Annotated in this window: 49 protein-coding genes and 2 tRNA genes (1 of these 51 cut by a window edge); 28 read left to right on the forward strand and 23 right to left on the reverse strand. The window is 67.3% G+C overall.

The annotated features are described in order from the left end of the window. Positions 1-252: 252 nt before the first annotated feature. Together xseA and queG are read right to left on the reverse strand one after the other, a co-directional pair. Positions 253-1584: an exodeoxyribonuclease VII large subunit gene (xseA, locus tag N5D45_RS07665; RefSeq protein WP_057503873.1), complete on the reverse strand. Its 1332-nt coding sequence runs from the start codon at positions 1582-1584 to the stop codon at positions 253-255. A 44-nt stretch (positions 1585-1628) separates the two neighbouring features. Further along, positions 1629-2699, reverse strand: coding sequence for a tRNA epoxyqueuosine(34) reductase QueG (gene queG / locus N5D45_RS07670; protein WP_049454822.1), 1071 nt, complete (start codon positions 2697-2699; stop codon positions 1629-1631). Positions 2700-2722: 23 nt separating this feature from the next. On the opposite strand from queG, the gene N5D45_RS07675 reads away from it, so the two are divergent. The 6 genes from N5D45_RS07675 (at position 2723) to N5D45_RS07700 (ending at position 10350) form a co-directional block, all read left to right on the forward strand. Continuing rightward, positions 2723-4207, forward strand: coding sequence for a bifunctional ADP-dependent NAD(P)H-hydrate dehydratase/NAD(P)H-hydrate epimerase (locus N5D45_RS07675; protein ID WP_057503871.1), 1485 nt, complete (start codon positions 2723-2725; stop codon positions 4205-4207). Further along, positions 4204-4686, forward strand: coding sequence for a tRNA (adenosine(37)-N6)-threonylcarbamoyltransferase complex ATPase subunit type 1 TsaE (gene tsaE / locus N5D45_RS07680; RefSeq protein ID WP_164194416.1), 483 nt, complete (start codon positions 4204-4206; stop codon positions 4684-4686). Before N5D45_RS07675 ends, tsaE begins: the two co-directional genes overlap by 4 nt. Before the next feature lie 82 nt (positions 4687-4768). Continuing rightward, positions 4769-6343, forward strand: coding sequence for an N-acetylmuramoyl-L-alanine amidase (locus N5D45_RS07685; RefSeq protein ID WP_164194419.1), 1575 nt, complete (start codon positions 4769-4771; stop codon positions 6341-6343). A gap of 203 nt (positions 6344-6546) precedes the next feature. Beyond that, positions 6547-8454 (forward strand): DNA mismatch repair endonuclease MutL, encoded by a 1908-nt coding sequence (gene mutL / locus N5D45_RS07690; RefSeq protein ID WP_019336846.1) that lies wholly within the window; start codon positions 6547-6549, stop codon positions 8452-8454. Between the two features lie 11 nt (positions 8455-8465). After that, positions 8466-9395: a DUF1684 domain-containing protein gene (locus N5D45_RS07695; protein WP_049482277.1), complete on the forward strand. Its 930-nt coding sequence runs from the start codon at positions 8466-8468 to the stop codon at positions 9393-9395. 1 nt (position 9396) lies between these two features. After that, positions 9397-10350 (forward strand): TraB/GumN family protein, encoded by a 954-nt coding sequence (locus N5D45_RS07700; protein ID WP_164194422.1) that lies wholly within the window; start codon positions 9397-9399, stop codon positions 10348-10350. Positions 10351-10423: 73 nt separating this feature from the next. Here the strand turns inward: N5D45_RS07700 and phaR are convergent, their stop codons facing one another. From phaR to gluQRS, 3 genes are all read right to left on the reverse strand, one after another. Then, positions 10424-11062, reverse strand: coding sequence for a polyhydroxyalkanoate synthesis repressor PhaR (phaR, locus tag N5D45_RS07705; protein ID WP_257471829.1), 639 nt, complete (start codon positions 11060-11062; stop codon positions 10424-10426). A gap of 85 nt (positions 11063-11147) precedes the next feature. Beyond that, complete coding sequence (phbB, locus tag N5D45_RS07710) at positions 11148-11888, reverse strand: acetoacetyl-CoA reductase (RefSeq protein WP_010486596.1); 741 nt, start codon at positions 11886-11888, stop codon at positions 11148-11150. A 17-nt stretch (positions 11889-11905) separates the two neighbouring features. Next, positions 11906-12826, reverse strand: a complete 921-nt coding sequence (gene gluQRS, locus N5D45_RS07715) for a tRNA glutamyl-Q(34) synthetase GluQRS (protein ID WP_164194424.1) — start codon at positions 12824-12826, stop codon at positions 11906-11908. 93 nt (positions 12827-12919) lie between these two features. Between gluQRS and htpX the strand changes: the two genes are divergently transcribed. Then, positions 12920-13786, forward strand: coding sequence for a protease HtpX (gene htpX, locus N5D45_RS07720; RefSeq protein WP_010486600.1), 867 nt, complete (start codon positions 12920-12922; stop codon positions 13784-13786). A 700-nt stretch (positions 13787-14486) separates the two neighbouring features. Here htpX and N5D45_RS07725 read toward each other — a convergent pair. After that, the gene (locus N5D45_RS07725) at positions 14487-15314 is read right to left on the reverse strand and encodes an inositol monophosphatase family protein (RefSeq protein WP_005417749.1); all 828 of its coding nucleotides are present in this window, start codon (positions 15312-15314) and stop codon (positions 14487-14489) included. 120 nt (positions 15315-15434) lie between these two features. On the opposite strand from N5D45_RS07725, the gene N5D45_RS07730 reads away from it, so the two are divergent. From N5D45_RS07730 to N5D45_RS07740, 3 genes are all read left to right on the forward strand, one after another. After that, positions 15435-16205 (forward strand): RNA methyltransferase, encoded by a 771-nt coding sequence (locus N5D45_RS07730; RefSeq protein WP_010486603.1) that lies wholly within the window; start codon positions 15435-15437, stop codon positions 16203-16205. A 103-nt stretch (positions 16206-16308) separates the two neighbouring features. Then, positions 16309-17184: a phosphate/phosphite/phosphonate ABC transporter substrate-binding protein gene (locus N5D45_RS07735; protein ID WP_239519207.1), complete on the forward strand. Its 876-nt coding sequence runs from the start codon at positions 16309-16311 to the stop codon at positions 17182-17184. Then, a complete protein-coding gene (locus N5D45_RS07740) occupies positions 17181-19307 on the forward strand; it encodes an EAL domain-containing protein (protein ID WP_164193898.1) in 2127 nt (708 codons plus the stop codon). Before N5D45_RS07735 ends, N5D45_RS07740 begins: the two co-directional genes overlap by 4 nt. Before the next feature lie 81 nt (positions 19308-19388). Here the strand turns inward: N5D45_RS07740 and epmB are convergent, their stop codons facing one another. Beyond that, positions 19389-20405: an EF-P beta-lysylation protein EpmB gene (epmB, locus tag N5D45_RS07745; RefSeq protein ID WP_057503863.1), complete on the reverse strand. Its 1017-nt coding sequence runs from the start codon at positions 20403-20405 to the stop codon at positions 19389-19391. A 120-nt stretch (positions 20406-20525) separates the two neighbouring features. On the opposite strand from epmB, the gene efp reads away from it, so the two are divergent. The 5 genes from efp (at position 20526) to N5D45_RS07770 (ending at position 24754) form a co-directional block, all read left to right on the forward strand. After that, a complete protein-coding gene (gene efp, locus N5D45_RS07750; RefSeq protein ID WP_005410381.1) occupies positions 20526-21092 on the forward strand; it encodes an elongation factor P in 567 nt (188 codons plus the stop codon). Between the two features lie 168 nt (positions 21093-21260). Beyond that, the gene (locus N5D45_RS07755) at positions 21261-22604 is read left to right on the forward strand and encodes a TRZ/ATZ family hydrolase (RefSeq protein ID WP_010486614.1); all 1344 of its coding nucleotides are present in this window, start codon (positions 21261-21263) and stop codon (positions 22602-22604) included. Positions 22605-22629: 25 nt separating this feature from the next. Then, on the forward strand, positions 22630-23346 hold the full coding sequence (gene ubiG, locus N5D45_RS07760; RefSeq protein WP_043400917.1) for a bifunctional 2-polyprenyl-6-hydroxyphenol methylase/3-demethylubiquinol 3-O-methyltransferase UbiG: 717 nt from the start codon (positions 22630-22632) through the stop codon (positions 23344-23346). Next, positions 23343-24038 (forward strand): phosphoglycolate phosphatase, encoded by a 696-nt coding sequence (locus tag N5D45_RS07765; RefSeq protein ID WP_010486618.1) that lies wholly within the window; start codon positions 23343-23345, stop codon positions 24036-24038. Before ubiG ends, N5D45_RS07765 begins: the two co-directional genes overlap by 4 nt. A gap of 11 nt (positions 24039-24049) precedes the next feature. Next, positions 24050-24754 carry a squalene/phytoene synthase family protein gene (locus N5D45_RS07770; protein WP_126559468.1) on the forward strand — a complete coding sequence of 235 codons (705 nt, stop codon included), beginning with the start codon at positions 24050-24052 and terminating at the stop codon, positions 24752-24754. A gap of 88 nt (positions 24755-24842) precedes the next feature. Here N5D45_RS07770 and N5D45_RS07775 read toward each other — a convergent pair whose 3' ends face one another. From N5D45_RS07775 to yidD, 3 genes are read right to left on the reverse strand one after another with little or no spacing between them, the layout of a single operon-like run. Beyond that, positions 24843-25691, reverse strand: a complete 849-nt coding sequence (locus N5D45_RS07775; protein WP_057503861.1) for a M23 family metallopeptidase — start codon at positions 25689-25691, stop codon at positions 24843-24845. After that, complete coding sequence (locus tag N5D45_RS07780) at positions 25691-27037, reverse strand: dihydroorotase (RefSeq protein WP_005417725.1); 1347 nt, start codon at positions 27035-27037, stop codon at positions 25691-25693. The genes N5D45_RS07775 and N5D45_RS07780 overlap by 1 nt, the downstream gene beginning before the upstream one ends. 1 nt (position 27038) lies before the next feature. Continuing rightward, positions 27039-27293, reverse strand: a complete 255-nt coding sequence (yidD, locus tag N5D45_RS07785; protein WP_010486626.1) for a membrane protein insertion efficiency factor YidD — start codon at positions 27291-27293, stop codon at positions 27039-27041. 272 nt (positions 27294-27565) lie between these two features. On the opposite strand from yidD, the gene dksA reads away from it, so the two are divergent. After that, a complete protein-coding gene (dksA, locus tag N5D45_RS07790) occupies positions 27566-28795 on the forward strand; it encodes an RNA polymerase-binding protein DksA (protein ID WP_029380091.1) in 1230 nt (409 codons plus the stop codon). Between the two features lie 555 nt (positions 28796-29350). On the opposite strand, the gene N5D45_RS07795 is transcribed toward dksA, so the two are convergent. From N5D45_RS07795 to cysS, 3 genes are read right to left on the reverse strand one after another with little or no spacing between them, the layout of a single operon-like run. Further along, positions 29351-30598 (reverse strand): MFS transporter, encoded by a 1248-nt coding sequence (locus N5D45_RS07795; RefSeq protein ID WP_049482302.1) that lies wholly within the window; start codon positions 30596-30598, stop codon positions 29351-29353. Beyond that, on the reverse strand, positions 30595-31047 hold the full coding sequence (locus tag N5D45_RS07800) for a SufE family protein (RefSeq protein WP_010486631.1): 453 nt from the start codon (positions 31045-31047) through the stop codon (positions 30595-30597). Before N5D45_RS07800 ends, N5D45_RS07795 begins: the two co-directional genes overlap by 4 nt. A 53-nt stretch (positions 31048-31100) precedes the next feature. Then, positions 31101-32477, reverse strand: coding sequence for a cysteine--tRNA ligase (cysS, locus tag N5D45_RS07805; RefSeq protein WP_057503883.1), 1377 nt, complete (start codon positions 32475-32477; stop codon positions 31101-31103). A 188-nt stretch (positions 32478-32665) separates the two neighbouring features. On the opposite strand from cysS, the gene N5D45_RS07810 reads away from it, so the two are divergent. The 11 genes from N5D45_RS07810 to N5D45_RS07860 all read left to right on the forward strand — a co-directional run bounded on the left by N5D45_RS07810 (position 32666) and on the right by N5D45_RS07860 (position 43967). Beyond that, positions 32666-33235 (forward strand): hypothetical protein, encoded by a 570-nt coding sequence (locus N5D45_RS07810; protein ID WP_019336652.1) that lies wholly within the window; start codon positions 32666-32668, stop codon positions 33233-33235. Between the two features lie 318 nt (positions 33236-33553). Further along, a complete protein-coding gene (locus N5D45_RS07815; protein WP_054172186.1) occupies positions 33554-34564 on the forward strand; it encodes an N-acetylornithine carbamoyltransferase in 1011 nt (336 codons plus the stop codon). A 62-nt stretch (positions 34565-34626) separates the two neighbouring features. Then, on the forward strand, positions 34627-35820 hold the full coding sequence (locus N5D45_RS07820; protein ID WP_019336650.1) for an argininosuccinate synthase: 1194 nt from the start codon (positions 34627-34629) through the stop codon (positions 35818-35820). Positions 35821-35952: 132 nt separating this feature from the next. Then, a complete protein-coding gene (locus N5D45_RS07825; RefSeq protein WP_010486641.1) occupies positions 35953-37041 on the forward strand; it encodes an acetylornithine deacetylase in 1089 nt (362 codons plus the stop codon). A gap of 25 nt (positions 37042-37066) precedes the next feature. Further along, positions 37067-38395 (forward strand): acetylglutamate kinase, encoded by a 1329-nt coding sequence (locus tag N5D45_RS07830; RefSeq protein ID WP_010486643.1) that lies wholly within the window; start codon positions 37067-37069, stop codon positions 38393-38395. A 3-nt stretch (positions 38396-38398) separates the two neighbouring features. Continuing rightward, positions 38399-39001, forward strand: coding sequence for a GNAT family protein (locus N5D45_RS07835; RefSeq protein WP_057503881.1), 603 nt, complete (start codon positions 38399-38401; stop codon positions 38999-39001). Then, entirely contained in the window at positions 38998-39951 is a 954-nt protein-coding gene (argC, locus tag N5D45_RS07840; protein ID WP_057503880.1) for an N-acetyl-gamma-glutamyl-phosphate reductase, read from the forward strand. Before N5D45_RS07835 ends, argC begins: the two co-directional genes overlap by 4 nt. Before the next feature lie 20 nt (positions 39952-39971). Then, complete coding sequence (gene argH / locus N5D45_RS07845) at positions 39972-41267, forward strand: argininosuccinate lyase (protein WP_279938715.1); 1296 nt, start codon at positions 39972-39974, stop codon at positions 41265-41267. Further along, entirely contained in the window at positions 41267-41530 is a 264-nt protein-coding gene (locus N5D45_RS07850; protein ID WP_164193886.1) for a YciI family protein, read from the forward strand. The genes argH and N5D45_RS07850 overlap by 1 nt, the downstream gene beginning before the upstream one ends. A gap of 11 nt (positions 41531-41541) precedes the next feature. Beyond that, complete coding sequence (gene proB / locus N5D45_RS07855) at positions 41542-42699, forward strand: glutamate 5-kinase (protein ID WP_279938716.1); 1158 nt, start codon at positions 41542-41544, stop codon at positions 42697-42699. After that, entirely contained in the window at positions 42696-43967 is a 1272-nt protein-coding gene (locus N5D45_RS07860) for a glutamate-5-semialdehyde dehydrogenase (protein WP_057503878.1), read from the forward strand. Before proB ends, N5D45_RS07860 begins: the two co-directional genes overlap by 4 nt. Positions 43968-44074: 107 nt before the next feature. Here N5D45_RS07860 and pgaD read toward each other — a convergent pair whose 3' ends face one another. The 10 genes from pgaD to N5D45_RS07910 form a co-directional block, all read right to left on the reverse strand. Further along, on the reverse strand, positions 44075-44545 hold the full coding sequence (gene pgaD, locus N5D45_RS07865; RefSeq protein ID WP_010486657.1) for a poly-beta-1,6-N-acetyl-D-glucosamine biosynthesis protein PgaD: 471 nt from the start codon (positions 44543-44545) through the stop codon (positions 44075-44077). Continuing rightward, the gene (pgaC, locus tag N5D45_RS07870) at positions 44542-45798 is read right to left on the reverse strand and encodes a poly-beta-1,6-N-acetyl-D-glucosamine synthase (RefSeq protein WP_010486660.1); all 1257 of its coding nucleotides are present in this window, start codon (positions 45796-45798) and stop codon (positions 44542-44544) included. Before pgaC ends, pgaD begins: the two co-directional genes overlap by 4 nt. Before the next feature lies 1 nt (position 45799). After that, positions 45800-47686, reverse strand: a complete 1887-nt coding sequence (gene pgaB, locus N5D45_RS07875; RefSeq protein WP_019336644.1) for a poly-beta-1,6-N-acetyl-D-glucosamine N-deacetylase PgaB — start codon at positions 47684-47686, stop codon at positions 45800-45802. Between the two features lies 1 nt (position 47687). Further along, complete coding sequence (gene pgaA, locus N5D45_RS07880) at positions 47688-49715, reverse strand: poly-beta-1,6 N-acetyl-D-glucosamine export porin PgaA (RefSeq protein WP_279938718.1); 2028 nt, start codon at positions 49713-49715, stop codon at positions 47688-47690. A 342-nt stretch (positions 49716-50057) separates the two neighbouring features. Next, positions 50058-51263, reverse strand: coding sequence for an MFS transporter (locus N5D45_RS07885; RefSeq protein WP_043400972.1), 1206 nt, complete (start codon positions 51261-51263; stop codon positions 50058-50060). Between the two features lie 222 nt (positions 51264-51485). Further along, positions 51486-51562 (reverse strand) — tRNA-Pro (locus tag N5D45_RS07890). Between the two features lie 140 nt (positions 51563-51702). Continuing rightward, positions 51703-51779: transfer RNA gene (locus N5D45_RS07895), tRNA-Pro, on the reverse strand. Positions 51780-51834: 55 nt separating this feature from the next. Next, complete coding sequence (gene cydX / locus N5D45_RS07900; protein WP_005410354.1) at positions 51835-51951, reverse strand: cytochrome bd-I oxidase subunit CydX; 117 nt, start codon at positions 51949-51951, stop codon at positions 51835-51837. Positions 51952-52004: 53 nt separating this feature from the next. Beyond that, on the reverse strand, positions 52005-53156 hold the full coding sequence (cydB, locus tag N5D45_RS07905) for a cytochrome d ubiquinol oxidase subunit II (RefSeq protein ID WP_279938719.1): 1152 nt from the start codon (positions 53154-53156) through the stop codon (positions 52005-52007). Positions 53157-53171: 15 nt separating this feature from the next. Then, positions 53172-54761, reverse strand: a complete 1590-nt coding sequence (locus N5D45_RS07910) for a cytochrome ubiquinol oxidase subunit I (protein ID WP_005410352.1) — start codon at positions 54759-54761, stop codon at positions 53172-53174. Positions 54762-54989: 228 nt separating this feature from the next. Between N5D45_RS07910 and cydD the strand changes: the two genes are divergently transcribed. Continuing rightward, positions 54990-56515, forward strand: the 5' portion of a protein-coding gene (cydD, locus tag N5D45_RS07915; RefSeq protein WP_057503875.1) for a thiol reductant ABC exporter subunit CydD. Its footprint extends 220 nt past the window's final position; the window shows 1526 of its 1746 coding nt (coding positions 1-1526); its start codon is at positions 54990-54992; the stop codon falls past the right edge of the window.

The raw sequence follows: 56515 nt of genomic DNA on the forward strand, positions 1-56515 counted from the left end.
AGAGATTCATCCACGCATGGCGTGGATCTACCGACCGTCATCGGGACACTGTCGAGGGTGGGGCGGTGTGGCTGTGCAGGACCGTTGGCGCCATGGATGGCGCCATCGAGTCCCCAGGGATGGGTTTACGGCGTGTCCTGCACAGCCACACCACCCCGCCAAGCTATCAGCAATCCAGAGCCGCTTTCGTTGTTGCTTCGGCTGTTGCATTTGCCTCTGCAGGTGCAGGGCGCAGCCCTGCCGAACAACCCTCTACTTGACCTGCACGTCGATCACGCCGTCGCCGACGCGCGCCTGCAGCGCATCGCCAGGCTGCACCTGATCGACCTTCCGCACCAGAGTGCCGTCGTCGCTGCGGGTGAGGATGCTGTAGCCGCGGGCCACGGTCGCCAGCGGGCTGACCGCTTCCAGCGAACGCGCCAGCCCGCGCAGGTGCAGTGCATCGCGTTCCAGCAGGCGCTGCATTGCAGCCTGCGGACGCCCACGCAGGGCGGCGAGGCGGCGCTGCATCGCGTCGAGCTGGCGCTGCGGATGGTGCCCGCGCAACACCGCCGCTGCATGGCGCAGGCGTGCGGCACGGCGTTCCTGCTGCTGATTGAACGCGGCATGCAGGCGCCGGCCCAGGTCCAGCTGGCGGCGACGCAGCAGATCCAGCCTGGCCTGCGGGCTCTGCGCGTTGAGGCGCAGCAGCGCACGGTCGGCACGCTGCATCGCCTGCTGCATCGTGTGCCGCTGCAGCTGCACCATGCGTGCCGCCGTGCGGCGCAGGCGCAGCGCCAGTTCGCGCTGGTCCGGCACCAGCAGTTCGGCGGCCACCGACGGTGTCGGCGCGCGCAGGTCGGCGGCGAAGTCGCTCAAGCTGAAGTCGGTTTCGTGGCCCACCGCCGACACCACCGGGGTGCGGCTGGCGGCGATCGCACGGGCCAGTGCTTCATCGTTGAAGGCCCACAGGTCTTCCAGTGAACCGCCGCCGCGGGTCAGCAGGATCACGTCGTAGCGACCACTGGCATCGGCGGCCTGCAGCAGGCGGGTGATCTGTGCAGCGGCGCTGCTGCCCTGCACCAGGGTCGGCAGCAAGTCCACTTCAAGCAGCGGGAAGCGGCGGGCCAGCACGCTCAGCACGTCGCGCACGGCGGCGCCGGTGGGCGAGGTGATCACTGCCAGGCGCTGCACGTGCGCGGGCAGCGGCCGCTTGCGCGCCGGGTCGAACAGGCCCTCGGCCTCCAGGCGTGCCTTCAGCTCTTCGAAGGCGCGGCGCAATGCGCCTTCGCCGGCTTCCTCCATGTGGTCCAGCACCATCTGGTACTCGCCACGAGCGTCATACAGGGTCACCTTGCCACGCACCAGCACGCGCATGCCTTCGCGCGGCACGAACTTCAGGTACTGCGCCTTCATCCGGAACATCGCCGCGCGCAGCTGCGCGCGTGCGTCCTTCAGGGTGAAATACAGGTGCCCGGAGGAAGGACGGGCCACGCTGCCCAGCTCGGCCTCGACCCAGATCGCCGGGAAGCTGCCTTCCAGCAGATCGCGGGCCAGGGTGTTGAGCTGGCTGGGGGTGAGGATGTCGTTGTTGCGTGGCTGCATGGGAACGGCGTGCTGCGGGTGGAGCGGGTGCTCAGGATCGCACGTCAGCGCGCCGTGTGCTGGCCCAGTCCCCACTGCACGTGTTCACGCACCAGCGGCGAGGGATCGTCGATGCGGGTCTGCAGTGCAGCGAGCGCTTCGACCGAAGAGGGGGCATTGCCCAGCGCCACGGCGATGTTGCGCAGCCAGCGCTCGTGGCCGCTGCGCCGGATCGGGCTGCCTTCGGTGCGGCGCAGGAACTCGGCTTCATCCCAGGCGAACAGCTGGTCAAGCCGCGCGGTATCGAGGTTGTTGCGTGCGCGGAAGTCGGCTTCGTCGGTGCGCTTGGCGAACTTGTTCCAGGGGCACACCAGCTGGCAGTCGTCACAGCCGTAGATGCGGTTGCCGATCAACGGCCGCATGTCTTCGGGGATGGCACCGTCGTGCTCGATGGTCAGGTAGGAGATACAGCGCCGCGCATCCAGGCGCTGCGGGCCGGTGATGGCCTGGGTCGGGCAGACATCGATGCAGCGCGTGCAGGTACCGCAATGTGCAGTGGCCGGAGCATCGATCGGTAGCGGGATATCGATGTAGATCTCGCCGATGAAGAACCATGAGCCGCCATGGCGGTCGATCAGGCAGGTGTGCTTGCCGATCCAGCCGAGACCGGCATTGCGCGCCAGTGCGCGTTCCAGTACGGGGGCCGAATCGACGAACACGCGGTAGCCCAGCGGTGCCACTTCATCGTTGATCTGCGTGGCCAGCTTCTGCAGGCGGTTGCGCATCAGCTTGTGGTAGTCGCGGCCCAGCGCGTAGCGGGCCACGTAGGCACGTCCCGGGTCGGCCAGGGTCGCCCAGGCTTCGGTGTCGTCCTTGTGGCTGTAGTCCATGCCTACCGAGATCACCCGTACGGTGCCGGGCAGCAGCTCCGCCGGGCGCGCGCGCAGGGTGCCGTGGCGCGCCATCCAGTCCATCGTGCCGTACAGGCCCTGGCCCAGCCAGTCGGCCAGGTGCGCTTCATCCTCGCCCAGCTCGATGCCGGCGATGCCGCAGCGCTGGAAGCCATGCGCACGGGCCAGTTCGCGGATGCGCTGCACGGCCTGGGCCGGATCGACAGGGGTGGGGGCAGGGGACATGTGCACCAGTATAAAATCCCTGCATGGCCAACCTCGCCGATCTGTTCGATTCTGCTGCCGCGCGTGCGCTTGATGCGCAGGCCTCGGCACTGGCTGCCGAGGGCGGCTGGGGCCTGATGGCGCAGGCCGGCCAGGCTGCCTGGCAGTGCCTGCTGCAGCACTGGCCGCAGGCGCGGCGGATCGGCGTGGTGGTCGGAGCGGGCAACAACGGTGGCGATGGCCATGTGCTGGCCCGCCACGCGCTGCAGGCCGGGCGTGAGGTGATGGTGATCGCCTTGCCGGGGAAGTCACCGTCAACCGTGCTGGCACAGCGTGCGGCTTCGGAATTCAAGTCCGGCGGCGGCACCATCACCGATTTCGACGGCGCGCTGCCCGAGGCTGATATCTGGGTCGATTCCCTGTTCGGTCTGGGCTTCGATCGCGCGCCGGAAGGCGTGGCGCAGGCGCTGATTGTCGCGCTCAACGCGCAGGCGGTACCGGTATTGGCGCTGGACGTCCCCAGTGGCGTCGATGCCGATCGCGGTGCCGTACCGGGCGTGGCCGTGAAGGCCGCTTTGACCCTGCAGTTCATCGTGCCGCATCGCGGGCTGTATACCGGCGACGCGCTGGATCATTGCGGCCAGAAGGCGCTGGCGCCGCTGCAGCTGCCCGCGGCCGCACGGCAGGGCGTGTCACCCGCCGCGGAGCACTGGACCCAGGCCCGCTTGCCGGCACTGCTGCCGCCGCGCCGCGCCAACACCCACAAGGGCGAATCCGGGCACGTGCTGTGCGTCGGCGGCAACCATGGCAGCGGCGGCGCCATCGCCATGGCGGCCGAGGCCGCTTTGCGTGCGGGCGCGGGATTGCTGAGCCTGGGTACCCGCCGCGATCACGTCGGTCCGTTGCTGGCGCGCCTGCCGGAGGCGATGACCCACGCGCTGGAAGACGGCGATGTGCTGCCGGCGCTGCTGGACAAGGCCAGGGTGGTCGCGATTGGCCCCGGTCTGGGCCAGGACGAATGGGCGCGTGCACTGTTTGCGCGGGTGCTGGCCAGCGCCAAGCCGCTGGTGGTCGACGCCGATGCGCTGAACCTGCTGGCGCAGGATCCGCGCGCGCTACCGGACGCCATCCTTACGCCACATCCGGGCGAGGCCGCGCGCCTGCTCGGCTGCAGTACCGCTGACATCCAGGCTGATCGCTACCGCTGTGCGCAGGCGTTGGCCGAACGCTTCCACGCCGTGGTGGTGCTGAAGGGCGCAGGCAGCATCGTGACGGCCCCCGGGCAGGCGCCACGGCTGATCGGTGCAGGCAATCCCGGCATGGCCGTGGGAGGCATGGGCGATCTGCTCACCGGCATCATTGCCAGCCTGCGCGCGCAGGGGCTGGCCGCCTTCGACGCTGCCGCCGCTGGTGCACTGCTGCATGCGCTCGCGGGCGACGCCGCGGCCGCCGATGGCGTGCGCGGCCTGCTTCCTACTGATCTGCTGTCGCCGTTGCGGCGACTGGCCAACCCGGAACTCTCTCGATGATCGATTTCTTCCTTGCCGACAGCGATGCCACTGAACTGCTCGGGCAATGGCTGGCGGCCACCCGGCCGCCGCAGGCGCTGGTCGAACTGCGCGGCGACCTGGGCGCCGGCAAATCCACCACCGCCCGCGCACTGCTGCGCGCGCTGGGCGTGCAGGGCGCGATCCGCAGCCCCACCTACACCCTGGTCGAGCGCTATCCGCTGGCCAGTGGCGGTGAGGCGTGGCACTTGGACCTGTACCGCATCGGCCAGGCCGGTGAGCTGGATTTCCTCGGCCTGGACGAGGGCAGCGCGGTGCTGTGGCTGGTGGAATGGCCGGAACGCGGCGCCGGCGCGCTACCGCCGACCGACCTGGTGGTGGCGCTGGAGATCGAGGGGCAGGGGCGTCGCGCGCGTCTCACTGAAGTAAGCGACGTCGGACATGAATGGTTGAAGCGGCTTCCCAAGGGGGGCGACTTGCAGGCCATTTCTGTCGGCTGACGAGAACAAAGACCGGCAGGTTACGGATTATTAAGGAAAAAGGTGTTGCATTCCGTTCAGCGCGGTGATTGAATCCTGAGCCATGCGCCCGGGGAACCGTCTCATCGCTATCTGTGCCGCCGTCGGACTGGGTCTGGCGAGCGTCAGTGCGTGGGCCGGTGAAGTCCGCCAGGTCCTGCTGAATACCGGCGCTACCGGCACCCGTGCCGAAATCTCGCTGGTCGGCAGTGGCGGCTACAAGACGCTTTCTCTGGCCGGTCCGAACCGCCTGGTGGTCGATTTCCCCGACTCCAGCGCCATACGCAACCTGAAAATGCCGGCTGCGCAGGGCGTGGTTACGGCGGTGCGTACCGGACAGCCGGTGCCGGGCACCTTCCGTGTCGTTTTCGACCTTGCTGAATCGGTGGCGCCGTTCCGCCCACAGATGCAGCGCGAGGGCAATGAATCCAAGCTGGTGATCGAATGGCCGGGCGATGGCCCGGCCGTGGCCGCCAGCCGTCCTGCAGTGACGCCGGCGGTGCAGCCACAGGCACCGGTCAACACGCCTGCACCGACGCCGACGCCGACGCCGGCGGAGAGCGCGCAGTCGCGTTCCGATGCTGCGCGTGCCACCGCGCTGCTGACTGCCCAGGTTCGCCAGCAGGCCAGTGCCACTGCCGCCGCGCCGGCCACGCCCACCCCGGCGCCGTCCACTTCACCGGCCCAGGTCGCGGCGGCCGGTACCGTGGCCAGCAGCTCGCCTTCTTCGTCGCCGGCCGCGATCCTGGCTGGACAGCGCACCGCAGCGGTGGTGACCACGCCGCCGGCTACGGTGCCCGCACCGGCACCGACGACGGTGGAACCGCCGCGTCCGGCCATGCCCAGCGATGCGTCGCGCATCCGCATGCAGGCTGGCATGCGTCATCTGGTGGTGGCCATCGATCCGGGTCACGGCGGCCAGGATCCGGGCGCGATCGGCCCGACCGGCAAGCGCGAAAAGGATGTGACCCTGGCGGTGGCGCGTGAACTGGCCCGCCAAGTCAATGCGACGCCGGGCCTGAAGGCTTACCTCACCCGCGACAGCGACGTGTTCATCCCGCTGCCGATGCGCGCACAGAAGGCGCGTGCGAACAAGGCCGACATCTTCATTTCGATCCATGCCGACGCGGCCGAAAACCGTTCGGCCACCGGTTCGTCGGTGTACGTGCTGTCGACCAAGGGCGCCTCTTCGCAGCGCGCCCGCTGGCTGGCGGACAAGGAAAACGCGGCCGACCTGGTCGGTGGCGTGCGCCTGCAGCAGACCGAAGGCACGCTTGCCAACGTGCTGCTGGATCTGGCCCAGAGCGGCTACATGAAGGCGTCCGAGGACGCGGCCGGCCACGTGCTGGGCGGCCTGAAGCGGATCGGCAACAACCACAAGCCGAACATCGAGCGCGCCAACTTCGCGGTGCTGCGCACCTCGGACATGCCGGCGATGCTGGTGGAAACCGCCTTCATCTCCAACCCGGATGAAGAGCGCCGCCTGATCGACCCGGCCTACCAGCGCAAGATCGCCGGTGCCGTGCTGGACGGTGTGCACACCTTCTTCAGCCGCCAGCCGCCACCGGGCACGTTGTATGCCGCCCGCGCCCAGGCCGAGATCGACGCAGCCGGCACCATGGCCGGCGGCAGCAAGTAACCCGCCGAAGGCGGTTTACTGCTTTCTGTAGAGTCGAGCCGCGCCCCATGACCGATGGGCGCCCTTCTGATGAACGCAACGCCATGCGCGCGGACCCTGCCGCTGGGCACGCGGGATGATTCATGCTCGACTGGGCCTTGCCGGTAGCCCGTCAGTCGAGCATGGCTCGACTCTACCCTCGGCCGCTCCGTTATCATCCCCGCATGACGTCTGCTACCCATCCGCGCCCGATCCGGCCGTTGCCGGAGATCCTCATCAACCAGATCGCCGCCGGCGAAGTGGTCGAACGTCCCGCGTCGGTGGTCAAGGAGCTGGTCGAGAACGCGATCGACGCCGGTGCCAGCCGCGTTGATATCGATCTTGAAGAGGGCGGTGTACGCCTGATCCGCATCCGCGACAACGGCAGTGGCATCGCACCGGAACAGCTGCCGCTGGCGGTATCGCGCCATGCCACCAGCAAGATCGCCGATCTGGACGACCTCGAATCGGTGGCCACGCTCGGCTTCCGGGGTGAAGCGCTGCCGTCGATCGCCTCGGTCAGCCGTTTCACTCTGTCCTCGCGTCGCGCACATGACGAACACGGTTCGGCGCTGCAGATCGAAGGCGGCAAGATCGGCGAAGTGACCCCGCGCGCGCATGCGCCGGGCACCACGGTAGAAGTGCGCGAGCTGTTCTACAACGTACCGGCGCGGCGCAAGTTCCTGCGCGCCGAGCGTACCGAGCTGGGCCATATCGAAGAATGGCTGCGTTCGCTGGCGCTGGCGCGGCCGGATGTCGAGCTGCGCGTGTCGCACAACGGCAAGGCCTCGCGCCGCTACAAGCCGGGCGATCTGTATTCCGATGCGCGATTGGCTGAAACGCTGGGCGAGGATTTCGCCAACCAGGCCGTGCGCGTCGACCACAGTGGTGCCGGCCTGCGCCTGCACGGCTGGATCGCGCAACCGCATTATTCGCGCGCCAGCGCCGACCAGCAGTACCTGTACGTCAACGGCCGTTCGGTGCGCGACCGCAGCGTCGCCCATGCGGTGAAGATGGCTTACGGCGACGTGTTGTACCACGGTCGCCAGCCGGCCTATGTGCTGTTCCTTGAGCTCGACCCGACCCGCGTTGATGTCAACGTGCACCCGGCCAAGCACGAGGTGCGTTTCCGTGATTCGCGGCTGGTGCATGATTTTGTCTACCGCACGCTGAAGGATGCGCTGGCCGATACCCGTGCCGGCATGTCGGCGCAGGACATCGGTGCCGGCTCCGCGCATCCGGCGGATGCAGGTGCGGCATCGATGGTCTCCAGTGCAGGCGCCTCCGGTTTCGGTCTGGTCCGCGGTGCCGCACCGGGTGCCGGTTCGAGTGGCGGCGGTGGTGGATTCTCGGGCTGGCGCCCGCAGCAACCGCTGGGGCTGCAGGTGGCCGATGCTCCGGCTGCCTATGCCGCGCTGTATGCCGCACCAGCCGGCGCCGAGCGCGGTGCTGCGCTGCCGCCAATGCCGACCGAGAACGGACTGCCGGTCACCAGTGCCGACGCAGGCGTGCCGCCGCTGGGCTACGCGATCGCGCAGCTGCATGGCATCTACATCCTGGCCGAGAATGCAGAAGGCTTGATCGTGGTCGATATGCATGCCGCGCACGAGCGCATCGGTTACGAGCGCCTGAAGAACGCGCACGACGGTATCGGCCTGCAGTCGCAGCCGCTGCTGGTGCCGATCACGCTGGCAGTGGGCGAGCGTGAGGCCGACACTGCCGAAAGCGAAGCCGACACACTGGCGGCGCTCGGCTTCGAGGTGACCCGCGCCGGCCCCGGATCCCTGCATGTGCGCAGCATTCCAGCGCTGTTGGCGCATGCCGAACCGGAAGGGCTGCTGCGCGACGTGCTGACCGACCTGCGCGAACACGGCCAGAGCCGGCGCGTGGCCAGTGCGCGCGATGAACTGCTGTCGACCATGGCCTGCCATGGTGCGGTGCGCGCCAACCGGCGCCTGACCGTGCCGGAGATGAACGCGCTGCTGCGCGACATGGAAATTACCGAGCGGTCTGGCCAGTGCAACCACGGCCGACCGACCTGGGCCCGTTTTTCGCTGGCGGAGATCGACCGCTGGTTCCTGCGCGGACGTTGAGGGGAGCATCGATGCGTTATCGGGGAGTGGGCGGCCTGCTGGCCGCTCTGGTGTTGGTTGCCTGCAGCCCGGCGACACCGCCGGCGCCGAAGGTCACTGAAGATCCGGCCTACGCGGCCACGCAGCAGCAGTGGCGGGTAGCGCGCTACCAGGATCTGACCCGGCCGGACGGTTGGACAGCGCTGGTCGGCCTGCACTGGCTGCAGAACAAATCGCACTTCGTCGGCAGCGGCGCGACCAATGGCATCCGCCTGGCGGTTGGGCCGGACAAGCTGGGCCTGCTGCGCCGCGAAGGCAGCCAATGGTGGTTCACACCTGAGGCCGGCGTTGACGTCAGCCATGACGGGCAGCCGGTGCGCGGCCGCATCCGTGTCGACACCGACAAGGATCCGCAGCCGACGCTGCTGGCCTTCGATGGCAGCAAGGGGCAGCTCAGCATCATCCGCCGCGGCCCGCGCGATGCGCTGCGGGTCAAGCATGCCGATGCGCCGGCACGCCGAGATTTTGCAGGACTGGAGTACTGGCCGGGTGGTCCTGACTGGCAGGTGCAGGCGCGCTTCATCGCGCACTCGCCGGGCAAAACCCTGCCGATCGTCGATATCACTGGCCTGACCACCGAGATGCCCAACGCAGGCGCGGTCGAGTTCCAGCGTGATGGCCGCAGTTGGCGGCTGGAGGCGATTGGTGCGCCCGGTCAACCGCTGTTCCTCATCTTTGCCGACCGCACCAGTGGCCGCGGCAGCTATCCGGCGGGGCGTTACCTGGATACCGATGCGCCGGCAGCCGATGGCACGGTACGCATCGATTTCAACCATGCCTACAACCCGCCGTGTGCGTTCACCGCCTACGCGACCTGCCCGTTGGCGCCGCCGGAAAACCGGCTGGACCTGCGCGTGGAAGCGGGCGAGAAGGCTTACCACCTGCCTGAAGGAGAAGGCTGATATGCCGATCAGATCCCTGTTGCGTACCGCCGTTGTACTGGCGGCCTGTGCGCTGGCACCGCTGGTTGCAGCGCGTACCGCGCAAGCCGACATCGCTGGCGCAGCGGTGGCCAAGCCGCCGGTGCCGTTGCTGTGGAAAGTGACTGGGCCGGGCGACTCGCGCCTCTACCTGCTCGGTTCCTTCCACCTGCTGAAGCCGCAGGACTACCCGTTGTCGCCCGATGTCGAACAGGCGTTCGAGGCCTCGCAGCGGGTCGTGTTCGAACTGTCGCCGGAAGACATGCAGTCGCCACAGCTGGCCAGCCGCATGGTGCAGGCAGCGGTCCGCACCGATGGCAGCGAGCTCAAGCGTGACCTGGATGCTGCGACCTGGCAGAAGCTGCAGGTGTTCGCCACCGAGAACAAGCTGCCGCTGGCGCAGATGCAGGGCATGAAGCCGTGGTTTGTCGGCCTGAGCATTTCGGTCGGGCAGATGCAGAAGCTGGGCCTGGACCCCGCACTGGGCCTGGATCGTCACTTCATGGAGCGTGCGCAGAAGACCGGGCGCAAGACCGCGGGACTGGAAGACATCGATACCCAGATCGGCATGCTCGACGGAATGACGCTGCAGGAACAGCGGCAGATGCTGGCCGAAGCGCTGGACCAGGCTGGCAAGGCCGACGAGCAGGCACGCCAGCTGCATGATGCCTGGCGCCGGGGTGACGAGCGCCTGTTGTGGACCAGGATGGCGGCGGAAATGCGCCAGCAGTATCCACAGCTTTACCAGCGCATCAATACCGGCCGCAATGACGCCTGGGTGCCGAAGCTGCTGCCGTACCTGCAGGTCGGGCAGGGCGGCACGCTGGTGGTGGTGGGCACGCTGCACCTGCTGGGCAACGACGGCGTGGTCGAGAAGCTGAAGGCGAAGGGTTACAAGGTCGAGCGCGTATGCACGGGGTGCAAGGCGAAACGCTGATGTATCGCCGACGCGATTCAAACAAAACGGCGCGCCAGGGGCGCGCCGTTTTCGTATCAACCGTTGCTGCAGCTCAGCGGCGGGTCTTGCCGCCGGTGCCGGCGCCCGGTTCGTTCGGCTTGTTGCCGGTACCTGCCCCGGTTCCCGTTCCGGTGCCGCCCGGGCGCGGGCCACCGAAGCCCGTGCCCATGTTGCGCTGGAATTCCTGCCACAGCTCCAGGTTGCGCTCGGTCAGCTGGTTCATCATCGCCCATGGGGTCTGCCCCAGCAGGTTGCCCATCTGCTGGCGGAACTGCTGCTGCTGGTCGAGGAAGACCTGCATGCTGCGCTCCAGGTAATTGCCCATGAAGCCCTGCAGGGAGTCGCCGTAGAAGCGGATCAACTGGCTCAGCAGCTGGGTGGACAGCATCGGTTCGCCGTCCTGTTCCTGGTCGGCGATGATCTGCAGCAGGACTGATCGCGTGAGGTCGTCGCCGCTCTTGGCGTCGCGGACTTCGAAGTCTTCACCGTCCAGGATCAGCTGGCGCACGTCCTCGATGGTGATGTAGCTGGAGATCTCGGTGTCGTAGAGACGGCGGTTCGGATACTTCTTGATGATGCGGGTCGCAGCCATGAAGCGGTACTCGTCACAGTAGACGCGCAGCATGGCGCAGTGCAGCAGCCGTTGCAACCGCCTCAGCCCCCGCCAGGCTTGGCTTTCGGCGGCGATCATGTTGCGCAACAAGGGTTTGCGTGCTGCGCAGCATGACTCTTGGCAGGGGCCCGGCGGCGATCGCCGCGAGGGTCCCCTGCGCGGCTTACCAACCCATATGGTGGCCGCCGTTGATGTCCAGGTTGCTACCGGTGATCCACGAGGCTTCGTCGGCAACCAGGAACGAGACGCCGTAGGCGATTTCCTCCGGCTTGCCGAGGCGTCCGGTGGGGATATCGGCGATGATCTTGGCACGCACTTCCTCCGGAACCGCCATCACCATGTCGGTGGCGACGTAGCCGGGCGAAATGGTGTTGACGGTAATGCCGAAGCCGGCGTTCTCGCGCGCCAGCGAGATGGTGAAACCGTGCATGCCGGCCTTGGCCGCCGCGTAGTTGGCCTGGCCGTACTGGCCCTTCAGGCCGTTGATCGAGCTGATCTGGATGACCCGGCCCCAGCCGCGGCGGCGCATGCCCTCGATGACCGGACGGGTGACGTTGAACACCGAATTGAGGTTGGTATTGATCACATCGTGCCACTGGTCCGCGCGCATGCGATGGAACGTGGTATCGCGGGTGATGCCGGCGTTGTTGACCAGGATCTCGACCGGGCCCAGCGCGGCTTCGACCGCACGCACCAGCGCTTCGGCGCTGCCCGGATCGGAGACATCGCCCGGGAAGATCGACACGCTGTAGCCGCGTTCGGTCATCGCCTGCTGCCAGGCGCGGGCCTTGGCCTCGTCGCGGTAGTTGGTGGCGACCCGGTGGCCCTGGTCGGCCAGGCGTTGGCAGATGGCGGTACCGATGCCGCCGGTTCCGCCGGTGACCAGTGCGACGCGAGATGTCATGGAGTGCTGTCCGGGTATCAGGTGGGGGAAGGGTGATTCTGCAACATCGGCGCGGAAAGTGCGCCGGCTGGCAGCAGGATGTCGGTACGTGGCAGCCGCGCTGGGTCGAAGGCATTCCGAGCGGCCGCCAGCAGCGTGTCCAGATCGTGCGCAGGTTCCAGCGCTTCAGGTGCCTGGCCCAGCAGTTGCCAGAGCTGGCGCAGCACGGGCAGCGGGCGCGAACTGTCCACCGGCAGCGCCGCCAGCGACTTGGACAGCTTGTGGCCCGGGGCATCGAGCAGCAGCGGCAGGTGCCAGTAGCGCGGTACCGCCAGCCCCAAGGCCTGCTGCAGCAGGATCTGCCGTGCCGTGGAGTCGAGCAGGTCGGCACCGCGCACCACTTCGGTCACCCCCTGCGCGGCGTCATCGACCACCACCGCCAGCTGGTAGGCCCAGCAGCCATCGGCGCGGCGCAGCACGAAGTCGCCGACCTCGGCATGCACGTCCTGCTGCTGCGGGCCGCGCAGGCCATCGTCGAAGTGCACGATGCTGCCCGGTGGCACGCGGAAACGGACGGCGGGGTCCGGTCGCGGTTGCCGGGCGACGCAGTGATGGTGGATGCCGCCGCTGGCGGCCAGGTCGCCGCGGCTGCAGTGGCAGACAAAGGCCTGGTCGCTGGCGAGCAGTACGTCCAGCGCAGCCTGGTAGGCCTCGCCGCGCGCGCTCTGCCAGAAGATCGGGCCATCGTGGGCCAGACCGAACGCCGTCAGTGCCTGCAGTTGAGACTCGGCGGCACCGGGCACGGTGCGCGGCGGGTCGACGTCTTCGATGCGCAGCCGCCACAGGCCGCCGTGATGGCGCGCGAGCAGCCAGCTGCCGAAGGCGGCGAGCAGGGATCCGGGGTGGAGCAGGCCGGTCGGCGAGGGCGCGAAGCGGCCGCAGGGAACATTGGCGGTCATGCAGGCTGAATCGTCGGTCAGGTTGGCGCTTGAATTCAAGCTGACCACACCGCAAATTGACCGGTATCGACCCCTTCCGAGCCGGATTTTCCCATGTTTACCCGCATTGCCCTGTTCCTGGCGACCAATTTCGCGGTCCTGATCCTCGCCAGCATCGTGATGTCGTTGCTGGGGGTCAATTCGAACCAGATGAGCGGCCTGCTGGTCATGGCCGCGATCTTTGGTTTTGGTGGCTCCCTCATCTCGCTGCTGCTGTCCAAGTGGATGGCCAAGCGCTCCACCGGTGCGGTGGTGATCACCGAGCCGCGCAACCAGACCGAGCGCTGGCTGCTGGCCACGGTCGAGCGCCAGGCCAAGGCGGCGGGCATCGGCATGCCCGAAGTGGCCGTGTACGAAGGCCCGGAGATCAACGCCTTCGCCACCGGCGCCAACCGCAACAACGCGCTGGTGGCGGTGTCCACCGGCCTGCTGCACAACATGAGCGAAGATGAAGCCGAAGCGGTGTTGGGCCACGAGATCGCCCACGTCGCCAACGGTGACATGATCACCATGGCGCTGCTGCAGGGCGTGCTGAACACCTTCGTGATCGTGCTGGCCCGCGTGGTCGGCGGCATCATCGACAGCGCGCTGTCGGGCAACCGCGAAGGTGGCGGCCGCGGCTTCGCCTACTACATCATCGTGTTCGTGCTGGAGATGGTGTTCGGCCTGTTCGCCACCATGATCTCGATGTGGTTCTCGCGCCACCGCGAGTTCCGCGCCGATGCGGGTGGTGCCTCGCTGGCCGGTCGCCAGAAGATGATCGCCGCGCTGGAGCGCCTGCAGCTCAACCACGGCCAGAGCACGCTGCCGACCCAGATCGCGGCGTTCGGTATTGCCGGTTCGACGGCGAAGAAGCTGTTCATGAGCCACCCGCCGCTGGAAGAGCGCATTGCCGCGCTGCGGGCGTCGACGGTGGCGTAAATCTCCGTACTTCTACGGTAGTGCAGGAACGCCTGGCCCCGCGCCGGGCGTTTTTGTATGTGCGCGCACGCATTGGTGGCGCCGGGTACGACCCGGCGAGAGTCGTTTCCGCGACCGCGGAGGGGTGTCACTTTCTTTGCGCGCAAAGAAAGTAACCAAAGAAACGCTCCGCCAGCCGCGAGCCGACGCGCTGCGCACGCCGGTGCCCTGTGCTCCTCGGTCCGTCGAGGGACGGTGCGGGAACTCGCTGCGCTCAGACACCCGCACCTCTTCGCCCTCGCCGGACCTGCGGTGCTCGGCTCGCTTGAAGGCGGACTGGAAGGTCAAGATCAAGGGCAACAGCATCCACGCACGGATTGGACCTACTGGGTGCAGCTGTGGCATTTGACCTTGGCTCCGCCTTGAGCGAGCCGAGCATCGCAGGGGAATCAGGGGCGAAGAGGCGCCGATGTCTGAGCGAAGCGAGTTCGGCGCCGCCCCCTGATTCGCCGAGAAGCGCAGGGTACCGATGCGCAGCATCGGCTCGCGCCCTGGCGGCGTGTTTCTTTGGTTACTTTCTTTGCACGAGCAAAGAAAGTGACACCCCACCGCGGTCGCGGAAATGATCCCCAGGCATCGCCTGGCGCGCCAATGCGTCGGCGCACAAACGAAAACGGCACCTTCGCAGGTGCCGTCTCCATGAACCGCTTTACGCGGAACCTCAGAACTTCGCGTCGAACTCGGCAGCGTAGCCGGTGTTCACCAGCACCTTCTGCAGCGACTCGGCCACCTTCAGGTTGCCGGCCACGATCTGGTGGGTCTCCGGGCCGCGGTTGTCCATGCGGCCCAGGGTCGCGCCCTTGAAGTCGCAGACCTTGCCGCCCGCCTCGCGGACCAGCAGCAGGCCGGCAGCGATGTCCCATGCCTTCACGCCGGCTTCGAAGTAGGCGTCGGCGCGGCCGCAGGCCACGTAGGCCAGGTCCAGTGCCGCCGAACCGGTACGGCGGATGTCCTCGCCGTGCACCAGCAGGGCGTCGACTGCCTTGAGCTGGGCGCTGGCGCGGGAACGCTCGCGCGGGGCGAAGCCGGTGTGGATCATCGTGCCTTCCAGATCCTTGCGGTCGGCCACGCGGATGCGGCGGTCGTTCAGCACGGCACCCGCGCCACGGCTGGCGGTGAACAGTTCATTGCGCAGCGGGTCGAAGATGACCGCATCGGTCGGCTCGCCGTTTTCGACCAGGGCGATCGACACGCAGTAGTGCGGCACGCCGCGCAGGTAGTTGCTGGTGCCGTCCAGCGGGTCGATGACCCACATCTGGCGGCGCTCGCCCTGCACGCCACCTTCTTCACCGAAGATGCCGTAGTCCGGGTAGGCGCGCTTGAGTTCCTTGACGATGACCTTTTCCGCGTCCGCATCCACTTCGCTGGCGTAGTCCATCCGGCCCTTCTGCACCACGTTCAGTGCCTCGAGCTTGTTGATGTTGCGCAACAGGACGTTGCCGGCGAGGCGGGCGGCCTTGACCATGACGGTTACGGCGGGTTTCTGCATGGCGTGGGCTCCCGGAAAGGCAGAAGAGATGGACTGGCGGGGGAAAAGAGCGGGTCCGGCGCAGTGGCCGGCCGCACAGTTTACCATTGGTCATCGTCCAGCTCGACCTTTTCCCTGTTCATGTCCCAGTTTCCCGCCGCCACCCGCCTCCGATTCGTCCTGGTCGGTACCCAGCACCCCGGCAACATGGGGGCCGCCGCCCGTGCCCTGAAGACCATGGGCCTGGCCCGCCTGGTACTGGTCGCTCCCGAAAAGCCGCTGGACGAGGAGGCCTTCCGGCGCTCGGCCGGTGCCGAAGACGTACTGGGGGACGCCCCGGTGGTGGCGACTCTGGCCGAGGCCGTGGCTGACTGCCGCCTGGTGCTGGGCTGCACCGCCCGTGCCCGCCGTGTCCAGCTGGAGGAGTACCTGCCGGCCGATGCCGCTGCCCGCGCGGTGGCCAAGGCCGGCGAGGGTGCCGAGGTGGCGCTGGTGTTCGGCCGTGAGCGCACCGGCCTGACCAACGAGGAACTGCAGCTGTGCCATGCAGCGGTGCACATCCCGTCCGACCCGGAGTTCAGCTCGCTCAACCTGGCTGCTGCCGTGCAGGTGCTGGCCTATGAAACGCGCATGCAGCTGCTGGGTGCGCAGCCTGCAGCCGACGCCGAGCCGGGCTTCCGCGAACAGGCGGCCAGCCACGAGCAGATGGAGAGCTTCTTCGCCCAGCTTGGCGACACGCTGGATGAGATCGATTTCCACAAGGGCCGCGCCCCGGAATCGGCGATGCGCAAGCTGCGCCGCCTGTTCCTGCGCAGCGAACCCAGCGAGCAGGAAGTGCGCCTGTTGCGCGGCATCCTCGCCGACACCCAGCGCATGGCGCGACTGGCACAAGCGGGCAACAAGGACAGCTGACGACGTTCTCATTTTTTCGGGTAGTCTGTCTGGATACCCAGGGGGGATGAAGCCTGTGTCGGGTCTGCGAAAGGCAATGCAGGGGGGACTGCTGAGCCTGGCCATGGTCCTGCTGGCCGGGACGGTGCGTGCAGCACCGGACCCGGTACTGGTGCTGGGCCGGATCAGCGATGATCCCAAGGCGCATTACGAACAGCTGCAGCCCTTGCTGGACTACGTGGTGGCGCGCATGCACGACGTTGGCATCAAGGAGGGGAGGATCCTGATGGCACGCGACCCGCAGCAGATGGCCAGCTATCTGCGGCGGGGCAGGGTCGACTGGGTCACCGAAACCTCGGGTACGGCGGTGGCGCTGGGCCAGCGCAGTGGCGCCCGCCCACTGCTGCTGACCGAGCGCAACGGCGTGCGTGATTACCAGACGGTGTTCTTCGTGCGCCGCGACAGCCCGATCCAGCGCTTACAGGATCTGCGGGGCCATCGCCTGGCCCTGCAGAACACGGCGTCCACCAGTGCCTATCTGGTGCCGGTGATGACGTTGCTGCAGGAGGGCCTGTCGCCCCAGATCCTGGCCGGTGCATGGGACATGCCGGGCCGGGACAGTGTGGGTTACGTATTTGCACGCAGCGAGCTGAACATCGCGACGTTCGTGCACAAGGGGGTGGTTGACGTGGGAGCGGTGAGCAGCGTGGACTGGAATGACGAGCGGCGGATGCCGGCAGCGTTCCGGCGCGACTTCCGCGAGCTGCTGCGCACCGAACCCTACCCGCGTGCGGTGGAGATGGTCCGCGCCGACCTGGATCCACGCGTGCGCGATCGCCTGCAGGAAGTGCTGCTGCAGGCAGCCAGCGACCCGCAGGCGCAGGGGGCGCTGCATCGGTTTTTTGGCACTTCCGGGTTCCACCGCGTCGATGCGCATGCGCAGCAGCGGTTGGATGAATTGAAACAAGGATTGACGCGCGTGCGGATGGAAGTGGAATGAAGTGGCTTGGCTCGGGGATGCAGGCCCGGTTCCTGCTCGCGATGGGCGGGGCGATGGTCGTGGTGATCGCGATCCTTGCAGTGTTGTTGGGGCGGCAGACGGCGATGCAGAGCGAGGTGCGCAACCTCAGCGGCGGCGTCATCCATGAACTGTTCGACCGCAGCGTGCGCAGCCGCGGCGAGGCGATGGCGCGTGAGTTGTCCGACGCCTTGGCCAACCCGTTGTACTACCGCGATCTGGACCAGGTCGGCGTACTGGTACGCAGTACCGCGCGCCAGCCCGTGGTGCGCTATGTACTGGTGTTCGACGAACGCGGCCGGCTGGTACACGACGGCTCGGTCGAGGTGTCCGGATTCGGCCAGCCGATGGCCGATCCCCTGGCACCCAAGGCTGCAGCCGCGCAGATGCTGGTCGTGCAGGAATCGCCGAAGGTGCTCGACAACACCATGCCGATCATGATCGGCAACCAGCGCATTGGCGGCGTCCGGGTCGGCATGGCGCTGGATGAGGTGCAGCAGCGCGAGCAGGCGGCCAACGCCACCCTGGGCGAGCGCCTGCAGCAGGTCGGCAGCCGTCACCTGGGCTGGCTGCTGCTGATGCTGGGCCTGCTGGTGGTGATCGGCGTGGTGGTGATCCTGTACGTGCAGCGCACCCTGGTCGCGCCGATCCGTGATCTTGCCGTCGCCGCGCGTCGCATCGAGGCCGGTGACTACCAGACGCCCCTGGCCGAGAACACCCGCGACGATGAGGTCGGCGAACTGGTACGTGGTTTCGCCCGGATGCGCGATGCGATCGCCCGCCATGACCGCGAAGTGCGACGCATGGCCTATACCGACGCGCTGACCGGGCTGACCAACCGGCTGGCATTCCGCGAGGCGCTTGATCATCGGTTGATGGCCGCCCGTGCCGCCAATCACCGGTTGGGCCTGCTGTTCGCCGATATCGACGACTTCAAGCGGGTCAATGACACCCTTGGCCACGAGGCCGGCGATGAGGCATTGCTGCAGTTCGCCCAGCGCATCGGCCGCGCGGTCACCGAGGCCGGGGGCGATGAAACCCTGCTGGCGCGCTTCGGCGGAGACGAGTTCGTGATCCTGGTGGGCGACGGTGATGTGGCCGCCAACGCGCGGCTGCTGGCCGAAGTGCTGGTGCGCGAGCTGGGCAAGCCGCTGGTGGTGCAGGGCAGGGAACTGTTCCTGGGCACCTCGATCGGCGTGACCCTGTTCCCCGACGATGCAGCCGATGCGACCACCCTGCTGAAGAACGGCGACATCGCCATGTACCAGGCGAAGATGGCCGGCAAGAACTGCTATCGCTATTACAGCCGGGCGATGGACCATGCGGTCGAGCGTCGCGTGCATATGGAACAGGAGCTGCGCGGTGCCTGGGAGCGCGGCGAACTGCGCCTGGCCTACCAGCCGATCTTCCGCATGCGCGACCGCCGGATGGTCGGCGTTGAAGTACTGTTGCGCTGGCAGCACCCGACCCTGGGCACGATTCCGCCCTCGGTGTTCATCGAGGTAGCCGAGCAGAGTGGGCTGATCGAGATCATCGGCCCGAAGGTCCTGCGTGCGGCCTGCATGGAGGCCTCGCAGTGGCCGCGCGGGGTGGCCGGGGACGACCTGTTCGTGTCGGTCAACGTGTCGCCACGGCAGTTGCGCGGCGGTGAGCTGCCGGCACTGGTCGCGCAGTGCCTGCATGAGTCCGGGCTGCCGGCGTCGCGCCTGCATCTGGAGCTGACCGAAACCGCCGTGATCGGCGACGAGATGGTTGCCGCGCAGCTGCTGGACAAGCTGCACCGCACCGGCGTGAAGGTCTGGCTGGATGATTTCGGGACCGGCTTCTCCGGGCTCAGTCATCTGCGCCAGGTACCCGTGGACGGCGTGAAGATCGACAAGAGTTTCGTGGCCGACATGCAGCGTGACCCCGATGACCTCGCGCTGACCACGGCGATCATTGCCATGGCCCACGCGCTGGGCATCACCGTGGTGGCCGAAGGCATCGAGCAGCAGGCGCAGTTCGAGCTGCTGGCGCAGCGCGGCTGCGACCTTGGGCAGGGCTATTGGCTGAGCCACCCGGTGACCGCCACCGAAGTGGTGCGGATGATCGAATCGGGCATCTGACCGACACAAAAAAGGGGACGGAGGGGATTAAGTCGCAAATGCATAAGCGACTTAATCCCCTCCGTCCCCCTTTTTTTGGGGCTACACCGGGCGCTTGCTCGGATCGCCGGGCAGTTCGCGCACCAGCTTGGGGATCAGGTAGCCGGACAGGCGTGCGGTCAGGCCGGCAATCAGTGCCTTGGCCTGGGCATCGTCCACTTCGAAATGGGCCACGCCCTCGACCCGGTCCAGCTGGTGCAGGTAGTAGGGCAGCACGCCGGCGGCGAAGCTGCGCTCGCTCAGGTCCTGCAGGGCCTGCACGCTGTCGTTGACCCCGCGCAGCAACACCGCCTGGTTCAGCAGCTGGGCGCCGATGCCGCGCAGGCGGGCCATCGCCGCGTCTACGCTGGCATCGAATTCATTGGCATGATTGGCGTGGACCACGATCGCCAGCGGCCACGGCAGGCTGCCCAGCCAGGAGACCAGTTCATCGTCCACGCGCTCCGGCAGCACGATCGGCAGCCGGGTATGGATGCGCAGGCGGCGGATATGCGGGATCGCGCGCAGGGCGTCGGTCAGCTCGGCCAGCTTGTGCGTGGCCAGCGACAGCGGGTCACCGCCGGACAGGATCACCTCGTCGATGTCCGGGTCGGCGGCGATGGCGGCTACGGCCTCCTGCCAGCCACCCTTGGCGGCGTTCTCCGCCCCATAGTCGAAGTGGCGGCGGAAGCAGTAGCGGCAGTTGATCGCGCAGCTGCCGGTGGCGACCAGCAGGGCACGGCCACGGTACTTCTGGATGACGCCGGTGGCCTTCTTGGCGGCACCGTCGCCCACCGCATCGAAGCTGAACCCGGGCACCGGGCACATTTCCTCGTCGATCGGCAGCACCTGGCGCAGTAGCGGGTCGGCCGCATCGCCAGGGCGCATGCGGGCCACGAAGCCTTCCGGCACGCGTAGCGCGAACTGGGCCATGGCCGCCTCCGAGACGCCCAGCGCGGCCGGGTCCAGCTGCAGCCGGGCCAGCAGCGCGTGCGGGTCGCGCAGCGCCTGGCGCCAGAGCTGCTGCCAGCGCGCGGGCGCACCTGGCGACTGGGGCCGTGGGAAGGCGGAAAGCTGCATGGAGAGGGGGCCTGCGGTTATCATGGGGGCAGAAAAACAGTCGCCCACCGGCATCCGGTGGGCTTTCCATTCTAACGGCTCGCCGCACCAGCGGCGTTTTTGCCACTCAGGAGTTTACGCATGGCCAGCTACGGCATGAACGACGTCAAGAACGGGATGAAGATCCTGGTCAACAACCAACCGGCCGTCATCATCGACACCGAATACGTCAAGCCGGGCAAGGGCCAGGCCTTCACCCGCGTGAAGTACCGCCTGATCAAGGACGGCCGTACCCAGGAAGTGACCATGAAGTCGACCGACTCGCTGGATGCAGCCGACGTCGTCGATACCGACATGAACTTCATGTACAGCGACGGCGAGTACTGGCACTTCATGGACCCGGAATCCTTCGAGCAGGTCCAGGCCACCAAGGCCGGCATGGGCGGCGCCGAGAAGTGGCTGAAGGGCGAAGAGTCCTGCGTGGTCACCCTCTGGAATGGTGAGCCGATCTTCGTGCAGCCGCCGAACTTCGTTGAACTGAAGATCACTGAAACCGATCCGGGCGTCCGTGGCGACACCTCGGGCGGCGGCGGCAAGCCGGCCACCCTGGAAACCGGTGCCGTGGTCCGCGTGCCGCTGTTCGTCAACCAGGACGAAGTGATCCGCGTCGACACCCGTTCGGGCGAGTACTCCGCACGCGTCAAGTAAGGTTCCGGCCGCAGGTCGACCAGACTGTAGAGCCGAGCCCGTGCTCGGCTTTCCGGGCATCGCCCGGACCCGTTGCTGGCGCCCATGGCGCCGCAGCGGACAGCCGCCGGGCATGGCCCGGCGCTACCGCCTCCCGCCAGGCCCTTCTCCAATAGCCAGTGAGCCCGCATGAGCGATAGCCCGCACCTCCCCGAAGCCTGCGACCTGCTCATCGAAGCCGGTTACGTCGTTCCGATCGAGCCGCATGCGGTGGTGCTGGAAGACCACGCCGTGGCCGTGCGTGGCAGCGAGATCATCGCGATCCTGCCGCGCGCCGAGGCGCGCGCGCGTTTCCGCGCCGCCCAGGTGGTCAGCCGCCCCGAGGCCGCACTGATGCCGGGCCTGGTCAACGCGCACACGCACAACCCGATGACCCTGCTGCGCGGCGTCGCCGACGACCTGCCGCTGATGACCTGGCTGCAGCAGCACATCTGGCCGGTGGAAGCCGCGGTAATCGGCCCCGAATTCGTTGCCGACGGCACCACCCTGGCCATCGCCGAGATGCTGCGCGGTGGCACCACCTGCGCCAACGAGAACTATTTCTTCGGCGATGTGCAGGCCGCGGTCTACAAGAAGCACGGTTTCCGCGCGCTGGTTGGCGCGGTCATCATCGATTTCCCCACCGCCTGGGCCAAGACCGACGACGAGTACTTCGCCAAGGCCGGTGAACTGCATGACCAGTGGCGCACCGATCCGCTGATCGGCACCGCGTTCGCGCCGCATGCGCCGTACACCGTCAACGATGCCAACTTCGAGCGGGTGCGGATGCTGTCCGACCAGCTCGACATGCAGGTGCACCTGCACACCCACGAGACCGCGCAGGAAATCACCGATTCGATCAAGCTGCACGGCCAGCGCCCGCTGGCGCGGCTGGATCGCCTCGGCCTGGTCAACGACCGCCTGATCGCGGTGCACATGACCCAGCTGACCGACGCGGAAATCCACCTGTGCGCCGAACGTGGCGTCAGCGTGGTGCACTGCCCGGAATCGAACCTGAAGCTGGCCTCCGGTTTCTGCCCGGCCTGCGCCCTGCAGCGCGCCGGCGTGAACCTGGCGATCGGCACCGACGGCTGCGCCAGCAACAACGACCTGGACATGTTCAGCGAGAACCGCACGGCGGCGATCCTGGCCAAGGCCGTGGCCGACGACGCCACCGCGCTGGATGCAGCCACCACGCTGCGTGCCTCCACGCTGGGCGGCGCCCGCGCGCTGGGCTTCGGTGACCGCATCGGTTCGATCGAGGTCGGCAAGCAGGCCGATCTGGTCTGCGTCGACCTGTCCGCGCTGGAAACCCAGCCGCTGCACAACGTGCTGTCGCAGCTGGTGTACGCCACCGGCCGCCAGCAGGTCAGCGATGTCTGGATTGCCGGCAAGCCGAAGCTGGTGCAGCGCGAGCTGGTCGGCATGGACCTGCCGGGCATCATCGCCAACGCGCGCCAGTGGCGCGAGCGCATCCGCCATATCCGCGCCTGAACCCTGGCGCCGCAAGGACATCCTCATGACTGCCCCCCACGCATCCTCCAATTTCGATCAGGCCGAGCTGGACAAGTTCGCCGCGCTGGCCAACCGCTGGTGGGACGCTGATGGCCCGCAGAAGCCGCTGCATGCGCTGAACCCGGTGCGGCTGAAGTACGTGGCCGACCGCGTGCCGCTGCGCGGTGCGCGCGTGCTGGACATCGGCTGTGGTGGCGGCCTGCTGAGCGAGGCGCTGGCGCAGTCCGGTGCCGACGTCACCGCCATCGACCTGGCCCCGGAACTGGTCAAGGTCGCGCGCCTGCACGCGCTGGAAAGCGGTGCCAAGGTGGATTATCGCGTCCAGGCCGCCGAGGACCTGGCTGCCGAGCAGCCGGGCAGTTTCGATGTGGTCACCTGCATGGAAATGCTCGAGCACGTGCCGGATCCGGGCGCGATCATCGAGGCCTGCAAGCGCCTGCTGAAGCCGGGCGGCCACCTGTTCCTGTCGACCATCAACCGCACCGCTGCCGCATTCGCGGTGGCGATTGTCGGTGCCGAGTACGTGGCGCGGCTGCTGCCCAAGGGCACGCACCACTACCAGGAATTCATCAAGCCGGCAGAGCTGGCGCGCTGGCTGCGCGAGGCCGACGTCCAGCTGGTGGATGTCAGCGGCATGGCCTACGAGCCGTGGCGCAACCATGCCCGCCTGAGCAGCCGCACCGACATCAACTACCTCGCCTACGCGGTCAAGCCGGCATGACCTCTGCCCGCTTCCCGCGCGCGGTGCTGTTCGATCTGGACGGCACCCTGCTGGATAGCGCGCCGGACTTCGTTGCCACCTGCGATGCGATGCTGGCCGAACGTGGCCGTGCACCGATCGATCCGGCGTTGTTGCGCCCGGTGGTGTCCAAGGGCTCGCGCGCGATGGTCGGTGCGGCATTCCCGGACCTGGATGCCGCTGCGCGCGATGCATTGATCCCGGAATTCCTGCAGCGCTATGAAGCATTGATCGGCCAGCACGCGGTGCTGTTCGATGGCGTGGCCGGCATGCTTGCTGCACTGGATGCCGCCGGCACGGTATGGGGCATCGTCACCAACAAGCCCGAGTATCTGGCGCGCCTGATCCTGCCGCAGCACGGCTGGCAGCAGCGCTGTGCGGTGCTGGTGGGTGGTGACAGCCTGGCCGAGCGCAAGCCGCATCCGCTGCCGCTGCTGCACGCGGCGCAGGCGATCGCCGTTGCCGCCGAAGACTGCGTGTACGTGGGCGACGACGAGCGCGACATCATCGCCGCGCGTGCCGCGGCCATGCCGTCGGTGGCGGCACTGTGGGGCTATCGCCTGCACAGCGACGACCCGCTGGCCTGGCAGGCCGACGTGCTGGTCGAGAACGCCGGACTTCTGCAACTGGCCAGTCTCTGGCCGACCCGGCCGGCAGCCCCGGCCCAGCCGTAAGGAATGACGTAGTGAGCAGTACCGCGCTGGACAGTTTCCTCGACAAGTGGCGCAGCCGTTGGCCGGAATGGTCGGTGGCCGCCCCGTTCGTGGCCGAATCGCAACGCGAGCTTGCAGTGGCGTGGTTTGCGCTGCTGCAGGAGTTCGACGACATGCTCAATACCGGCGGCGATCCGTTGCCGGCCGACGCCAAGCTGGCGTGGTGGGGCGAGGAGCTGCGCAGCTGGGCTGCGCACAGGTCGCGCCACCCGTTGGGTCGCCTGCTGGAGCCGGTGCGTGCGCCGTGGGCGCAGCTGGCCGAAGCGCTGCCCGATCTGGTTGAAGCGCGCACGGTCGCGCTGGATGCGGCCGGTGCCGAGCGTGCGCTGGCCAATTACGCCGACGCGGTTGCCGCGGTGGAAGCGGCGCTGTTCAACGACAAGCCGCGCACCGGCGCTGGTCGTGCGGTGCAGCTGCAGACCCTTGCCCAGCGCCTGCAGGATGCCGGCGTGGCCGGTGTGCCGCGCAGCCTGCTGGATGGGGATTCCAGCACGGCCGCGCAGCGCTGGGCGCAGTACCTGCTGAAGGGGTGGGGCAGTCGCGTGCCCGGCCCGCGCCCGCGCCGTGTGTGGTCCAGCCTGGCGCGCGCACGCGTGGCGGCGCAGGCCGCAGGCAAGCCGATCGAAGCCACCCCGGTGCGCACCCTGCTGCGCGTGTGGTGGGCTGCCCGCGGTTGATCGATTCTGGTGGGTGCGGACCTTGGTCCGCACGCTCCATGAGGTTGTGCCGACCAAGGTCGGCACCTACCACAGCGCGTTGCGCGCGTTATTTACGCTCCAACACCAGCAACGGGTCGATGCGGGTATCGAACCAGTTCATGCCCCAGTGCAGGTGCGGGCCGGTGGCGCGACCGGTGGCGCCGACCGCGGCGATCACCTGGCCCTGTTCCACCCGGTCGCCGACCTTCACGTCGATGCGCGACAGGTGCAGGAAGTTGGAGCTGACCCCGAAGCCGTGGTCGAGCAGCAGCGTGCCACCGGTCAGGTACAGGTCCGGGCCGGCGAAGGTGACGATGCCGGCGGCCGGTGCCTTCACCGGGGTGCCGTTCGGCACCGCGATGTCCATGCCGGAATGACCGGCACCAGGTTGACCGTTGTAGACACGCGCATTGCCGAAGCGGCCACTGATGCGGCCCTGCACCGGCCAGATGAAGGTCTGGGTGAAATCAGTGCGGTCGTCATCGCGGGCACGTGCCGCGGTCACCTGCGCCTGTTCGCGCTTGATCCGCTCGGCAATCGCCGGCGGCGGGTTCACCGTTTTCGGCGGCACGCCGTTGACCCGCTCGGTGGGCCAGTCGCGCGGCGTCACCGCAATGGTCGCCGTCTCGCTGCCACCATCGGGGCGCTGTACCTGCACGCGCAACGGGCCCTTCTCGTCGCGACCGATGCCGAACACCACACTGCCATAGCCGCTCACCCGCAGTTGGCGGCCGGCGTACTGCACGCGGCTGCCGGCGGGCACCTTGCCGATCACCAGCGCGCCCTGCGACGCGCTGGCCGGAAACACCACGCGACTGTCGATCAGGCTGCCGATGCCATCCTGCGCCTGCGCCGCCGGTGCGGTGAACAGGGGCGCGGCCAGCAGCAGCGCCCCGAACAGAAATACCTTGCGCATCAGCGGTCGTAGGTCATGCGCTGGCCGGCCGGTTCACCCACCAGTTTGCTGCCGTCCCACACCAATTGGCCGTTGACCCAGGTCGAGGCCACGCGCGAACGGAAGGTGGTGCCTTCGAACGGCGACCAGCCGCACTTGGACAGCACGTCCTCGCGCTTGACGGTGAATGGCACGTCTTCCACCAGCACCAGGTCGGCGAAGTAGCCTTCGCGCAGGAAGCCGCGTTCTTCCACGTCGAACAGCTGTGCCGGTGCGTGTGCGAATTTCTGCACCACCTGCTCGCGGGTCAGCTTGCCTTCGTGCACGCGCTCCAGCGCGGCCACCAGTGCGTACTGCACCAGCGGCAGGCCCGACGGCGCCTGCGCGTAGGGCTTCTGCTTCTCTTCCCAGGTGTGCGGCGCATGGTCGGTGGCCAGCACGTCCAGCACGTCGTCGGCCAGCGCAGCGGTGATCGCCTCGCGGTCGGACACTTCCTTGATCGCCGGGTTGCACTTGATCAGGTTGCCCTTGGTCGCGTAATCCGGGCGCGCGAAGTGCAGGAAGTGCACGCAGGTTTCAGCGGTGATCTGCTTGCGGCTGCCATCGGCGCGGATCAGCGGGCCCTTCTCGAACAGCGCCAGTTCGTCGGCGGTGGAGATGTGCAGTACATGCAGGCGGGTGCCGTGCTTGCGCGCCAGCGACATCGCCAGCCGGGTCGACTTGATGCAGGCCTCGCGCGAACGGATATCCGGATGCATGTCCGGGGTCAGCGCGTCGCCGTACTTTTCCTGGAAGGCCTTCAGGTTGGCATCGATCATCGGCGTGTCTTCGCAGTGCGTGATGATCGGGGTCGGGCATTCGCGGAAGATCGCATCCAGCGTTTCCGGGTTGTCCACCAGCATGTTGCCGGTAGAGGCGCCCATGAACACCTTCACGCCCGGGGCCTTCTTCGGGTCCAGCGCACGGATCGCTTCGAGGTTGTCATTGCTGGCGCCGTGGTAGAAGCCGTAGTTGGCCCAGGCGCGGCCGCGCGCGAGTTCGTACTTGGCTTCCAGGATGGTCGAATCCAGCGTCGGCGGGTTGGTGTTGGGCATGTCCATGAAGCTGGTCAGGCCACCGGCCACGGCCGCCGCCGATTCGCTGGCGATGTCGCCCTTGTGGGTCAGGCCCGGTTCGCGGAAGTGCACCTGGTCATCGATCATGCCAGGCAGCAGCCAGCGTCCGGCCGCGTCCACCACCTGCTCGCCGTCGCGCGGCGCCAGCCCATTGCCGATCTGCGCGATGCGGCCGTTCTCGATGCGCAGGTCGCCGTCGAAGGTGCGGCCTTCGTTGACCATCCGGGCGTTGGTGATGAGGGTGGAGGACATGTCAGTGTTTTCCTGTGCAACGGCAAGAGGGGGCGTGGTTGGATTCGGGCACCGGGTCGAAGCCGCCGGGGTGGAACGGGTGGCAGCGGCCCAGCCGGCGCGCAGCCAGCCAGCTGCCGCGCAGCGGGCCGTGCCGCGAGATGGCTTCCATCGCGTATTCAGAACAGCTCGGCACGAAACGGCAGCGTGGCCCCAGCAGGGGGCTGATGAAGCGCTTGTAGAAGCGCAGCAGGGCAATGAGCAGGCGCGAGATCACCCAGTCATCTTATGCCAGTTGGCATGAAGGCCGCATTTGTGCAGGATGGGCCGTTGGTCGCATGTCGCCGATGGCCTGCGACCGGTACCAGCACCTTCGGGTGCTGGCCAGGTTCCGTACCGCGCAAGGCGGTCCGTGTTCGTCGGACTGCCTCCAAGGGCGCCTTGACTCCAGGACTGAATGGAGCAGGGGGTCGAGGTTGCTGCTGCGGGTCGGGTAGGCTATAAAGGCCCGCTTTCCCGGGCCCCGGGGAATCCAAGGAAGAGCGTTTCGTGGCTGCTAAAAAAACTGCAAAGAAGGCCGCAACGGCCGCCAAGAAAACCGCCAAGCCTGTTGTGAAGAAGTTGGCGGCAAAGCCCGTTGCCAAGAAACCGGCCAGCAAGCCGGCGACCAAGGCAGCGTCCTCGCAACCGGCGGCCAGGAAGGCCACCGCAAAGAAAACGCCGGTCAAGGCAACCAAGCCGGTGGCGAAGAAGGCTGCTGCGCCCGCCAAGGCCAAGCCTGCCGCGGCCAGCAAGAAGGCGCCGGTGATGAAGAAGGCCGCCAGCAAGGCCGCGCCGGTGAAGAAGGCCGCCGCCAAGCCGGTGGCGAAGAAGGCCGCGGCCAAGCCGGCGCCGAAGGCGGTGGTGAAGAAGGCTGCAGCCAAGCCGGTCGCCAAGCCCGCGGCCAAGAAGGTCGCTGCGGCTAAACCGGTTGCCACGCCTGCCGCTGTAAAGAAGGTTGCCAAGAATGTTGCCGTGCCGGCCGTGAAGCCGGCCCCGGCCCCAGTAGTGAAGTCCGCACCGAAGCCTGCTGCCAAGCCGGCTCCGGCCAAGCCTGTCCCGGTCAAGACCGTGGCAGTGGCAGCAGCCCAACCGGCTTCCAAGCCGGCCCCGGCCGCCGCTCCTGCCGCTTCGAAGGCCCCGCAATCCAAGAATCCCGTGCCCGTTTCGAAATCGCCTGCCAAAACCGCCGTGAAATCCGATTCCGCCCCGAAGACCGTGTCGCGCCCTGTCGGCAAGGTTGCCGTGGCCGTCGCCGCCCGCTCGGCTGCACCGGCCCCGCGCAGCAAGTACAAGGTGGTCGAGTACAAGACCGACGAGGCCACCGGCCGCCCGATCCTGCCGACTGGCTACAAGCCGTCCTCGGAAGAGGAATACATGAGCCCGCTGCAGCAGGAGTACTTCCGTCAGCGTCTGCAGAACTGGCGCGCGGACCTGGTGGAAGAGTCCAAGCAGACCATCGAGAATCTTCGTGAGGAAGTGCGTGACATCGGCGACGAAGCCGAGCGCGCGACCCGCGAGACCGAGAACTCGCTGGAACTGCGTACCCGCGACCGCTACCGCAAGCTGATCGGCAAGATCGACAGCACCCTGAAGCGCCTGGAAGCGGGCGACTACGGTTACTGCGTCGACACCGGTGAAGAAATCGGCCTGGAGCGCCTGGAAGCGCGCCTGACCGCCGAACGCACCATCGACGCCCAGGAGCGTTGGGAGCACCTGCAGAAGCAGCAGGGCGACTGATTCCTGCTCGTTGTATGGTCATGCGAAAAACCCGGCCTCGGCCGGGTTTTTTGTTGGGTTCGAGTTGGCTGTGTAGAGCAGCGCCTTCCGGGTATCGGGTGGAGCCTGCGGGTGGGGCCGGGCAGGACACGCTGCAATTACATCCTTGTAAGCTCGGCCGCGGCATCCATGCCGCGGACGGTCCCGCCCGGACCCACCCGCAGGCTCTCGACGGTTTCCTGCGTGCGCGGCCGATGTAGAGCCGAGCCCACGCTCGGCTCAGGCCGACAGGAGCGGTCATGCGTGCTCGCGGCTGTTGAGTCCGCCTTGTAGCGAGCCGAGCACCGCAGGGGAATCAGGGGCGAAGAGGCGCCGCTGTTTGAGCGCAGCGAGTTCGGCGCCGTCCCCTGATTCACCGAGGAGCACGGGCACCGGCGCGCAGCGCCGGCTCGCGGATGGCGGAGCGTTTCTTTGGTTACTTTCTTTTCGCGAAAAGAAAGTGACAAGCCCAATCATCGAGGGAGAGCAACGGCCCCAGCCAAACACCCGGCGCCGCCGAATCCGCTGTTCGCAGCGTCACTGCAGATCACGCAAATTCAGTTTCCGCAGCGTCGGGTTCTTCCACGCGGTGATCCCGGCCACGCTCAGCACCGCGAACCCACCCAGCACCACGGCCGGCACCAGGCCGAGCAGCTTGGCCATCGTGCCGGCATAGAACGCGCCCAGCTCGTTGGACGAACTGATGAAGATGCCGTTGATCGAAGACACCCGTCCGCGCATCTCTTCCGGCGTGGCCAACTGCAGGATGGTCGATCGGATCACCACCGAGACGCCATCGAAGGCCCCGTAGAACAGCAGGATCAGCGCCGACAGCCAGAAGTGCTGCGACAGGCCGAAGCCGATCACGCACAGGCCGAAACCGGCCACCGCGAACAGCAGTACGCGGCCGGCATTGCGGTGCAGCGGGTGGCGGGCCAGCCACAGACCCACGCACACCGAACCGAGCGCCGGCATCGCGCGCAGGATGCCCAGGCCTTCCGGGCCGTGGTGCAGGATTTCGTGCAGGAACGCCGGCAGCATCGCCACCACGCCGCCGAGCAGGACCGAGAACATGTCCAGCGCCATCGCCCCGACCATGATCCGGTTGCCGACCACGAAGCGCGCGCCTTCGGCGATGCTCTTGAAGATCGGCGCGGCGGGACCGGTGTGCACCGGTTCTTCCACCTTCAATGTAGCCAGGCAGGCCATCGCCACCAGCGCAAAGGCCGTAGCCACCGCGTAGGAGAGGCCCTTGCCGCCGAAGCCGACCAGCACGCCACCCAGTGCCGGACCAGCCACCATGCCGGCCTGGAACACCACCGCGCCGAGGCCTGCGCCGCGCGCGAACTGATCGCGGGCCAGCACGCGGGCGAACAGCGCGTTGTAGATCGGCGACAGGAAGGCGCGGACCATGCCGGTCAGGGCGATGGCTGCATAGATGGGCCACACGCCTTCAAACGGCAGCCAGCCCTTGGCCACGCTGGTCAGTACCAGCGCGGTGGCGATCAGCCCGGAACAGGCCGCCATGCCCAACCGGCGCCGCGGCAGATGGTCGACCAGGTAGCCGGCGAATGGCGCCACGCAGAAGAACGGCAGCACCTCGGCCAGGCCGATCAGGCCCAGCGAGAACGGATTGCGGGTGACTTCGTAGATGTGCCAGCCGACGGTGACTGCCACCACCTGGTAGGACAGCATCGCGAAGATGCGGTAGGCCAGCAGCTTGGCGAAGCCGGGTCGGGACAGCAGGCCCAGCGCGGTGTCCTCGGCTGTGGCAGGCTCGCTCACGACGGATCGCGCTGCAGCTGGGCCTGCGCGGTCTCGCGGATGAAGGCCAGCATCGCTGCCACACCATTGCTGCGGGTCGGAGACAGGTGGCGGGCCAGGCCGATGTCCTGGATATAGCTCGGTTCGGTGGCCAGGATCTCCTGCGCCGAGCGCCCGGAGTACACGCGCAGGGCCAGGAAGATCAGGCCGGAGACGATGGCCGAATCACTGATGGCATGGAAGCGCAGCGACTGCGCATTGCCTTCCGGCACGATCCAGACCATCGACTGGCAGCCGAGCAGGCGATGCTCTTCGGTCTTCCATTCTTCCGGGAAGGCCGGCAGCTTGCGGCCGAGGTCGATCAGGTACTGATAGCGCTCGGACCAGTCGCCGAAGAAGCCGAATTCCTCGGCGATGGCGGTCTGGGCCTCGGCGGCGGTGGGTTCAAGCGGGAACGGGGAGTCGGTCACAACAGTCTCTACGGTGGGGCGTGGCCGGCGTACCGGCCACGGGGCAGGGCAGGTCAGCCGCGCTTGCGCGACCAGCGCACGCCCTGCGGGGTGTCTTCCAACACGATGCCTTCGGCGGCCAGCTGGTCGCGGATGGCGTCGGAACGGGCGAAGTCGCGGGCCTTCTTGGCAGCGGCACGCTCGTCGATCAGGCTCTGGATACGGGCGTCGTCGCCGTCATCGCCCGCAGCGGTACCGAACCATTGCGCCGGATCGGCCTGCAGCAGGCCCAGGGCCAGGCCGGCACCGAGCAGCTCGCCCTTCAGGCGCGCCTGTTCGGCCGGGTCGGTGGCCCGGCGTGCATCGGCAGCGATGCGGGCCACTTCGGCCAGCGCCTGCGGAGTGTTCAGGTCGTCATCCAGGGTCGCCTCGACCGTGGCCGGGATCGCCACGACCGCGTCGACCGACGCCAGTTCGCGCAGGGTGCCGTACAGGCGATCCAAGGTGCGCACCGACTGCTCGATCAGGCCATCGGACCAGTCCAGCGGCTGCCGGTAGTGGGCCGACAGCAGCGCCAGGCGCAGCGCTTCCGGCGGATGCTGGCGCACCAGGTCGTGCACGCGCTCGATGTTGCCCAGCGACTTGCTCATCTTGGCGCCGCCGAAGTTGAGCATGCCGTTGTGCAGCCAGAAACGGGCGAAGATCTTGCCGCCGTGGGCGCATTCGCTCTGCGCGATCTCGTTCTCGTGGTGCGGGAACTGCAGGTCGACGCCGCCGGCATGGATGTCGATGGTCTCGCCCAGATGGGCGGCGGCCATCGCCGAGCATTCGATGTGCCAGCCCGGGCGGCCACGGCCCCACGGCGATTCCCAGCCGGGCAGGTCGTCGCTGGACGGCTTCCACAGCACGAAATCGCCGGGATCGCGCTTGTAGGGGGCGACATCGACACGGGCGCCGGCCAGCATCTCTTCCGGGTCGCGGCGCGAGAGCTTGCCGTAGCCGTCGAAGCTGGCCACCGCGAACAGCACATGGCCCTCGGCGGCATAGGCATGGCCGTTGGCGATCAGCTGCTCGATCATGGTGACGATCTGCGGCATGTGCGCCGTCACTTCCGGTTCGATGTCCGGCGGCACCACGCCCAGCGCGGCCATGTCTTCACGGTAGGCGGCAGCGAACCTGTCGGTGATGGTGCTGATCGGCACCCCCTGCTCGCGCGCGGCGGTGTTGATCTTGTCGTCCACGTCGGTGATGTTGCGCGCGTAGCGCAGGCCACCGAAACGGCGCCGCAGCAGGTCGGCCAGCACGCCGAACACCACCGGGCCACGGGCGTTGCCGATGTGCACGTAGTTGTAGACCGTGGGGCCGCACACATACAGGGTCGGACAGGCCGGGTCGAGCGGGATGAACGGTTCGAGCTGGCGAGTCAGGTTGTTGTGCAGGCGCAGGGTCATGGGGCTGTGGCTGAGGGACAAGCCTGTGATTTTAGAACGTGTCGGCCCCCTTTGGGGGCACCGCCTGCCACCGGTGGACGCCGGGTCCGTCCAAGGTGGGGTGGGCAGGAGCAGCGTGGACGGGTAATGTTCAGCCCCTTGCGCTCGCCACTGCCTACACTATTGCCGTGTCCTTGCTCCCTTCGCCAATGAAATCCACCGCGTTGCTGACCCTGGCCTGCCTGTCGGCGCTGGCCGCCGTGGCCCAGGCGCAGGAGGCCGAGCCCCGCAACCGGGTGGTGATCGTGGAGAACGTGAAGTTCGACTACGCGCAGGTGCTGAACGTCGAGCCCGTGTTCCAGACCCTGCGCGCGACCCGCACCGAAGAACACTGCGAGCCGGTCTCGACCCGGACTCTGGCGCCGGTCAATGTCACCGGCGAGGAGCCGGTCGAGGACAAGGGCCGGATCAGCCGCTTCTGGGACTCGGTGCGCTCGATGTTCAAGCGCAGCGATGAAGAGGTCTCCGAGGACGCCGCCGCCGAGTCACCCGCCCCGGCGCCGGCACCGGCCAACAATGGCCCGATGCTGACCCGTGACTGCCGTATCGTGCCGGTGGGGCGTGAATTCCGCAGGCCCATCGCCTACGACGTGGATTACGTCTACAAGGGCACCAAGTACCGCTCACGGCTGCCGGAAGACCCCGGCAACCGGCTCAAGATCCGGGTGTCTATCACCCCTTGGGTCGGCCCCGAGCAGGGCGCCACGGGCAATCCCTGATTCTGCGACCCCGGCCCCTTGCGTCGGCCCCGGCCGCATGCAAAGATGGTTGACCATGAAGCTCACCGACTTCCAGCACGACAGCAGCGCAGCCCGACAGGCGTCGGGCATGACCTCGCGTGCGCGTCGACCGGAACCCCACATCCTCGCTGGGTAACCGGAGCTTTTTGCTGTTCGTCCGAAAAAAACCCAGCCGCCCGGCTGGGTTTTTTCGTTTCTGCGTTCTGAAAGCTGCAACTGCAACCTTTTCGTTCCACCTTTGCTTCCTGTTTTCCCTTCCACCGCGTCGAACCCGGCGCCGCCACGCAAGGAAAGATGATGTCCCCCAAGCACTTCCTGAACACCCAGGACTGGAGCCGCAGCGAACTTGACGCGCTGCTGACCCAGGCCGCGCTGTTCAAGCGCAACAAGCTCGGCGACCAGCTCAAGGGCAAGTCGATCGCGCTGGTGTTCTTCAATCCGTCCATGCGCACCCGCACCAGCTTCGAACTGGGCGCGTTCCAGCTCGGCGCCCACGCGGTGGTGCTGCAGCCGGGCAAGGATGCGTGGCCGATCGAGTTCAACCTCGGCACGGTGATGGACGGCGATACCGAAGAGCACATCGCTGAAGTGGCCAAGGTGCTGGGCCGTTACTGCGACATCATCGCCGTGCGCGCGTTCCCCAAGTTCATCGACTGGGCCTACGACCGCCAGGACATCGTCCTCAACAGCTTCGCCAAGTACTCGCCGGTGCCGGTCATCAACATGGAGACCATCACCCACCCGTGCCAGGAATTGGCCCACGTGATGGCCCTGCAGGAGCACTTCGGCACCCAGGACCTGCGTGGCAAGAAGTACGTGCTGACCTGGACCTACCACCCCAAGCCGCTGAACACCGCCGTGGCCAACTCGGCGCTGACCATCGCCACCCGCATGGGGATGGACGTGACCCTGCTGTGCCCGACCGCCGACTACATCCTCGACGACCGCTACATGGGCTGGGCCGAGCAGAACGTGGCCGAGAGCGGCGGTTCGCTGAAGATCAGCCATGACATCGACAGCGCCTACGCCGGCGCCGACGTGGTCTACGCCAAGAGCTGGGGGGCGCTGCCGTTCTTCGGCAACTGGGAGCCTGAAAAGCCGATCCGCGACCAGTTCAAGCACTTCATCGTGGACGAGCGGAAGATGGCGCTGACCAACAACGGTGTGTTCAGCCACTGCCTGCCGCTGCGCCGCAACGTGAAGGCCACCGACGGCGTGATGGATTCGCCGCAATGCATCGCCATCAACGAAGCCGAGAACCGCCTGCACGTGCAGAAGGCGATCATGGCCGCGGTTGCCGGGCGCTGATTTTTTCCGATTCAATCATTTCCGCCGGGCACGGCCCGGCGCTACCAGGACATACCCTCCCCATGAGCAACAAAGACGTCGTTCTCGCCTTCTCCGGCGGCCTGGATACCAGCTTCTGCGTGCCGTACCTGCAGGAGCGTGGCTACAACGTGCACACCGTGTTCGCCGACACCGGCGGCGTGGATGATGAAGAGCGCGATTTCATCGAAAAGCGCGCCGCCGAGCTGGGCGTGACCAGCCACGTTACCGTCAACGGTGGCCCGGCCATCTGGGAAGGCTTCGTCAAGCCGTTCGTGTGGGCCGGTGAAGGCTACCAGGGCCAGTACCCGCTGCTGGTGTCGGACCGTTACCTGATCGTCGATGCGGCGCTGAAGCGTGCCGCCGAACTGGGCACCCACATCATCGCCCACGGCTGCACCGGCATGGGCAACGACCAGGTCCGCTTCGACCTGGCCGTGAAGGCACTGGGCGACTACCAGATCATCGCGCCGATCCGCGAGATCCAGAAGGAACACACCCAGACCCGCGCCTACGAGCAGAAGTACCTGGAAGAGCGCGGCTTCGGCGTGCGCGCCAAGCAGCAGGCCTACACCATCAACGAGAACCTGCTGGGCCTGACCATGTCCGGCGGCGAGATCGACCGCTGGGAAGCCCCGGGCGAGGGCGCCCGTGGCTGGTGCGCACCGCGCAGCGAGTGGCCGGAGCAGGCGCTGACGGTCACCCTGAAGTTCGTCGAAGGCGAAGCGGTTGAACTGAACGGCAAGGCGCTGCCGGGCGACCAGATCCTGGCCCAGCTCAACAAGCTGTTCGCCCCGTACGGCGTTGGCCGCGGCGTCTACACCGGCGATACCGTGATCGGCCTGAAGGGCCGCATCGTGTTCGAGGCCCCGGGCCTGGTTTCGCTGCTGGCCGCACACCGCGCGCTGGAAGATGCGGTGCTGACCAAGCAGCAGAACCGCTTCAAGCCGGATGTGGCGCGCAAGTGGGTGGAGCTGGTGTACGAAGGCTTCTACCACGACCCGCTGAAGACCGACATCGAAGCGTTCCTGAAGTCCTCGCAGGCCAAGGTCAACGGTGAAGTGGTGCTGGAGACCCGTGGTGGCCGCGTCGATGCAGTGGCGGTGAAGTCGCCGCACCTGCTCAACACCAAGGGTGCCACCTACGCGCAGTCGGCCGACTGGGGCGTGGAAGAGGCCGAGGGCTTCATCAAGCTGTTCGGCATGAGCTCGACGCTTTACGCGCAAGTCAACCGCTGAGCGGTTGACCACGCATTCCACCTCAACCCTGCGCCGTTGGCGCGCCCCCTTCAACAAGAAGGGGGCTCTCCACCAGACGCATTCCGGTAGCGCCGGGCCATGCCCGGCGGAATTCCACAGGATTGCTGATTCATGCTTGAACAGACGCTCGATCACCTGCAGGCGCTGGTGTCCTTCGACACCCGCAACCCGCCGCGTGCGATCACCACCGGTGGCATCTTCGATTACCTGCGCGCGAACCTGCCCGGCTTCAACGTCGAGGTGATCGACCACGGCGCCGGTGCGGTCAGCCTGTACGCCGTGCGCGGGACGCCGAAGTACCTGTTCAACGTACACCTGGATACCGTGCCGGATTCGCCGCACTGGAGTGCCGACCCGCACGTGATGCGCCGCCTGGACGACCGCGTGGTCGGTCTGGGCGTGTGTGACATCAAGGGCGCGGCCGCCGCACTGGTGGCCGCAGCCAATGCCAGCGACGGTGATGCAGCCTTCCTGTTCTCCAGCGATGAAGAAGCCAACGATCCGCGCTGCATCGCTGCGTTCCTGGCCCGTGGCCTGCCGTATGAAGCGGTGCTGGTGGCCGAGCCGACCATGAGCGAGGCGGTGCTGGCGCACCGTGGCATCAGCTCGGTGCTGATGCAGTTCGCTGGCCGCGCGGGGCATGCCTCGGGCAAGCAGGATGCAGCCGCCAGCGCGCTGCATCAGGCCATGCGCTGGGGCAACCGCGCGCTGGATCACGTGGAATCGCTGGCGTCGGCGCGCTTCGGCGGGCTGACCGGCCTGCGCTTCAACATCGGTCGCGTCGAAGGTGGCATCAAGGCCAACATGATCGCGCCCGCTGCCGAAGTGCGCTTCGGTTTCCGTCCGCTGCCGTCGATGGATATCGATGCGTTGCTGGCGACCTTTGCCGGCTTCGCCGAGCCGCAGGCGGCACTGTTCACCGAAACCTTCCGTGGCCCCAGCCTGCCGGCCGGTGACATCGCCGAAGCCGAGAACCGCCGCCTGCTGGCGCGCGACGTGGCCGATGCGCTGGACCTGCCGATCGGCAACGCGGTGGACTTCTGGACCGAGGCCTCGCTGTTCTCGGCCGGTGGCTACACCACGCTGGTGTTCGGCCCGGGCGACATCGCCCAGGCCCACACCGCCGACGAGTTCGTGACGCTGGAGCAGCTGCAGCGCTACACCGACGCCGTGCACCGCATCATCGCCGCCGGCGCCTGATTCTTCCCTTTCCGACGAAACCGAAATGTCTCCTGCCCTCCAGCCCCACCGCCAGACCCGCCAGACCATCGTGCGCCTGCTTTCCAGCATGGCCAGCGCGAAGGAGATCAGCCAGTACCTCAAGCGCTTTTCGCAGCTGGATGCCAAGCGCTTCGCCGTGGTCAAGGTCGGGGGCGCGGTGCTGCGCGACGACCTCGACGCGCTGACCTCCTCGCTGTCGTTCCTGCAGGAGGTCGGTCTGACCCCGATCGTGCTGCACGGCGCCGGCCCGCAGCTGGATGCCGAGCTGTCGGCCGCCGGCATCGAGAAGCAGACCGTGAACGGCCTGCGCGTGACCTCGCCGGAAGCGCTGGCGATCGTGCGCCGGGTGTTCCAGCAGTCCAACCTGCGCCTGGTCGAGGCGCTGCAGCAGAACGGCGCGCGCGCCACCTCGATCACCGGTGGTGTGTTCGAGGCCGAGTACCTGGACGTGGACACCTACGGCCTGGTCGGCGAGGTGAAGAAGGTCAACCTGGCGCCAATCGAGGCCAGCCTGCGCGCCGGTTCGATCCCGGTCATCACCAGCCTGGGTGAGACCGCCGGCGGCCAGATCCTCAACGTCAACGCCGACTTCGCCGCCAACGAGCTGGTGCAGGAACTGCAGCCGTACAAGATCATCTTCCTGACCGGCACCGGCGGCCTGCTGGACGAGCAGGGCAACGTGATCGATTCGATCAACCTGTCCACCGAGTACGACCATCTGATCGCGCAGCCGTGGATCCACGGCGGCATGAAGGTGAAGATCGAACAGATCAAGGATCTGCTTGATCGCCTGCCGCTGGAATCGTCGGTGTCGATCACCCGTCCGGCCGACCTGGCCAAGGAACTGTTCACCCACAAGGGCTCGGGCACGCTGGTACGCAAGGGCGAGAAAGTACTGCGCGCCACCGCCTGGGACGAACTGGACCTGCCGCGCCTGAAGGGCCTGATCGAATCCAGTTTCGGCCGCACCCTGGTGCCGGACTACTTCGAGAAGACCAAACTGTTGCGTGCCTATGTCAGCGAGAACTACCGCACCGCGGTGATCCTCACCGACGAGGCAGAGGGCGTGTACCTGGACAAGTTCGCCGTGCTCGACGACGCGCAGGGCGAGGGCCTGGGCCGCGCAGTATGGAACGTGATGCTGGAGGAAACCCCGCAGCTGTTCTGGCGCTCGCGCCACGGCAACCCGATCAATCACTTCTACTACGCCGAGTCCGATGGCTGCTACAAGCAGGATCAGTGGAAGGTGTTCTGGTTCGGTGCCGATGGCATCGACCGGATCAAGACCTATGTCGATCATTGCGCGCAGCGCACCCCGAGCCTGCAGGGCTGAGCGATGAGCAACCTCGATGCCTGGAACACGGTTCCCACCCTGCGCGGCCAGCACGTAACCCTGAAGCCGCTGCAGATGGAGCACGTGCCGGGCCTGCGCGATGCGCTTGAAGGCAGCGGCCTGGACCAGCTCTGGTACACCCAGGTGCCGTCCCCGCAGCGGGTCGAGCACTATGTGCAGGCCGCGCTGCAGGCGCAGGCTGAAGGCAAGGTGCTGCCCTTCGTGATCCGCGATGCGGCGGGCGAGATCATCGGCAGCACGCGCTTCTACGACATGGATGCCGGCGTGCCCAAGCTCAGTCTCGGCTACACCTGGTATGCGCCGCGTGTGCAGCGCACCGGCGCCAACACCGAAGCCAAGCTGTTGCTGCTGCAGCACGCCTTCGAGGCCATGGGCTGCATCAGCGTGGTGCTGGAAACCAGCTGGTTCAACTTTACTTCGCGTACCGCCATCGCCCGCCTCGGCGCCAAGCAGGACGGCGTGCTGCGCAACCACAAGCGGCATGCCGACGGCACGCCGCGCGACACCGTCATCTTCTCCATCATCGATGCGGAATGGCAGGGCGTGAAGCGCCACCTGCAGTACCGCCTGGACAGTCACGCATGAACGATTCGACTTTCACCCTGGGTATCGTCGGTGCCCGCGGCCATACCGGTGCCGAGCTGATCAAGCTGGTGGCCGCCCATCCGCGGCTGAAACTGGCTTTCGTCTCCTCGCGCGAGCGCGCCGGGCAGCGCCTGTCCGATCACCATCCGGAATTCCAGGGTGACCTGCAGTACGAGAACCTGGACGCCGACGCGGTGGCCGCCAAGGGCGTGGATGCGGTGATCCTGGCCCTGCCCAATGGCCTGGCCGCGCCGTTCGTGGCCGCGCTTGAAACCGCGAAGCCGGACACTGTCATCGTCGATCTCTCGGCCGACTACCGCTTCGACAACAGCTGGTACTACGGCCTGCCGGAGCTGACCCGCGGCCGCTACAACGGCCAGAAGCACATCAGCAACCCGGGCTGCTATGCCACGGCAATGCAGCTGGTGGTGCATCCGCTGCTGGACCTGCTGGCCGGTCCGCCGCAGTGCTTCGGTGTCTCCGGCTACTCCGGTGCCGGTACCACGCCGTCGGACAAGAACAACGTTGAACTGCTGGCCGACAACCTGATGCCGTATGCGCTGACCAACCACGTGCACGAGCGCGAAGTGTCCGTGCAGCTGGGCGTGGCGGTCGAGTTCATGCCGCACGTCGCGCCGCATTTCCGTGGCATCACGCTCACCGCCAATCTGTGGCTGAACCGGGTGCAGACCCGCGAGCAGATCGTCGAGCGCTTCCAGCAGGCCTATGCCGGCGAACCCTTGATCGAAGTGGTGGATGAAGCGCCGTGGGTCAGCCGCATTGCCGGTCGCCACGGTGCCCAGGTCGGTGGCTTCACCCTGGCCCCGGGCGGCAAGCGGGTCGTGGTGGTGGCGACCCTGGACAACCTGCTCAAGGGCGCGGCCACCCAGGCCATGCAGAACCTCAACCTCGCGCTGGGCATCGACGAACTGACGTCGATCCCGCACTGAACACGTATTCCGGAGCCCCCATGGCAGACCTTCTTTGGCAGAAGCCCGGCGTCGCCGTCGACGCCCAGATCCAGACCTTCCTCGCCGGCGACGACGTGATCCTCGATCGCGAATTCTTCCTGCACGACATCGCCGCCAGCGCCGCGCATGCACAGGGCCTGCAGCACATCGGCATCCTCAGCGCCGACGAGCTGGAAGGCCTGCTGCGCGAACTGGAGATCCTGGCGCAGGACTTCCGCGAAGGCCGCTTCGTGCTGGATACGCAGTACGAAGATGGCCACTCGGCGATCGAAGCGCGGTTGACCGAACGCCTCGGCGACGCCGGCCGCAAGATCCACACCGGCCGCAGCCGCAACGACCAGATCCTGGTGGCCACCCGCCTGTGGCTGAAAGAGAAGCTGCAGCGCGTGGCGCAGCTCAGCGCCGAAGTGGCCAAGGTCGCGCTGGACCGTGCGCAGGCCGAGAAGGACCTGCCGATACCCGGCTATACCCACATCCAGCGTGCCGTGGTGTCCTCGGCCGGCATGTGGTGGGCGGGCTGGTCCGAGGCCTTCATCGACAATGCCATCCGCGCCCGTGACACCCATGCACTGATCGATGCCAACCCGCTGGGCACCGCCGCCGGTTATGGCGTCAATCTGCCGCTGGACCGCGAACACACCACGGCTGCGCTCGGTTTCGCGCGCATGCAGATCTCGCCGATCTACGCGCAGCTGTCGCGGGGCAAGTTCGAGCTGGCCGCGCTGGAAGCCCTCGGTGGCGCCACCCTGGACCTGCGCCGCATCGCCTGGGACCTGTCGCTGTTCACCAGCGCCGAGTTCGGCTTCGTCGCACTGCCGGCGCAGTACACCACCGGCAGCTCGATCATGCCCAACAAGCGCAACCCGGATGTGATCGAGCTGATGCGCGCCACCCATGCCAGCGTCGCCGCCGCGCGCACCGAGATCGAGCAGCTGCTGTCGCTGCCGTCGGGCTACCATCGCGACCTGCAGTCGTCCAAGGGCGCCATCTTCCATGGCTTCGGCCGTGGCCTGGCCGCGCTGGAGCTGCTGCCGGCGCTGCTGGCCAATCTAGAGTGGCGTGACGACAGGCTGCGCGCAGCGATCGACTCGGGCATGTATGCCACCGACGTTGCCGTGGAAGCGGCCGTGGCTGGTGTGCCGTTCCGCGAGGCCTACAAGGCCGCTGCGGCCGGTGCCGACAGTGCAGGGCAGGGGCGCACGCCGGAAGGCAGCCTGGCCGCTCGCGTGTCGCCGGGTTCGGCAGCCAACCTGCGCCTGGATGAACTGCGCGCGCGCTGGCAGGCGCTGTCCTGATGGCGGGCACGGTCTACCTGGTGTTGGCCATGCGCCGGCCCGGTTTCAATGCCGCCGTCGTGCAGCCGCATCGTGACTTCCTCGATGCGTTGCAGGCGCAGGGAAAGCTGCAGCTGACCGGCGGCTTCGCCGATGGCAGCGGTGGCGCCTATGTGCTGTGCAACGTGGACAGCCTGGCGCAGGCACAGGCCATCGTCGCCACCGATCCGCTGGTGACGATGCAGGCCTCCGACCTGACCGTGCACGAATGGAACACTCGCTGAGAGCCTGACCGATGATCCAGCACGCTGCCCACCTCGCCTCGCCGTTCCCCGAACAAGCGCTGCCACCATGGCGGCGTGCAGTGCTGAAGGTCGGCAGCAGCCTGCTGGCAGCCGATGGCGGCGGCCTGTCGCCACGCCACGCGCTGGGCCTGGCACAGTTCGTCTCTGCCAATGTACTGGCCGGGCGTGAGGTAGTGATCGTATCGTCCGGCGCGGTCGCTGCCGGGCGCGCGATCCTGCCGCGCGCCGACGAGCCCGGCGCGGCGATGGCCGCACGCCAGGCCCTGGCCGCGCTCGGCCAGGCGCAGCTGATCGGGCTCTGGCAGCGCTTCTTCGAGCGCCCGGTGGCGCAGGTGCTGCTGACCCACGACGACCTGCGCAACCGCCGCCGCTACCTCAATGCCCGCGCCACGCTGAGCGAGCTGCTGCGGCTGGGCGCGTTGCCGGTGGTCAACGAGAACGACACCGTGTCGGTGGACGAGCTCAAGCTCGGCGACAACGACAACCTGGCCGCGACCGTGGCGGCGCTGGTCGATGCCGATGCACTGTTCATCGCCACTGACATCGACGGCCTGTACAGCGCCGACCCGCGCACCGTGGCCGACGCGCGGCCGTTGCACGACGTGCCGGAACTGAGTGACGAGGTGCTGGCGATGGCCGGTGGCGCCGGCTCGCGCGCTGGTACCGGCGGCATGCGCACCAAGCTGGAGGCGGCGGCGAAGGCCGGTCGCCTCGGCATAGAAACCTATCTGTTCAATGGCCGCAGTGGCGACGTGGTGCGCGCGCTGGCGCAGGATCGCCTGTTCGGTACCCGTATCCATGCCGCACGCAGCCGCGAGGCCGCACGCAAGCACTGGCTGCGGCACGCGCCGCTGGTCGAGGGCGCGATCGTGATCGATGCCGGCGCGGCGCAGGCCATGCGCGAGAAGGGCGCCTCGCTGCTGCCCGGTGGCATCACCGGCGCGGAGGGCGTGTTCCGCCGTGGCGACATGGTGCAGGTGTGCTGGAACGCGCCGCAGGGCCGTGTCTGCGTCGCGCGCGGCGTCAGCCAGTACGCGGCCGACGATGTGCGCCGGATCGCCGGCCGCCATTCGCGCGACATCGAGGCCGTGCTGGGCTACAACTACGGCGGCAGCGTCGTCCATCGCGACGATCTGGTGCTGCCATGACCGGTTTGAAGGACTCCCCGATGAGCGACATCGAAACGCAGGCGCGTGCCTGCCGTGACGCGGCCCAGAACGTTGCCGGCCTCGACAGTGCGGCCCGCCGCACGCTGCTGCTGGCCATGGCACAGGCGCTGGAAGTGAATGCCGGGCTGATCCTTGCCGGTAATGCACGTGACCTCGCCGCCGCGCGCGACAAGGGCGTTGGCAGCGCCATGCTCGACCGCCTGGCGCTGGACCCGGCACGCCTGTTCGCGATGGCCGAAGCCGTGCGTGAGGTCGCCGCGCTGCCCGATCCCGTCGGCCAGATCACCCGCGACGATGTGCGTCCAAACGGCATCCGCGTGCAGAAGGTACGCGTGCCGCTGGGTGTGATCGCAATGATCTATGAGGCGCGCCCGAACGTGACCGCCGAAGCGGCTGCGCTGTGCCTGAAGGCCGGCAATGGCGTGATCCTGCGCGGTGGCTCCGAAGCCATCCATTCCAACACAGCCATCGCCCAGGCGTTGGCGGGCGCGCTCAAGGCCAATGGCGTGCCACCGGCGGCGGTGACCGTGCTGACCGACCTGCGCCGCGAAGCGATGCTGGAACTGCTGCAGCTGCAGGAACTGATCGATCTGGCGATTCCGCGCGGCGGCGAAGGCCTGATCCGCTTCGTTGCCGAACATGCGCGGGTGCCGGTGATCAAGCACTACAAGGGTGTCTGCCACCTGTTCGTGGATGCCAGCGCCGACCTCGGCAAAGCCATCGATCTGCTTGTGGACGGAAAGTGCAGTCGTCCGTCGGCCTGCAATTCGCTGGAGACCCTGCTGGTGCACCGTGATGTGGCCGAAGCGTTCCTGCCGCGCGTGGCACAGGCGCTCGGCGAGCGCGGCGTGGAGCTGCGCGCCGACGCGGCTGCGCAGCCGTTGCTGCCGGGTAGCAACGCAGCCACCGATGCGGATTACGCCGCCGAGTTCCTGGATCTGGTGCTGGCCGTGCGGGTGGTGGATGACCTCGATGCGGCCATCGCGCACATCCGCCGCTATACCTCCGACCATACCGAAGTGATTGCGACCGAAGAGGCGGTCCACGCCGAGCGCTTCGTCAACGCGCTGCGTTCGGCGGTGGTGATGGTGAATGCCTCATCGCGCTTTTCCGATGGTGGGCAGTTGGGCCTGGGCAGCGAGATCGGTATTTCCACCACGCGCCTGCACGCCTACGGCCCGATGGGCCTGGAAGCACTCACCGTCGAACGGTTCGTCGTGCGCGGTGAAGGGCAGACGCGCACGTAGATCCACGCCGTGCGTGGATGGTCTTCGCGGTAGACCCCGGTGCCGACCAAGGTCGGCATCTACCAAAGCAAGTGCCGACCAGGGTCGGCACCCACCGGGTTGTCGGGTTACACCACCTCGCGGCGGATGCCGATCGGCCGCGCGTGATCGTCCATGTGCAGCGTGGCGGCCTTGCAGCCGAGCAGGCGCTCGGCCAGCCCGGTGCTGGCCCCCAGGTCGGCGGCCACTTCGTTGAGGCTGGCCAGCGGCCGCGGCAGGCGCCGGTCGTGGCCGCGGAAGCGCGCGCGGTTGTACTCGGCCCAGCCGATCAGCAGCACGCTGGCACACAGCAGCATCAGCGGCAGCGCCACCAGCACATAGGGGTCGAACTGGTTCTTGCGCTCGTACAGCTGCTGCCAGGCCATCTGCCCGCCGATCAGCCACGAGAGCAGGGTCACCAACGGTGCCCACAGGTAGAAGTAGAACCCCCAGAACGCGAGGGTGACGAAGCCCCAGGCGGTGCGCTGGAAGCGTGGTTGGCGATGCGGCTTGCGGATCATCCGCGAGTCGAAGCGGTTGGACGGGCGTTGTGCGTTCATCGGATCCCCCGATCGGGACTGGTCCAGGTGGCGCGCTTGCTGCGACGGCGCAGCAGGGTTTTCGGCAACGCCACCAGGGTGGTGGAAAGGCTGATCAACCAGTACGCCATCGGGTACCAGATGACCCAGAAGTAGTTGCGTCCAATCTGTGTTTCGTAACGACGGTCGATGATCAGGCTGCTGGCGAACTGCAGCAGGCAGACCAGGGCCAGGATCACGCCGTGCCATTCCGGCAGCAGGCTGGCGATATGCAGCTGCGGCGGCAGTTCGATGAACTTGCCCAGCGCCCACAGCACCACGATGAACAACATGGTGTAAGCCCAGATCACGCTCAGCACGTACTCCAGCAGTACGCCCCACATGCGCCGCTCCTTCCAGTGCAGCAGCGAGCGGGCGTGGCGCAGCATCACCTCCACGCCACCCTGGGCCCAGCGCAGCCGCTGCCTCCACAGCCCCTTCAGCGTTTCCGGCATCAGGATGAAGCACAGTGCGTTGGGTTCGTAGCGAATGTCCCAGTGCGCCCGCTGCAGGCGCCAGCTGATGTCGATGTCTTCGGTCACCATGTCATCCGACCACCAGCCCACCTGGTGCAGGGCGGTACGGCGGAAGCCGGCGATCACCCCGGAGATGGTGAAGATGCGCCCGTATACGCGCTGCGCGCGCTTGATCATGCCGATGATCGAGGAGAACTCGGCCACCTGCAGGCGTCCGAGCAGGGTGGAGCGGTTGCGGATGCGCGGATTGCCGGTCACCGCGCCGACCCGGTTGCCGCTGACCAGGTGCCAGATCATCCAGTGCAGCGCATGCTCCTCCAGCATCGCGTCGCCGTCGATGCACACCAGGTACTCCGAACGCGCGGCGAGTGCACCCATGCGCAGCGCATTGGCCTTGCCCAGGTTGCGGTCCAGGTGCAGCACGCGCAGCCGTGGGTGCTTTGCCGCCAGGGCGTCCAGCCGCGCACCGGTGTCGTCGCTGCTGCCGTCGTCGATGGCGATCACTTCGTAGTCGGCCGGGTAACGCTGTGCCAGCGCCGCGCCGAGCGTGTCGTCGAGGTTCGCGGACTCGTTGTGACAGGGAATCAGCAGGCTCGCGAACGGTGGATCGACCATCAGCGGCGGGTCGTTGCGTGGACGCGAATGGCGTTCGCGCCGGAAGTAGTAATACAGGCCGCCCGACATCCAGAAGAACGCCATCACCATCGGGTAGTAGAAGGCGAACTGGAACAGGACCTGCAGCAACGGATGCATGTCCATGTCACTTCTCCGGGTACGGGAAGTTGCCGGCGGACATCGCCGCGCGGGCATCGCGGGTGGAGGGCTGGTCGGCGATGAAGTCGTCCGGGTACCAGGCGAAGTGGTGCACGCCCTGCGCCTGCAGCTGGCGGATCTGCGCGCGCAGGCGCTCGGCGGGAATCGGTTGCCCGCTGCGCCAGTCGACGGTCTGCAGTTCGAACAGGGTGTGCTGCAGCTGTGGATCATGCGCACGCACCGCGCCCAACAGCTGGTCGAGCCAGCGTTCCGGATGCTTGCTGCCTTCCATCCACGGCATCGCCATCAGTGCGGTCTGGTCGTAGGCCTTGTTGAACAGGTCCAGGCGCTGCGCGAACCAGGCTTCGCTCTGTGGGCGCAGCACCGGTTCGGCGTACAGGTTGCGCACCGTGGCCAGCTTCGGCCGCCAGTGCTGCGCGCTGTTGCGCAGTGCCAGGGTGAAGTCGATCAATGCCTGCGTGCGTGCGCTGCCTCCATCGCCGGCCGCCAGCGTGGGCAGCTCGGTGTCGCGCAGATAGCCATCGTCATGGAACAGCAGGCCCTCGAGGTACGAGTTGACCGCCAGGTCCTCGTAGATGTCGAGCATGATCTGGCGCGCTCGCGGGTTGGTGAAATCCAGCCGGTACATGCCATCGGCATCGCCGTTGCGGATCGCCAGCGCCTTGCGCTGCGCCGGGTCGGGCAGCTCGAAGCCGAGCACCGGCAGCCATGCGTAGACCTTCACCCCCGCACGCGATTTCAGCTGCCAGGCAACGCGGCTGAACAGGTCCGCGCGCATCGGCATGTGGCGGTTCGGGAAGTACAGTGCATCGGCGGTGTTGTTGCCGTCCGGATCGGCGAACGCCTGCAGGTAGACGTGCGTCGGCGCGACGCGCTTGACCCGCTCGATCAGCGCATCCAGATTGCGCGCCTGCTGTGCGGGGTCGGGGTCGTACACATCATCCAGGTCGATCTGCAGGGCACGGATGCCATCGAGCGCGACGTCGCGGCGCAGTTCGTAGGCCAGCGCCTCCACGGTCGGGTTGTCGCTGACCAGGAAGCGCGCCAGGCCATGCAGGTCGCTGGCCACCGGCGTGCTGCGGCCTTCCAGATCGAAGGACACTGGCATGCCCAGCTGCTCGGCAATGTCGTTGCTCAGCTGGTTGTAGGCGGCATAGGGCCAGACGATGGCGCGCGGGCGCACGCCCAGGTGCTGCTGGATGCGTTGCACACTGCGGCCGAGATCGGCGCGCAGGCGCTGCTCGTACTGTGGTTCGCTCTCGTAGCTGTGCGTGGCCGGTCGGTAGATGCGGGTCACGACAGCAGGGGTGGAATTTCCCTGCGGGTTGGCAAGCACCCCGTGGTGCAGATCGTCGGTATGGCTGGCCACCTCGATCAGGCCGCTGTCGTGCATCTGCTTCAGCTGTGCCCAGGTGATGAAGTCGTCGCGGCCGAATGGGCGGTAGCCATAGTCGATGGTGCGGCCCGGTGCCATGTCCACGTAGTCGGTGATCACCGCCACCAGCGCCGGATAGCGGTAGGCCTGCAGCAGCGGGAAGGCCTTGTCGTAGACGCTGCGCAGGCCGTCATCGAAGGTCAGCAGTACCGGTTTCGGAGGCAGCGTGGCGCGCCCCTGCGAGGCCGCGATCACCTGCGACAGCGACACCGGGTGGTAACCGTGTGCCCCCAGCCAGTCCAGGTGGGCGGCGAAGTTCTGCGTGCTCACCGCATAGGTATCGGCATCCCCCTTGGCTGCGACCTGGTCGCGGATGTCGTGGTAGCTGAGGATCAGCAGGCCGTTGTCGATCGCATCGAGATGCAGGGCCTGCTGCGCGAAGGCCGGCGGCGCAGCCGACAGCAGCAGGAGCACGATCAGGCGCAGGATGCGGGTCATGTCAGTCTCCCCAGCGCAGTGCGGCTTCGAAGCCGATATGGCGTTCGCGATGGCCGTCGTAGACCGGCCGCGACCAGCGCACGCCATACTCGAACACGCGGCCCTGGCCCAGCTGCCACTCGTGCATGTACGACACCGACGGCACCAGCGCACTGCCGAAGCCGTCCTGCCAGTAGTCGCCCAGCGAGACGGTCAGCCGGTGCCGGAAGTGGCGTTCGTAGTGGCGCCACAGCTGCTGGTCGATGCGCAGGCCGATCTCGACCATGCGGTCGCGCTTCGGGTTGAAGTAGGGGGCATCGTCGCGGCTGCCACGACTGGTGTAGGCACTGGCCAGGCCATCGATCAGCCACCGTGGGCGGGTCAGCAGGCGCTGTTCAAGTGCGGTGCTGAACAGTTCGCGATGGTTGCCATCGTCGTAACGGAAGCGACTGGCGCCGAACACCCAGTGCGTGCGTTCGCTGCGCCGATAGTCGACCTGCGCACTGACGCTGTCAGCGGTGATGCCGGCCACGCGCGCCTGCATCGATGCCTCCGGATCATTGCGTGCGGCAATCAGTCCGGCATGCCAGTAGTCGTTGAACTGCCAGCCCACGCCGACGCGCAGGCCGGTATCGCCAATGTGGTCGTTGGCGCGCAGCACGGCCGCTTCCGCATCCAGCCGGCCGAAGCGGTAGCGTACGCCCGCGCCCAGCCACAGCGGGTCGATGCGCTGGTCCTGGAAATCGACCGAGCGCCGGTCGGCGAAGACGAACAGCCGCCAGCGATCGTCGAGTACGGGTGTCTGGACCTCCATGCCATAGCGGCGATCATCGTTGCCCAGCGGCGAGGTGCCACTCCCGCCGGAACTGCGTCCGATGTCGGTCCATGCCTTCAGCTGCCAACCGCGATGCGCGCGCCAGGCCTGGTCCATGCGTTCGACGGCGGGCTGGGTGGGGTAGCGTGCGACCAGATCGTCGTGCAGCGGTCGCGCCAGGTCATCACGCTGCAGAGCGACGTAGGCTTCCTGCATGCCCAGCCGTGGCTCGATGTCGCGCGGGTCCAGCGCATGCGCCATCTGTTGCCGCTGCAGCGCCCTGCGTGGCCAGCCGCGCATCATGTAGACACTGCCCAGCGCACTCTGCAGGCCGCCGTTGCCCGGTGCGATGTCGACCATCGATTCCAGATCGCGCTGCGCGGTGGGCAGGTCACCGCTGTAGGCGCGCACCATCGCCAGGTTGAGTTCGGCCTCGTAGCGCGACCAGTTTGGATACGGCGACTTCCCGTTGCTCCAGCGCCAGGCAGGTTCCTTGTCGCGCCACGCCTGCAGCAGGTCGACGGCCTTTTCCTGCTGCTCGCTTTCCAGGTAGGCGTATGCCAGTTCCGAATGCGAGGCGTCGCGCGTTGGATCGCCAGCGACCGCTGCCTGCAGCACCGGAATGGCTTCCTCCGGGTGCAGGGTGCCCATCAGCGAATCGCCCACTGCGGGCAGCACATAGTCGGGCAGGGCATGGCCTTCGGCCTGCAGTGCGCGGGCTTCCTCGCGCACCTGCGCATGGCGGCCCAGCCGGTTGAGCAGGATCAGCCGGTCCATGCGGATGCGCAGTGGCGCCTGCGCGGGTGGAGTGCCTTCGGCGCCCAGGTAGCGCTGCATGCGCGCCAGGGTTGATTCGGCCTCTTCCAGCCGGCTGTCTTCGCTGCTGCTGTAGGCCAGGCTCCAGACCACCAGCTTGGCCAGGTAGTCGCCTTCGATGCGCTGCTTCTGTGCAGCGTCGAACAGCTGCGGGCGTTGCTGGTACAGCGCCCAGGCGCGCCACGCATTGCCGATGTCGCCCAGGGTCAGTACGCGCAGCTTGAACAGCAGATCGTCGTTGGGCTGCTGCTGGCTGGCGCGCTCGATGGCGCCGAGGGCATCCAGCCAGCGGGCCTGGTCGCGGTAGCGGCCGATCTCGGCCAGGGCCGCCTCGCGGTCGGGCGGGGCAGCACTGCTGGCCCAGGCCAGGGCGGTACAGGCAAGGCCGACGCAGAGCGCCAGCCGGCGGTGGACAACCATTGGGGACCCCCTTGGCTTCCGAACCAGACAACCTGAAAAATGTGACGCACATCACATGCCAGATTTTGGGGTGGCCGTGGCCTGCGTCACTCCCCTCGCGAACTCCCATCCAGCAGGGATGGGCGGAACCAGGACAGCGACCTGCAATGTCTTGTCTGAAACGAGAGTCCCCCGCGCACCGAGTGGTGGCCTGGGCGGCGCTGCCGCCCCCATGCCCGATGCCGGCACGCGGCAAGGATGGGCATTCGTGGGCACTATCCGCCCGGAATTGTCAGCCCGGCGTCAAAATGCGCAAACGGGCTGACGAGCGGTAGGTGGGGCCGGTTGCTGGCCCCATGCGGCTTACCAGAGGTCTTCCAGCTTGCGCGGCTTGCAGGCCACCCAGGAAGCGCACAGCATCAGGGTGGCGCAGCCGAACAGGAAGCTGAACGGGATCGTCCAGCCGTCGCTGACGGTGTGCAGCCAGCCGACCAGGAACGGCCCCAGGCAGCTGAAGCTGTAGCCCACACCCTGCATGAACCCGGACAGCGCCGCCGAGCCGGTGGGGGTGCGGGTGCGCAGGTTGATCAGGGTCAGCGCCAGCGGGAAGGTGGACGGACCGACGCCGAGCAGGCAGGCCCACAGCAGCGGGGCCTTCATCGGTGCCAGCAGCAGGCCGGTGAAGGCGATCACGAACGAGAAGAAGCCGATCAGCACCAGCGGGAACGGGTTCTGCAGGCGCACCGCCATCGACGGGATGACCAGCGACGGTAGCAGGCCCAGTGCCGAGAACACGGCCACCATCACGCCGCCGAACGCGGGCGTGCCACCGGCCTCGACCACGATGCGCGGCAGCCAGGTGAACATCGAGTAGGTCATCAGCGAGGTCATGCCGAACATGAGCGTCATGCTCCAGCCCAGCGACGTGCGCCAGACCTTGCCATGCGGCTGCGCGGTGGGGTCGGTGGCGTCGGCCTGCGGCTTCGGCGCGCGCTTGGCCAGCACCAGCCAGGGCAGTGCGGCGGCCAGTGCCAGCAGCGCCCACATGCCCAGCGACACGCGCCAGCCGGCAGCGTTGGCCATCGGCACCGCGAGCAGCGCCGGCAGCATCGTGCCCAGCTGCAGCACACTGATGTAGAGCGTACTCATGGTGCCGACCTTGTTGGCGAAGTAACGCTTCACCAGCGGCGGCACGACCACGTTGCCGATGCCCATGCCGGCCAGCGCCAGCACCGAACCCAGCAACAGCGTGCCGACGTTGCCGGCGCTGGAGCGCAGCAGCAGGCCGGCCATCGCCATCACCATCGCCAGCAGGGTGGTGCGCTCCAGGCCGAGGCGCCGCGCCAGTGCCGGCGTAGCCACGCCGAACAGCGCGAACGAGGCGGTCGGCAGCATGCCCAGCACGCCGGTCATGGTGGTGCCGAAGCCGAACTGCTGGCCGAGCACGTCCAGCAGCGGGGTGATCGAGGTGACCGCCGTGCGCAGGTTGACCGCTGCCAGCAGGATCGCGGCAAACGCGAGGACGCGACCGTGCAGCAGCGACGGCGAATCGGAAGTGGAGGAACTCATCGGTGGTCCTTGCAGGTGTCGCACGCCGCAGCAACGGCATGCAGCGCCGGCATCGGTCTACGCCGAAGCGGCAGGTGGGGGTGGGGGCTGCAGGTGGGCCGGCAGCGCGGCCATTGTACGTGCGCTGCCGGGCAAGGTCCCGTCATGCGGGTGGCCCGGCGCTTGGCACAAAAAAACCCGGAGGACAGTGATGTCTTCCAGGCTTCTTGGTGACCACCGAAGTGGTCGGGGAGACAGGATTCGAACCTGCGACCTCTACGTCCCGAACGTAGCGCTCTACCAGACTGAGCTACACCCCGAAGGGAGCCGCCTATTCTAGCGATTCACCCCGATGGCGGCAAGGGGTGAATGCTGTTTTCTTCACACTGCCGAAGCAGTGCCACTTCAGGGAACAAAAAAGCCTGGACGACTTCACCAGGCTTCAATGCGACCACGTGAGTGGTCGGGGAGACAGGATTCGAACCTGCGACCTCTACGTCCCGAACGTAGCGCTCTACCAGACTGAGCTACACCCCGAAGGAGCCGCCTAAGATACCGTGTGAAGGCCAAGGCGGCAAGGTTTTTTTACAGCTCAGCGACGATTTTCTTTCTCGATACGGTTCTGCTCGCGGGCTTCGAACCACATGCCGTTGAGGATGGCCACCGTCGAGGCGAGGCCGGCGCCGAGAATCCAGGCGAAATACCACATGGTCGATCTCCTTTGTTCAAGGGTGTGCCGGCCGTGGGCCGGCACACCGTCAATCAGTAAGCGTTCGGGTTGTTGCCCATCTCTTCGGTGGTGGTCTTGCCCTTGAGCACGCGGTACACCCAGGTGGTGTAGGCGAGGATGATCGGCAGGAACACCGCCGTGGCCAGCAGCATGATCCACAGGGTCAGGTGGCTGGACGAGGCGTCCCACACGGTCAGGCTGGAGGTGGGCTGGCTCGAGGACGGCAGCAGGAACGGGAAGATGGCGAAACCGACGGTCAGGATGATGCCGGCGATGGCCGCACCGGAAGCGATGAAGGCCAGCCCGCCGCGACGGGCACGCAGCAGCACCGCACTGGCCAGCAGGCCGGCCAGGCCCAGCAGCGGTGCCAGGATCGTGGCTGGCATCGCGCTGTAGTTGCGCATCCAGCCACCGGCGGCGCCGAGTTCGGCGGTCTTCAGCAGCGGATTGGTGGCGCCATCGGTAACCACCTGCGAGGTGATCTGGTAACCCGGCAGGCCGAAGGCCACCCAGGCACCGCCCACTGCGAACAGCACGAAGGCGATGATCGCGGCGATGCTGCCGAAACGGGCTGCACGTTCGGCCACCGGGCCGTCGGTCTTCAGCACCAGCATGGCGGCACCGTGGGCGACCAGCATCGACACGCTGAGCAGGCCGGCCAGCAGCGCGAAGGGCATCAGCAGGCCGAAGAACGAGCCGGTGTAGAAGATGCGCATGCTGTCATCGAAGTGGAACGGCACGCCCAGCATCACGTTGCCCACCGCCACGCCCATGATCAGCGCCGGGATGAAGCCACCGATGAAAAGCGCCCAGTCCCAGGTGTTGCGCCAGCGTTCGCTGGGCATCTTGCTGCGGAACTTGAAACCTACCGGACGCAGGATCAGCGCGAACAGGATCACGAACATCGCCAGGTAGAACCCGGAGAAACTGACCGCATAGAGCGGCGGCCAGGCGGCGAAGATCGCGCCGCCGCCCAGGATCAGCCACACCTGGTTGCCTTCCCACACCGGGCCGATGGTGTTGATCACCCGCCGGCGCTCGGCGTCGTTGCGGGCGACGAAGGGCAGCAGGGTGCCCACGCCCAGGTCGAAACCATCCATCACGGCGAAACCGATCAGCAGGATGCCGAGCAGCAGCCACCAGATCACGCGCAGCGTGGTGTAGTCCAGAAGAATGAAATCCATCTTGGTTCTCCTGCCTCAGGCCTGGCCGGCGGCTGGCGCCGAGGCATTGTGGGAAGCATGCGGCTGGGGCGACTGCAGCGACGGCAGCACCTCGTCCGGACCCTTGCGGATCGCCTTGAGCATCAGCTTGATCTCGACCACGATCAGCGCGGTGTAGATTGCGGTGAAGCCTGCCAGGGTCAGCACGATTTCATGCAGGGCCAAGCCCGACGCCGCATAGAAGGTCGGCAGCACGCCATCGACCGCCCACGGCTGGCGACCATACTCGGCCACGAACCAGCCGCACTCGATCGCGATCCACGGTGCCGGCAGCGTCCACAGGGCCAGCTTGAGGAACCAGCGCTTGTCCTGGAAGTTGTTGCGGCAGGAGTAGTAGAAGGCCAGTGCGAAGAAGGCGATCAGGTAGAAGCCGAGGCCGGCCATCACGCGGAAGGTCCAGAACAGCGGCATCACGCGCGGCACGGTGTCCATCGCCGCCTGCGAGATCTCCTGCGGGGTGGCGTTGAGGATGTCGTCGCGGTAGCGCTTGAGCAGCAGGCCGTGGCCCAGGTCCTGCCAGTGGCGGTCGAACATCTCGCGTGCTTCAACGTCGTTCTTGTTGGCGCGCAGGCGTTCCAATGCACCGTAGGCCAGCTGGCCGCCACGCACGCGGTGTTCGGCGCGCTCGACCAGTTCCAGGATGCCCGGAATCGGCTGGTTCAACGAGCGGGTGGCGATCAGGCCCATCAGGTAGGGGATCTTCACCGCGTAGTCGTTCTGGTGGGTTTCCTGGTTCGGGATGCCGAAGGCGGTGAAGTCGGCCGGCGCACGCTCGGTCTCCCACATCGCTTCGATCGCGGCCAGCTTCATCTTCTGGTGTTCGCTGGCGGCGTAGCCGCTCTCGTCACCCAGCACGACCACCGACAGTGATGACAGCAGGCCGAACGCCGCGGCCACCGCGAACGAACGACGGGCCAGGTCCTTGTGCTTGTTGCGCAGCAGGAACAGCGCGCTGATCGCCATCACGAACACCGCACCGGTCACGTAGCCGGCGCTGACGGTGTGCACGAACTTGGCCTGCGCCACCGGGTTGAACACCACCGCCATGAAGTCGACCACTTCCATGCGCATGGTTTCCGGGTTGAACACCGCACCGGTCGGGTTCTGCATCCAGCCGTTGGCGACCAGGATCCAGATCGCCGACAGGTTGGTGCCCAGTGCCATCAGCCAGGTCACCATCAGGTGCTTGACCTTGCTCAGGCGGTTCCAGCCGAAGAAGAACAGGCCGACGAAGGTGGCTTCCAGGAAGAAGGCCATCAGGCCTTCGATCGCCAGCGGCGCGCCGAAGATGTCACCCACGTAGTGACTGTAGTAGGACCAGTTCATGCCGAACTGGAATTCCATGACGATGCCGGTGGCGACGCCCATGGCGAAGTTGATGCCGAACAGGACGCCCCAGAACAGGGTCATCCTGCGCCAGATCTCCTTGCCGGTCATCACGTACACGCTCTCCATGATGGCCACCATGAACGACAGGCCAAGGGTGAGTGGTACGAATAGGAAGTGGTACATCGCGGTCAGCGCGAATTGCAGCCGCGACAGTTCTACGACTGTCTGATCAATCATGGCCTGGCTACCTCGTTGGATAGTGCCGTTGCAGGTGGCGGGAAGGGTGGTCTACGACGTGAATGATGTGACCGACTACTTCAAACAGCCTTGATCCAGATCAATGTATGAACAGGTGCCCCGGTTGATCGTATGCCAACCCGATGAAGACTGCGACCGCTGGCCGCAGAGGCCGGCCATTGCCTGCGCCTACAATGCCGTGTCTCCCCCGTTGCCCGTGAAGACCCCTTGAGCGCTGCCGAAACGACCCCTGACAGCCTGTCCCCGGAAGCCGAAACTGCCCGCCAGCGTCGTGTCCGCGCGGCGTGGCTGGCCGATCTGGCCCATTCCGCCCGGGGGCGCCAACGCCTGGCGGCCCTGTGCATCAGCCTGTCCGGTGCGTTGCTGATCGGCCAGGCCGCCGCGATCGCCTGGCTGGTGCAGCAGGTGCTGGTGGAGCGCGCGCCGCTGGCCTCGGGGCTGCCAGTGCTGGGCGGGCTGGTGGTGATCCTGGTGCTGCGCACGCTGCTCGGCAGCGCCACCCAGGCGGCTGCCGGGGATGTAGCCGATGCCGCGCGGCTGGCCCTGCGCGAGCGAGTGTTCGCCCGACTGCTCAGCCATGGCCCGTTGTGGCTGCGCCAGCGCCGCACCGGCGAACTGGGCGAACTGATGCTGCATCACGGTGATGCGATCGAGAGTTATTACAGCGGGTTCCTGCCGGTGCGCACCGAGGTGCTGGTGGTGCCGCTGCTGATCCTGGCCGCGGTGGCCTGGGTTGACTGGGTGGTGGCGTTGATCCTGCTGTTCACCGCGCCGCTGGTGCCGTTCTTCATGATGCTGGTGGGCTGGGGCGCCGAAGCCGCCGGTCGCGCCCAGTTGGGGGAGCTGGCGCGGATGAGCGGCCACTTCGCCGACCGCATCAAGGGCCTGGGCCTGCTGCGCCTGTATGGCCGCGGCGAGGCCGAGCTGGAGGGTATCGAGGCGGCCGCCGAAGGTGTGCGCGTGCGTACCCTGAAAGTGCTGCGGATCGCCTTCCTGTCGTCCACGGTGCTGGAATTCTTTGCCTCGGTGAGCGTGGCGATGGTCGCGCTGTACCTGGGCCTGAGCTATCTGGGCATGATGTCGCTGCATTCGGCGGTGCCGACGCTGGGCGCGGGCCTGTTCTGCCTGCTGCTGGCGCCGGAGTTCTACGCGCCGCTGCGGCGGTTGGCTGCGCACTACCACGACCGCGCCAATGCACTGGCCGCGGCGGCCGAGGTTGAGCGTCTGCTGCAGTCATTGCCGGACGAGCAGCGCCTGATCGAGAACGAGAGTGCGCCGCTGGCTGTGGAACCGGCCGAGGCCGCGTTGCCGCCGCTGCAGGCGCAGGGGCTGGTGCTGCGCCCGTTGGGCGCGCCGCACGACGTGCTGCAGGATCTGGATGTGCTGCTGGAACCGGGCCAGCGGCTGGCCCTGGTCGGCCCCAGTGGATCCGGCAAGAGCACGCTGCTGGAAGCACTGGCGGGCTGGCTGCCACCGCGTGCCGGCAAGCTGCACCTGCGGCCCGGCGTGCAGGTAGCCTATGCCAGCCAGCGGCCGTACCTGTTCCACGGCAGCATCGCCGACAACCTGCGCCTGGCCGATCCCGGCGCCAGCGACGCGCGGTTGCGCGCAGTGGCCGAGGCCTCACAGGTGCTGCAGTTCGCGCAGCGCCTGCCACAGGGACTGGATACGGTGATCGGCGAGCGCGGCTTCGGCCTGTCCGGTGGTGAGGCACGTCGCATCGGCCTGGCCCG

The sequence above is a fragment of the Stenotrophomonas sp. GD03819 genome (assembly GCF_029841665.1).
Taxonomy (GTDB): Bacteria; Pseudomonadota; Gammaproteobacteria; order Xanthomonadales; family Xanthomonadaceae; genus Stenotrophomonas; species Stenotrophomonas geniculata.

Excerpts from the sequence above, each read along its gene's own strand:
- efp (WP_005410381.1), top strand. The coding sequence starts at position 20,526 with ATGGCCAGCTACGGCATGAACGACGTCAAGAACGGGATGAAGATCCTG.
- pgaD (WP_010486657.1), bottom strand. The coding sequence starts at position 44,545 with ATGAACGCACAACGCCCGTCCAACCGCTTCGACTCGCGGATGATCCGC.
- queG (WP_049454822.1), bottom strand. The coding sequence starts at position 2,699 with ATGTCCCCTGCCCCCACCCCTGTCGATCCGGCCCAGGCCGTGCAGCGC.
- N5D45_RS07815 (WP_054172186.1), top strand. The coding sequence starts at position 33,554 with ATGTCCCCCAAGCACTTCCTGAACACCCAGGACTGGAGCCGCAGCGAA.
- N5D45_RS07860 (WP_057503878.1), top strand. The coding sequence starts at position 42,696 with ATGACCGGTTTGAAGGACTCCCCGATGAGCGACATCGAAACGCAGGCG.
- N5D45_RS07740 (WP_164193898.1), top strand. The coding sequence starts at position 17,181 with ATGAAGTGGCTTGGCTCGGGGATGCAGGCCCGGTTCCTGCTCGCGATG.
- pgaC (WP_010486660.1), bottom strand. The coding sequence starts at position 45,798 with ATGGACATGCATCCGTTGCTGCAGGTCCTGTTCCAGTTCGCCTTCTAC.
- N5D45_RS07780 (WP_005417725.1), bottom strand. The coding sequence starts at position 27,037 with ATGTCCTCCACCCTCATCACCAACGCCCGGATGGTCAACGAAGGCCGC.
- N5D45_RS07700 (WP_164194422.1), top strand. The coding sequence starts at position 9,397 with ATGCCGATCAGATCCCTGTTGCGTACCGCCGTTGTACTGGCGGCCTGT.
- cydB (WP_279938719.1), bottom strand. The coding sequence starts at position 53,156 with ATGGATTTCATTCTTCTGGACTACACCACGCTGCGCGTGATCTGGTGG.
- N5D45_RS07775 (WP_057503861.1), bottom strand. The coding sequence starts at position 25,691 with ATGCGCAAGGTATTTCTGTTCGGGGCGCTGCTGCTGGCCGCGCCCCTG.
- proB (WP_279938716.1), top strand. The coding sequence starts at position 41,542 with ATGATCCAGCACGCTGCCCACCTCGCCTCGCCGTTCCCCGAACAAGCG.
- xseA (WP_057503873.1), bottom strand. The coding sequence starts at position 1,584 with ATGCAGCCACGCAACAACGACATCCTCACCCCCAGCCAGCTCAACACC.
- N5D45_RS07885 (WP_043400972.1), bottom strand. The coding sequence starts at position 51,263 with ATGAGTTCCTCCACTTCCGATTCGCCGTCGCTGCTGCACGGTCGCGTC.
- N5D45_RS07825 (WP_010486641.1), top strand. The coding sequence starts at position 35,953 with ATGCTTGAACAGACGCTCGATCACCTGCAGGCGCTGGTGTCCTTCGAC.
- N5D45_RS07850 (WP_164193886.1), top strand. The coding sequence starts at position 41,267 with ATGGCGGGCACGGTCTACCTGGTGTTGGCCATGCGCCGGCCCGGTTTC.
- N5D45_RS07685 (WP_164194419.1), top strand. The coding sequence starts at position 4,769 with ATGCGCCCGGGGAACCGTCTCATCGCTATCTGTGCCGCCGTCGGACTG.
- phbB (WP_010486596.1), bottom strand. The coding sequence starts at position 11,888 with ATGACATCTCGCGTCGCACTGGTCACCGGCGGAACCGGCGGCATCGGT.
- N5D45_RS07830 (WP_010486643.1), top strand. The coding sequence starts at position 37,067 with ATGTCTCCTGCCCTCCAGCCCCACCGCCAGACCCGCCAGACCATCGTG.
- cysS (WP_057503883.1), bottom strand. The coding sequence starts at position 32,477 with ATGACCCTGCGCCTGCACAACAACCTGACTCGCCAGCTCGAACCGTTC.
- gluQRS (WP_164194424.1), bottom strand. The coding sequence starts at position 12,826 with ATGACCGCCAATGTTCCCTGCGGCCGCTTCGCGCCCTCGCCGACCGGC.
- ubiG (WP_043400917.1), top strand. The coding sequence starts at position 22,630 with ATGACTGCCCCCCACGCATCCTCCAATTTCGATCAGGCCGAGCTGGAC.
- htpX (WP_010486600.1), top strand. The coding sequence starts at position 12,920 with ATGTTTACCCGCATTGCCCTGTTCCTGGCGACCAATTTCGCGGTCCTG.
- N5D45_RS07820 (WP_019336650.1), top strand. The coding sequence starts at position 34,627 with ATGAGCAACAAAGACGTCGTTCTCGCCTTCTCCGGCGGCCTGGATACC.
- N5D45_RS07810 (WP_019336652.1), top strand. The coding sequence starts at position 32,666 with ATGAAATCCACCGCGTTGCTGACCCTGGCCTGCCTGTCGGCGCTGGCC.
- N5D45_RS07910 (WP_005410352.1), bottom strand. The coding sequence starts at position 54,761 with ATGATTGATCAGACAGTCGTAGAACTGTCGCGGCTGCAATTCGCGCTG.
- N5D45_RS07675 (WP_057503871.1), top strand. The coding sequence starts at position 2,723 with ATGGCCAACCTCGCCGATCTGTTCGATTCTGCTGCCGCGCGTGCGCTT.
- argH (WP_279938715.1), top strand. The coding sequence starts at position 39,972 with ATGGCAGACCTTCTTTGGCAGAAGCCCGGCGTCGCCGTCGACGCCCAG.
- N5D45_RS07735 (WP_239519207.1), top strand. The coding sequence starts at position 16,309 with ATGGTCCTGCTGGCCGGGACGGTGCGTGCAGCACCGGACCCGGTACTG.
- N5D45_RS07730 (WP_010486603.1), top strand. The coding sequence starts at position 15,435 with ATGTCCCAGTTTCCCGCCGCCACCCGCCTCCGATTCGTCCTGGTCGGT.
- N5D45_RS07765 (WP_010486618.1), top strand. The coding sequence starts at position 23,343 with ATGACCTCTGCCCGCTTCCCGCGCGCGGTGCTGTTCGATCTGGACGGC.
- N5D45_RS07835 (WP_057503881.1), top strand. The coding sequence starts at position 38,399 with ATGAGCAACCTCGATGCCTGGAACACGGTTCCCACCCTGCGCGGCCAG.
- N5D45_RS07755 (WP_010486614.1), top strand. The coding sequence starts at position 21,261 with ATGAGCGATAGCCCGCACCTCCCCGAAGCCTGCGACCTGCTCATCGAA.
- epmB (WP_057503863.1), bottom strand. The coding sequence starts at position 20,405 with ATGCAGCTTTCCGCCTTCCCACGGCCCCAGTCGCCAGGTGCGCCCGCG.
- N5D45_RS07725 (WP_005417749.1), bottom strand. The coding sequence starts at position 15,314 with ATGCAGAAACCCGCCGTAACCGTCATGGTCAAGGCCGCCCGCCTCGCC.
- mutL (WP_019336846.1), top strand. The coding sequence starts at position 6,547 with ATGACGTCTGCTACCCATCCGCGCCCGATCCGGCCGTTGCCGGAGATC.
- phaR (WP_257471829.1), bottom strand. The coding sequence starts at position 11,062 with ATGATCGCCGCCGAAAGCCAAGCCTGGCGGGGGCTGAGGCGGTTGCAA.
- argC (WP_057503880.1), top strand. The coding sequence starts at position 38,998 with ATGAACGATTCGACTTTCACCCTGGGTATCGTCGGTGCCCGCGGCCAT.
- pgaB (WP_019336644.1), bottom strand. The coding sequence starts at position 47,686 with ATGACCCGCATCCTGCGCCTGATCGTGCTCCTGCTGCTGTCGGCTGCG.
- pgaA (WP_279938718.1), bottom strand. The coding sequence starts at position 49,715 with ATGGTTGTCCACCGCCGGCTGGCGCTCTGCGTCGGCCTTGCCTGTACC.
- N5D45_RS07695 (WP_049482277.1), top strand. The coding sequence starts at position 8,466 with ATGCGTTATCGGGGAGTGGGCGGCCTGCTGGCCGCTCTGGTGTTGGTT.
- cydX (WP_005410354.1), bottom strand. The coding sequence starts at position 51,951 with ATGTGGTATTTCGCCTGGATTCTCGGCGCCGGCCTCGCCTCGACGGTG.
- tsaE (WP_164194416.1), top strand. The coding sequence starts at position 4,204 with ATGATCGATTTCTTCCTTGCCGACAGCGATGCCACTGAACTGCTCGGG.